49 protein-coding genes and 1 pseudogene (1 of these 50 running past the window's edge) are annotated in these 57671 nt (G+C 70.6%); 22 read left to right on the top strand and 28 right to left on the bottom strand.

What is annotated here, in order from left to right; genetic code table 11:
* The 3 genes in view from E3T54_RS16480 to E3T54_RS16470 are tightly spaced (each overlapping or abutting the next) and all read right to left on the bottom strand, a layout consistent with a single transcriptional unit that may run on beyond the window.
* Positions 1–229 carry the 5' end (the start) of a tripartite tricarboxylate transporter permease gene (locus E3T54_RS16480; protein ID WP_134476609.1) on the bottom strand. 1340 nt of this gene lie to the left of the window's left edge, so the window shows 229 of its 1569 coding nt (coding positions 1–229); the start codon lies at positions 227–229; the stop codon falls past the left edge of the window.
* Complete coding sequence (locus tag E3T54_RS16475; protein WP_241977284.1) at positions 229–747, bottom strand: tripartite tricarboxylate transporter TctB family protein; 519 nt, start codon at positions 745–747, stop codon at positions 229–231. Before E3T54_RS16475 ends, E3T54_RS16480 begins: the two co-directional genes overlap by 1 nt.
* Positions 744–1775, bottom strand: a complete 1032-nt coding sequence (locus E3T54_RS16470) for a tripartite tricarboxylate transporter substrate binding protein (RefSeq protein ID WP_134476608.1) — start codon at positions 1773–1775, stop codon at positions 744–746. Before E3T54_RS16470 ends, E3T54_RS16475 begins: the two co-directional genes overlap by 4 nt.
* Positions 1776–1992: 217 nt before the next feature.
* Here E3T54_RS16470 and E3T54_RS16465 point away from each other — a divergent pair, with 217 nt between their 5' ends.
* Both E3T54_RS16465 and E3T54_RS16460 read left to right on the top strand, forming a co-directional pair.
* Positions 1993–3732 carry an ATP-binding protein gene (locus E3T54_RS16465; RefSeq protein ID WP_166804955.1) on the top strand — a complete coding sequence of 580 codons (1740 nt, stop codon included), beginning with the start codon at positions 1993–1995 and terminating at the stop codon, positions 3730–3732.
* Entirely contained in the window at positions 3725–4411 is a 687-nt protein-coding gene (locus tag E3T54_RS16460; RefSeq protein ID WP_134476606.1) for a response regulator, read from the top strand. Before E3T54_RS16465 ends, E3T54_RS16460 begins: the two co-directional genes overlap by 8 nt.
* 137 nt (positions 4412–4548) lie before the next feature.
* Here the strand turns inward: E3T54_RS16460 and E3T54_RS16455 are convergent, their stop codons facing one another.
* From E3T54_RS16455 to E3T54_RS16445, 3 genes are read right to left on the bottom strand one after another with little or no spacing between them, the layout of a single operon-like run.
* Positions 4549–5709, bottom strand: coding sequence for an acyl-CoA dehydrogenase family protein (locus E3T54_RS16455; RefSeq protein WP_174844443.1), 1161 nt, complete (start codon positions 5707–5709; stop codon positions 4549–4551).
* Between the two features lie 29 nt (positions 5710–5738).
* Positions 5739–7355 (bottom strand): aldehyde dehydrogenase family protein, encoded by a 1617-nt coding sequence (locus E3T54_RS16450; protein ID WP_241977283.1) that lies wholly within the window; start codon positions 7353–7355, stop codon positions 5739–5741.
* On the bottom strand, positions 7352–8737 hold the full coding sequence (locus E3T54_RS16445; protein WP_134476635.1) for an aminotransferase class III-fold pyridoxal phosphate-dependent enzyme: 1386 nt from the start codon (positions 8735–8737) through the stop codon (positions 7352–7354). Before E3T54_RS16445 ends, E3T54_RS16450 begins: the two co-directional genes overlap by 4 nt.
* Before the next feature lie 118 nt (positions 8738–8855).
* Between E3T54_RS16445 and E3T54_RS17635 the strand changes: the two genes are divergently transcribed.
* The gene (locus E3T54_RS17635) at positions 8856–10565 is read left to right on the top strand and encodes a PucR family transcriptional regulator (protein ID WP_166804954.1); all 1710 of its coding nucleotides are present in this window, start codon (positions 8856–8858) and stop codon (positions 10563–10565) included.
* Between the two features lie 45 nt (positions 10566–10610).
* Here the strand turns inward: E3T54_RS17635 and E3T54_RS16435 are convergent, their stop codons facing one another.
* Positions 10611–11807 carry a CaiB/BaiF CoA-transferase family protein gene (locus E3T54_RS16435; RefSeq protein WP_134476634.1) on the bottom strand — a complete coding sequence of 399 codons (1197 nt, stop codon included), beginning with the start codon at positions 11805–11807 and terminating at the stop codon, positions 10611–10613.
* A gap of 439 nt (positions 11808–12246) precedes the next feature.
* On the opposite strand from E3T54_RS16435, the gene adhP reads away from it, so the two are divergent.
* Positions 12247–13257 carry an alcohol dehydrogenase AdhP gene (gene adhP / locus E3T54_RS16430; protein ID WP_134476633.1) on the top strand — a complete coding sequence of 337 codons (1011 nt, stop codon included), beginning with the start codon at positions 12247–12249 and terminating at the stop codon, positions 13255–13257.
* Positions 13258–13656: 399 nt separating this feature from the next.
* Here the strand turns inward: adhP and rraA are convergent, their stop codons facing one another.
* Positions 13657–14124 (bottom strand): ribonuclease E activity regulator RraA, encoded by a 468-nt coding sequence (gene rraA, locus E3T54_RS16425; protein WP_092321068.1) that lies wholly within the window; start codon positions 14122–14124, stop codon positions 13657–13659.
* 189 nt (positions 14125–14313) lie between these two features.
* Positions 14314–14667 carry an iron chaperone gene (locus E3T54_RS16420; RefSeq protein ID WP_134476603.1) on the bottom strand — a complete coding sequence of 118 codons (354 nt, stop codon included), beginning with the start codon at positions 14665–14667 and terminating at the stop codon, positions 14314–14316.
* A 194-nt stretch (positions 14668–14861) separates the two neighbouring features.
* Between E3T54_RS16420 and E3T54_RS16415 the strand changes: the two genes are divergently transcribed.
* Positions 14862–15131 (top strand): acylphosphatase, encoded by a 270-nt coding sequence (locus E3T54_RS16415; protein WP_134476602.1) that lies wholly within the window; start codon positions 14862–14864, stop codon positions 15129–15131.
* A 17-nt stretch (positions 15132–15148) separates the two neighbouring features.
* Positions 15149–15394 carry a hypothetical protein gene (locus tag E3T54_RS16410; protein WP_092321065.1) on the top strand — a complete coding sequence of 82 codons (246 nt, stop codon included), beginning with the start codon at positions 15149–15151 and terminating at the stop codon, positions 15392–15394.
* Between the two features lie 29 nt (positions 15395–15423).
* On the opposite strand, the gene E3T54_RS16405 is transcribed toward E3T54_RS16410, so the two are convergent.
* Positions 15424–16293 carry an SDR family NAD(P)-dependent oxidoreductase gene (locus E3T54_RS16405; RefSeq protein ID WP_134476601.1) on the bottom strand — a complete coding sequence of 290 codons (870 nt, stop codon included), beginning with the start codon at positions 16291–16293 and terminating at the stop codon, positions 15424–15426.
* Positions 16294–16391: 98 nt separating this feature from the next.
* Complete coding sequence (locus E3T54_RS16400; protein WP_134476600.1) at positions 16392–17312, bottom strand: DeoR/GlpR family DNA-binding transcription regulator; 921 nt, start codon at positions 17310–17312, stop codon at positions 16392–16394.
* A 151-nt stretch (positions 17313–17463) separates the two neighbouring features.
* Here E3T54_RS16400 and galT point away from each other — a divergent pair.
* Together galT and galK are read left to right on the top strand one after the other, a co-directional pair.
* A pseudogene (gene galT / locus E3T54_RS16395) lies at positions 17464–18585 on the top strand (galactose-1-phosphate uridylyltransferase); the annotation flags it as partial.
* Positions 18586–18735: 150 nt separating this feature from the next.
* A complete protein-coding gene (gene galK / locus E3T54_RS16390; protein WP_134476632.1) occupies positions 18736–19890 on the top strand; it encodes a galactokinase in 1155 nt (384 codons plus the stop codon).
* Positions 19891–20130: 240 nt separating this feature from the next.
* Here galK and E3T54_RS16385 read toward each other — a convergent pair whose 3' ends face one another.
* The 4 genes from E3T54_RS16385 to E3T54_RS16365 form a co-directional block, all read right to left on the bottom strand.
* Positions 20131–21372, bottom strand: coding sequence for an NAD(P)/FAD-dependent oxidoreductase (locus E3T54_RS16385; RefSeq protein WP_134476599.1), 1242 nt, complete (start codon positions 21370–21372; stop codon positions 20131–20133).
* Positions 21365–22243 carry a class I SAM-dependent methyltransferase gene (locus E3T54_RS16380; RefSeq protein WP_134476598.1) on the bottom strand — a complete coding sequence of 293 codons (879 nt, stop codon included), beginning with the start codon at positions 22241–22243 and terminating at the stop codon, positions 21365–21367. Before E3T54_RS16380 ends, E3T54_RS16385 begins: the two co-directional genes overlap by 8 nt.
* A gap of 3 nt (positions 22244–22246) precedes the next feature.
* A complete protein-coding gene (locus tag E3T54_RS17495; RefSeq protein ID WP_241977282.1) occupies positions 22247–23566 on the bottom strand; it encodes a type III polyketide synthase in 1320 nt (439 codons plus the stop codon).
* A gap of 115 nt (positions 23567–23681) precedes the next feature.
* On the bottom strand, positions 23682–24503 hold the full coding sequence (locus E3T54_RS16365; RefSeq protein WP_166804953.1) for a phosphatase PAP2 family protein: 822 nt from the start codon (positions 24501–24503) through the stop codon (positions 23682–23684).
* Positions 24504–24866: 363 nt separating this feature from the next.
* Here E3T54_RS16365 and E3T54_RS16360 point away from each other — a divergent pair, with 363 nt between their 5' ends.
* The 3 genes from E3T54_RS16360 to E3T54_RS16350 all read left to right on the top strand — a co-directional run bounded on the left by E3T54_RS16360 (position 24867) and on the right by E3T54_RS16350 (position 27144).
* Positions 24867–25409, top strand: a complete 543-nt coding sequence (locus E3T54_RS16360) for an OsmC family protein (RefSeq protein WP_092321060.1) — start codon at positions 24867–24869, stop codon at positions 25407–25409.
* 84 nt (positions 25410–25493) lie between these two features.
* On the top strand, positions 25494–25814 hold the full coding sequence (locus tag E3T54_RS16355; protein WP_134476596.1) for a hypothetical protein: 321 nt from the start codon (positions 25494–25496) through the stop codon (positions 25812–25814).
* Positions 25815–26205: 391 nt separating this feature from the next.
* Entirely contained in the window at positions 26206–27144 is a 939-nt protein-coding gene (locus tag E3T54_RS16350) for a phosphodiesterase (RefSeq protein WP_241977281.1), read from the top strand.
* Here E3T54_RS16350 and E3T54_RS16345 read toward each other — a convergent pair.
* The 4 genes from E3T54_RS16345 to E3T54_RS16330 all read right to left on the bottom strand — a co-directional run bounded on the left by E3T54_RS16345 (position 27074) and on the right by E3T54_RS16330 (position 32035).
* Positions 27074–28774: a stealth family protein gene (locus tag E3T54_RS16345; protein ID WP_134476595.1), complete on the bottom strand. Its 1701-nt coding sequence runs from the start codon at positions 28772–28774 to the stop codon at positions 27074–27076. The genes E3T54_RS16350 and E3T54_RS16345 overlap by 71 nt on opposite strands.
* Before the next feature lie 314 nt (positions 28775–29088).
* Entirely contained in the window at positions 29089–29514 is a 426-nt protein-coding gene (locus E3T54_RS16340; protein WP_092321056.1) for a DUF1761 domain-containing protein, read from the bottom strand.
* 95 nt (positions 29515–29609) lie between these two features.
* Entirely contained in the window at positions 29610–30020 is a 411-nt protein-coding gene (locus E3T54_RS16335; RefSeq protein WP_134476594.1) for a DUF488 domain-containing protein, read from the bottom strand.
* Positions 30017–32035, bottom strand: coding sequence for a thioredoxin domain-containing protein (locus tag E3T54_RS16330; RefSeq protein ID WP_134476593.1), 2019 nt, complete (start codon positions 32033–32035; stop codon positions 30017–30019). The genes E3T54_RS16335 and E3T54_RS16330 overlap by 4 nt, the downstream gene beginning before the upstream one ends.
* A 103-nt stretch (positions 32036–32138) precedes the next feature.
* Here E3T54_RS16330 and E3T54_RS16325 point away from each other — a divergent pair, with 103 nt between their 5' ends.
* Complete coding sequence (locus E3T54_RS16325) at positions 32139–33305, top strand: hypothetical protein (RefSeq protein ID WP_134476592.1); 1167 nt, start codon at positions 32139–32141, stop codon at positions 33303–33305.
* Between the two features lie 46 nt (positions 33306–33351).
* On the opposite strand, the gene E3T54_RS16320 is transcribed toward E3T54_RS16325, so the two are convergent.
* Positions 33352–34185: an aldo/keto reductase gene (locus E3T54_RS16320; RefSeq protein WP_134476591.1), complete on the bottom strand. Its 834-nt coding sequence runs from the start codon at positions 34183–34185 to the stop codon at positions 33352–33354.
* 255 nt (positions 34186–34440) lie between these two features.
* Between E3T54_RS16320 and hrpA the strand changes: the two genes are divergently transcribed.
* A complete protein-coding gene (hrpA, locus tag E3T54_RS16315; protein WP_134476590.1) occupies positions 34441–38400 on the top strand; it encodes an ATP-dependent RNA helicase HrpA in 3960 nt (1319 codons plus the stop codon).
* A 251-nt stretch (positions 38401–38651) separates the two neighbouring features.
* Positions 38652–40382, top strand: a complete 1731-nt coding sequence (locus E3T54_RS16310) for a glycoside hydrolase domain-containing protein (RefSeq protein ID WP_134476589.1) — start codon at positions 38652–38654, stop codon at positions 40380–40382.
* A gap of 117 nt (positions 40383–40499) precedes the next feature.
* Here the strand turns inward: E3T54_RS16310 and E3T54_RS16305 are convergent, their stop codons facing one another.
* From E3T54_RS16305 to E3T54_RS16290, 4 genes are all read right to left on the bottom strand, one after another.
* A complete protein-coding gene (locus E3T54_RS16305) occupies positions 40500–41252 on the bottom strand; it encodes an amino acid ABC transporter ATP-binding protein (protein WP_134476629.1) in 753 nt (250 codons plus the stop codon).
* Between the two features lie 38 nt (positions 41253–41290).
* The gene (locus tag E3T54_RS16300; RefSeq protein ID WP_134476588.1) at positions 41291–42316 is read right to left on the bottom strand and encodes an amino acid ABC transporter permease; all 1026 of its coding nucleotides are present in this window, start codon (positions 42314–42316) and stop codon (positions 41291–41293) included.
* Positions 42317–42319: 3 nt separating this feature from the next.
* Positions 42320–43216, bottom strand: a complete 897-nt coding sequence (locus E3T54_RS16295) for an ABC transporter substrate-binding protein (protein ID WP_134476587.1) — start codon at positions 43214–43216, stop codon at positions 42320–42322.
* Between the two features lie 162 nt (positions 43217–43378).
* Complete coding sequence (locus E3T54_RS16290; RefSeq protein ID WP_134476586.1) at positions 43379–44233, bottom strand: sulfurtransferase; 855 nt, start codon at positions 44231–44233, stop codon at positions 43379–43381.
* A 131-nt stretch (positions 44234–44364) separates the two neighbouring features.
* On the opposite strand from E3T54_RS16290, the gene E3T54_RS16285 reads away from it, so the two are divergent.
* From E3T54_RS16285 to E3T54_RS16275, 3 genes are all read left to right on the top strand, one after another.
* Entirely contained in the window at positions 44365–45576 is a 1212-nt protein-coding gene (locus E3T54_RS16285) for an MFS transporter (RefSeq protein WP_092321045.1), read from the top strand.
* Between the two features lie 143 nt (positions 45577–45719).
* Positions 45720–46634, top strand: a complete 915-nt coding sequence (locus tag E3T54_RS16280; protein ID WP_134476585.1) for an endonuclease domain-containing protein — start codon at positions 45720–45722, stop codon at positions 46632–46634.
* 104 nt (positions 46635–46738) lie between these two features.
* Positions 46739–47557: an aldo/keto reductase gene (locus tag E3T54_RS16275; RefSeq protein WP_198414512.1), complete on the top strand. Its 819-nt coding sequence runs from the start codon at positions 46739–46741 to the stop codon at positions 47555–47557.
* Between the two features lie 66 nt (positions 47558–47623).
* On the opposite strand, the gene E3T54_RS16270 is transcribed toward E3T54_RS16275, so the two are convergent.
* The 3 genes from E3T54_RS16270 to E3T54_RS16260 all read right to left on the bottom strand — a co-directional run bounded on the left by E3T54_RS16270 (position 47624) and on the right by E3T54_RS16260 (position 50848).
* A complete protein-coding gene (locus E3T54_RS16270) occupies positions 47624–48940 on the bottom strand; it encodes an MFS transporter (protein ID WP_166804951.1) in 1317 nt (438 codons plus the stop codon).
* The gene (locus E3T54_RS16265) at positions 48937–49923 is read right to left on the bottom strand and encodes an aldo/keto reductase (RefSeq protein WP_092322143.1); all 987 of its coding nucleotides are present in this window, start codon (positions 49921–49923) and stop codon (positions 48937–48939) included. The genes E3T54_RS16270 and E3T54_RS16265 overlap by 4 nt, the downstream gene beginning before the upstream one ends.
* Before the next feature lie 67 nt (positions 49924–49990).
* Positions 49991–50848, bottom strand: a complete 858-nt coding sequence (locus tag E3T54_RS16260; protein ID WP_134476582.1) for an alpha/beta fold hydrolase — start codon at positions 50846–50848, stop codon at positions 49991–49993.
* Positions 50849–51014: 166 nt separating this feature from the next.
* Here E3T54_RS16260 and E3T54_RS16255 point away from each other — a divergent pair, with 166 nt between their 5' ends.
* From E3T54_RS16255 to E3T54_RS16240, 4 genes are all read left to right on the top strand, one after another.
* A complete protein-coding gene (locus tag E3T54_RS16255) occupies positions 51015–51857 on the top strand; it encodes a DUF4349 domain-containing protein (protein ID WP_134476581.1) in 843 nt (280 codons plus the stop codon).
* 10 nt (positions 51858–51867) lie between these two features.
* A complete protein-coding gene (locus E3T54_RS16250; protein WP_134476580.1) occupies positions 51868–53055 on the top strand; it encodes an acyl-CoA dehydrogenase family protein in 1188 nt (395 codons plus the stop codon).
* Positions 53052–54395, top strand: a complete 1344-nt coding sequence (locus E3T54_RS16245; RefSeq protein WP_134476579.1) for a threonine/serine exporter ThrE family protein — start codon at positions 53052–53054, stop codon at positions 54393–54395. Before E3T54_RS16250 ends, E3T54_RS16245 begins: the two co-directional genes overlap by 4 nt.
* 295 nt (positions 54396–54690) lie before the next feature.
* A complete protein-coding gene (locus E3T54_RS16240) occupies positions 54691–55560 on the top strand; it encodes a metal-dependent hydrolase (RefSeq protein ID WP_134476578.1) in 870 nt (289 codons plus the stop codon).
* A gap of 6 nt (positions 55561–55566) precedes the next feature.
* On the opposite strand, the gene E3T54_RS16235 is transcribed toward E3T54_RS16240, so the two are convergent.
* Entirely contained in the window at positions 55567–56349 is a 783-nt protein-coding gene (locus E3T54_RS16235; RefSeq protein ID WP_092322152.1) for a hypothetical protein, read from the bottom strand.
* Positions 56350–56500: 151 nt separating this feature from the next.
* Between E3T54_RS16235 and E3T54_RS16230 the strand changes: the two genes are divergently transcribed.
* On the top strand, positions 56501–57526 hold the full coding sequence (locus E3T54_RS16230; protein WP_241977280.1) for an acyl-CoA thioesterase: 1026 nt from the start codon (positions 56501–56503) through the stop codon (positions 57524–57526).
* Positions 57527–57671: the final 145 nt, after the last annotated feature.

Genomic DNA, 57671 nt, shown 5'->3' with positions numbered 1-57671 from the left:
TCGACCCGCCGTACATCCCGCCGTAGTAGATCCCGGCGAACATGATCAGCGATCCGGTCACGTCGAGCGCGTAGGTGAGCGGCAGCAGCAGGGCCACCGTCATCGCCGGGCCGATCCCGGGCAGCACGCCCACCGCGGTGCCGAGCAGCACACCGACCAGCGCGAAAAGCAGGTTCTGGAGGGTCAGCGCGTTCGTGAACCCCTCCATCAGCAGTGCGAGGTTGTCCATTAGAGAATTCCCGTCAGCAGTCCGGCCGGCAGGGGGATGCCGAGGCCAAGTACGAAACCGTAGAACGTCGCCACGGACAGCGCGACGCCGATGAGCAGGGCCCAGACGAAGCGCCGGGAGCCGAGCAGCAACGCCGAACCGTAGAAGAGGATGCTGCTGGCGACCACATAGCCGAGCGGGTCGAGCACCAGCGCGTAGCCGAGGATCAGGCCGGCCAGGCCGAAGACCGTCGGCCAGTGCGCCGGGATGGAGAGGTCGATGTCTTCGCCCTCTTCGGGGTCGGCGTGCCCTCCGCGCAGAACGCTGATCGCGAGCGCGATCGCGCACAGGGCCAGGCCGGTCGCGATGATGGCGGGAACGACCTGCGGGCCCATCACGCCGGAGTTGACGGCGGTCTGGCGGATGTTGGCGGTGTCGACGGCGACGATCACCGCAAGCGCCCCGAGCAGGGCGGCGACGCCCAGCTCGGAGCGACCGTGCAGCAGTCCTGGTCCACCCCGTGAGCTGGGGGTGGTCACACCAGTCCCAGGTCGGTGAGCACGGTGGCGACGCGCTCGTCCTGCTCGGTCAGGAAGGAGGCGAAGTCGTCTCCGGTGATGAAGGCATCCGTCCAGCCGTTGTCCTCGAGCACCTGTGCCCACTCGTCACTGTCGTGCATGGCCGTGACGGCCGTGACGAGCCTGGCCGTCTCGGCCTTGCTGAGGCCCGGTGCCGCGAGCAGTCCGCGCCAGTTGGTGAAGACCAGGTCGACGTCCTGCTCCTTGAGGGTGGGGGCATCCGGCAGAACGGGGACTCGCTCTTCGCTGGTCACGGCGAGAACGCGCAGTTCGCCGGCCTTGACCTGCTCGAGGAATTCGCCGTAGCCGGAGGCCGCGAACTGCAGCTTGCCGCCGAGGATCGCCGGCAGCAGCTCGCCGCCGCCGTCGTAGCTGACGAAGTTCACGTCGCCGGCCTCGATGCCGACGGCGTCGGCGAGCTGCATCGGCAGCAGGTGGTCGGGCCCGCCGGGCGAGGATCCGCCGCCGACCGGGAACGCGCCGGGGTTCTTCTTCCAGGCGACGATGAGGTCGTCGAGGGTCTTGTACGGGGAGTCGGTCGGCACGAAGATGGCGCCGGCCTCCTCGATCAGGCGGGCGATGGGAGTCGCATCCGCGACCTTGGCATCCGTCTCGTTCGTGTAGGCGGCGCCGACGACGCCGAGACCCATCATGAGCAGGAAGTCTTTGTTGCCCTTCTCGGTGAGGGTGCGGGCCAGGCCGACCGTGCCGCCGGCGCCGGCCAGGTTGGTGACCTCGGTGCCGGTGGTGACGCCGATTTCATCCATCACCTTGACCGCGGCGCGGCCGGTGACGTCGTAGCCGCTGCCCGGGGCGTTGGGGATCATCACCTGGATGTTCTTGAGCGGGCCGTCGGCCGTTGCCTCCGCGGTGCTCGCGGTGGTGCCGGTGACGCCGCAGGCGCTGAGCGCCAGGATGAGTGTGGCGGCGACGGCCGTGCTGCCGATCAGACGCGTGGGTGCTGGCTTGAGCCGGGCTGGTGTGCGCATTGCAATCCTCTTCGATTGAAGGCCGGCATCGTCGCCGACCGTGACCATGATGCGCAGGAGCGCCGCAGCCCCTGCAACTTGTGGTGTTAGAGGACGTTGTGTAGCTTGTGGCCGAGTTTCCTTCCTTCCCCATTCTGAGGGACTATTTGTTAGGGCCGCCGCGCGCGGCCCGTGCGCCGGGGCCGACGATGGCCCGGGCCGGCCGACGGGAGGGCAGATGCAGTCACAGTCGCCGTCCTCGGCGCCGTCGCAGGCGCGCCCCCGCCTCAGCCTCACCCGCCAGTTGCTCGTCTTCCAGCTCACGCTGCTCGCCATCGTGCTCGTCGCCGTGACCGCCATCTCGCTCGAACAGACCCGCAACATTTTCGACAGCGGCCAGCAGCGACGGATGCTCACCGTCGCCGAATACACGGCCGCCAATCCCCTGCTCCGCAGCCTGCTCGCCGGCGACTCGGCGCCGCGGAAACTCGCCTCGCCGGTGGAGTCGCTGCGCACCACGACCGGGGTCGACGAACTCATCGTGACGGATGCCGCCGGCCTGGTGCTCGCCTCCCCCGCCGACCCGCGCATGCTCGGCACCATCGTGCAGCTCAATGTCGACCGGAAGGGCTACGACGGCGCCTGGGCCGGAGTGGCGCAGCTCGGGACCGTCGACCATGTCGTCGGCCGGGTGCCCGTGCTCTCGAACTCGGGCGAACTCATCGGCACGGTCGTCGCCGGGCGCCGGTTCCCCACCCTGGCCGGCCTGTTTTCGGTTGCGGCCCCGAACCTGCTGACCTACCTCGGCGTCGCCGGCATCCTCGGCGCCGCCGGCTCGTGGTGGCTCGCCGCCCGGGTCAAACGCCAGACCCTGGGCCTGGAGCCGGAGCAGATCGGCCGCCTGGTCGAGCACCGGGAGGCCATGCTGCACGGCATCCGTGAGGGCGTCATCGCGGTCGACGCGGACGGCATCATCACCCTCGCCAACGACAGCGCCCGGTCGCTGCTCGGGCTGCCCGACGACGCGGTCGGCCGTCCCGTCGACGGTGTCGGGCTGGGCGGAGAGGCCGAGCGGGCGCTGCGTTCGCACGGTGCCAACGACCGCGACACGCCCCTGGTCAACCGGGGGGTGCTGCTCGTGCTCAACCAGACCACGATTCATCCGCCCCGCTCCAAACCCGAGGTGGTGACGACGCTCCGCGACCGCACCGAGCTGGTCACGCTGCAGCACGACCTGGGCAGCAGCAGGCAGGCAACCGAAACCCTGCGCGCGCAGACCCACGAGTTCGCGAACCGGCTGCACACGATCTCGATGCTGATGCAGCTCGGCGACACGGATGCGGCCGTCGACTACATCGATGCGGTCTCCCGCGACCGCTCCGAGCTGGACAGCACGGTGCTCACCCGGATCAACGAACCCGCGGTCGCCGCGCTGCTGATCGCGAAGACGTCGCTCGCCCGCGAGCGCGGAGCCGACCTCACGCTCACGGCCGATTCCGCGCTGCCCAGGGTGGACGAGGCGATGTCGGTCGACCTCGTGACGGTGATCGGCAACCTCGTCGACAACGCCCTGGACGCGGTGACCGGGGCGGCGACCCGGCACGTCTCGGTCGACGTGCGGGTGGTGGGGCCGGGTGCGGCGGGGCCGGATGCTGCGGGGGCGGATGCTGCCGGTGCTCTGGTTCGCGTCGTCGTGCGCGACACCGGGCCCGGGGTCGACTCCGCCCTGATCGACCGCGTGTTCGAGGCCGGGGTCACATCGAAATCGACGTCGTCGGGCGCCGCCGACCACGGCTTCGGCCTGGCGATCGTGCACCTCGTCGCCACCCGCCGCGGCGGCCGGGTCGGCTACCGAAACGACGGCGGAGCGGTGTTCGAGGCGGTCCTGCCGACCGTCGCGCGCGCATCCGGAGCCCCCGGCGAACCCGTCGAGCCCACAGGTCCCGAGCCCACAGGTCGGGAGACCCTCCATGTATGACGTGCTGATCGTTGACGACGACTTCATGGTCGCTCGCGCCCACGAGCGCATCGTCGAACAGCTGCCCGGTTTTCGCGTCGTGGGGGTGGCGCATTCCGGCGCTGAGGCACTGGACCTGATCGGCACGCTGCGGCCGCAGCTCGTGCTGCTGGACATCTACCTTCCTGACACGACCGGGCTCGACGTCATCCGTCGCGCCCGCGAGCACGGGTACGACCTGGACTTCCTCGTGCTCAGCGCCGCCCGCGAGTCGGAGACGGTCAGCGCTGCGCTGCAGGGGGGCATCGTGAGCTACCTGCTCAAACCGTTCAAGATCACCGAGCTGCAGGCACGGCTCGCCGGGTACGCCGAACGCCGGCGCGTGCTCGGGCGCCCCGGCGACCTCAGCCAGAGCGACCTGGACCAGGCCCTCGGCTCGGCGTCGGGCGTGGCCCCGCTGCCGCCCCTGCCCAAGGGGCTGAGCAAGGAGACCGCCGTGCTGATCGAACGAGCGCTGAAGGACTCCGACCTGGACCTGGCCGCGTCCGAGTGCGCCGAGGAGCTGGGCCTGTCGCGGGTCGTGGCCCGCAAATACCTGGAGCACTTCGTGCTGCTCGGGCAGGCCGCCGTTTCCCTGCGCTACGGCCAGACCGGACGCCCCCAGCGCCGCTACTCCTGGCTCGGCCCGGCGCCCCGGTAGCGACCGCACCCGGCTCGCCCGCCCCGCGCTGCGCGGGTAGTGCGCCACTTCGCGCGTGGCGCAACTCACGCGCACCGGCGCAGTGCCCGCGTAACTCCCCCGCAGCGATACGCGCGCGACTGCTACCCGACGGGTGCCTAGCGGAAGGCGGGAATGCCCGTGATGTGGTTGCCGATGATCAGCGTGTGCACCTCGTCGGTCCCCTCGTAGGTGCGCACGCTCTCGAGGTTGTTCGCGTGGCGCAGCGGGGAGTAGTCAAGGGTGATGCCGTTGCCGCCGAGCACGGTGCGCGCCTCACGGCAGATGGCGATCGCCTCGCGGGTGTTGTTCAGCTTGCCGATCGAGATCTGGTGCGGCTGCAGGGTGCCGGCGTCCTTGAGCCGGCCGAGGTGCAGGGCGAGCAGGGTGCCCTTGTTGATCTCCAGGGCCATGTCGACGAGCTTCGACTGCGTCAGCTGGTAGCCCGACAGGGGCTTGCCGAACTGCATGCGCTCGCCGGCATAGTCGAGGGCGGTGAGGTAGCTGTCGCGCGCGGCGCCCATGACGCCCCAGATGATGCCGTAGCGCGCCTCGTTCAGGCAGGAGAACGGGCCGCTCAGCCCTTTGGCCTTCGGCAGCATGGCCGAGGCGGGCAGGCGCACGTTGTCGAGGTCGATCTCGCACTGGATGGAGGCCCGCATGGAGAGCTTGGATCCGATCACCGTGGCGGTGAATCCGGCCGTCTCGGTGGGCACGACGAAACCGCGCACCCCGTCGTCGGTCATCGCCCAGATCACGGCGACCTGGGCGACGGAGGCCAGCCCGATCCACCGCTTGGTTCCGGTGATCACCCAGTCGTCGCCGTCGCGGCGGGCGTACGTGGTCATGCTGCCGGGGTCGGAGCCCGAGCCGGGCTCGGTCAGGCCGAAGCATCCGATGGCCTCGCCGGCCGCCATTTTCGGCAGCCACTCGTTCTTCTGTTCCTCCGAGCCGTGCTTGTGGATGGCGCTCATGGCCAGGGATCCCTGCACGCTCACGAAGGTGCGCAGGCCCGAGTCGCCGGCCTCGAGCTCCAGCGCGGCCAGGCCGTAGTCGACGGAGCTGCGGCCCGGGCATCCGTAGCCCGTGAGGTGCATTCCGAGCAGTCCCAGCTTCGCCATCTCCGGCACGATCTCGAGCGGGAAGACGCCGTTCTCGTACCAGCGCGCGATGTTCGGCCGGATGCTCGAGTCGACGAACGAACGCACGGAGGCGCGGAGCGCCACCTCGTCGGCGCTGAGGAGGGACTCGATGTCGATCAGGTCTGAGGTGTCGATCATGGGGTTCACTTTCGTCAGGGTGGAGGACGTCATTCGCTCGGCGCCGTCGCGGTCGGCGCTGTCGCGCTCGGCACTGTCAGTTTGCCGTTGATTCGCCGCGGGATGCGCCAGGGGTTGCCGGGCTGGAGGGCCGGCGGCAGGTGGGCGGGTTCGGCGTTCTGCACCGCGACCGGCCGCACGAAGCGGCCGAGTGCCCCGGCGCCGACGCTGGTCGCATCGGAGCGCGAGGTGGCCGGCCACGGTCCGCCGTGCTGCATGGACCAGGACGTGGCCACTCCGGTGGGCCAGGCGTTGAGGGCGACTCGCCCCACCCGGCCGAGCAGCCGGCGCACGATCTCGGCCGACTGCGGGTCGCCCGGGCCACCGGTGAAGACGGATGCGACGAGGCTCGGCTGCAGCCGGACGAGGGCGCCCAGCGCCTGCTCGGCATCCTCGTATTCACAGACGAGCGCGACGGGGCCGAAGCATTCCTCGAGCAGGCGGGAGCCCGGGTGCAGGTCGTCCAGCCGCACCCGGATGGCCCGCGGGGCGACCGCGTAGCCGCCGGATTCGGCTGCCTCGGCGGGCGTTTCGGCGGACTCGGCGGCCTGGGTTACGGCGGACGCGGTGGCCCGGGTTGCGGCGGGCTGGGCGGCCTGCGTCACGGCGGGCGCGGCGGCCGCCGCCTCGGCGAGCCGCGCCACCCCGGCGCGGTAGCCGGCGGCGATCCCGGCCGTGAGCAGGGGGGCGGATTCGACCTGCGCCAGCTCGGCCAGCACGGCGTCGAAGATGCCGGCTCCGGCGGGGGCGAAGAGCAGCCCGGGCTTGGTGCAGAACTGTCCGGCCCCGAGGGTGAACGACCCTACGAAGCCGGCGGCGATCTCCTGGCCGCGCGCCGCGGCATCCGTTGTCACGAAGACCGGGTTGACGGTGCCCATTTCGGCGAAGACCGGCACGCCGCGGGCTGCGGCCCGGTCGACCAGGGCCATGCCGCCGCCCTGGCTGCCGGTGAAGGCGACCGCGGTGACCTCGGCGGCGTCGACGAGCTGCAGCCCGGCGTCGAAGCCGACGACGAGGGCGTAGCTGCCCGCCGGGGCGCCGGCCTCGGCGAGCGCGCCGGTGACGATTTCGGCCAGGCGCACGCTCAGGCGAGGGTGAGCCGGGTGGGCCTTGACGATCACCGGGCAGCCGGCGGCGAGGGCCGAGGCCACGTCGTGGCCGATCACGCCGAAGCCGAAGGGGAAGTTGCTCGCCCCGAACACAGCGACCGGGCCGACCGGGATGTTCCAGCGGGACAGGGTGGAGTCGCCCCCGATCCCCTCGGTGCCGGCCTGGAGGTAGCTGCCCTCGGCCGCGACCGTGCCGTAGAAGAGCGTGCTGGCCGCGCACTTGGCGAGTTCGCCGCGCAGGCGGTCCAGGCCGAGGCCGGTTTCCTCGCGGGCGATCCCGACGAGTTCCTCGTCGTGCGCCGCGAGGGCCTCGGCGACGGCGGTGAGCCAGCCGAGGCGCGTCGCCGGGCTGGTCGAGGCGACGCGATCCGCCGCGCTCTGCGCCCGCCGCAGGATGTCGGAGACCCGTTCCGGGGACGTGTGCGGCACGCTTCCGCGCTGCTCGCCCGTGCGCGGGTCGTGGCTCGGGTCGGCGTTCATCGTGGTCGGGGCGCTCACGCGCGGGCCGCCGCCGCGCCGACGGCCGCGCCGGCAGTCGAGTCGGCGTACACCGATTCGACGGCCTCGCGGAGCACCGCGAGCCCGTCTTCGAGCAACTCCTGGCCGATCACGAGCGGGGGAAGCAGGCGGATGACGTTGCCGTACGTTCCGCAGACGAGGATCAGCACGCCCCGGGCGTGGCAGCGCGCGGCGACCGCCGCGGCGAGCAACGGCCGCGGCTCGAGCGTCGCGGCGTCGGCGAATTCGATCGCGAGCATGGCGCCGCGGCCGCGGAATTCGACGATCGGCAAGTCCTCGGTCACGAGCGGTTCGAGCACCCGGCGCACCGTGTCCTCGATGCGGAGCGCCCCGGCGAGCAGGTCGCCGGTTTCGAACGCCTCGAAGACGCCGAGTGCGGCGGCGCAGGCGAGCGGGTTGCCGGCGTAGGTGCCGCCGAGGCCGCCCGCGTGCACGGCGTTCATCAGCTCCACCCGGCCGGTCACGGCGGTGAGCGGAAGGCCTCCGCCGAGGGCCTTGCCGGTGACGACGAGGTCGCCGGCCACTCCCTCGTACTCGCTGGCGAACATCCGGCCGGTTCGGCCCATTCCGGCCTGGATCTCGTCGAGCACGAAGACGATTCCGTGGCGGGCGGCGATGTCGCGGAGCCCGGCCAGGAAGCCGGGGGCGGGCACGATGAAGCCGCCTTCGCCCTGGATCGGCTCGATCACCATGGCGGCGAAGGTGTCCGCTCCCTGCGCGGTCAGGACCGCCTCGACCCCGGCGAGCGCTTCGACGGTGGCGTTCTCCGCTCCGCCCGGCCAGCGCAGCGGCGCCGCCATCGGCGCCCGGTGTACCTCGCCGGGGAAGGGCCCGAAGCTGGTCTTGTAGGGGTTTTCCTTGGCGGTCATCGCCATGGTCAGCAGCGAACGCCCGTGGTAGGCGTCGTCGAAGACGAGGATCTTCTCCCGCCCGGTGGCGGCCCGGGCGATCTTGATGGCGTTCTCCACGGCCTCGGCGCCGGTGGAGAACAGCGCGGTGCGCTTCTCGAAGTCGCCGGGGGTGTGCGTGTTCAGCCACTCGCAGACCGCGGTGAACGAGTCGTACTCCGTCACCATGAAGCAGGTGTGGGTGAACCGGGCCAGCTGGTCACGCACCCGGGCCTGCACGAGCGGGTTACTCGCCCCGACGCTGGTCACCGCGATGCCCGACGCGAAGTCGATGATGCGGTTGCCGTCGACATCCTGCAGGATGCCGCCCTCCGCCCGGTCGATGAACACCGGCAGGGCGACTCCGAATCCGCTCGAGACGTGCTGCACGCGCTCGGCGTGCAGGGTCGTGGACCTGGGGCCCGGGATCGCGGTGCGGAGCAGGCGAGTCTGGGCAAGCGGCATTGATTCCATGGCTTCAATGTAGGCGAGGCCACCCTCCGCGACATCGTACGGACTATCCACAACCGCACCCCCGCGGAGATAGACTGTCCAGTCATTGCCCCGGCCGCTCGATCTGAACAGGATGACTATGGTGCGGATCAGCCTCGCCCGGCTGTGCGAACAGCTCGGATCGGATCTCCTGCCGCACGACGGCGGCCATGTGACCCGGCAGGGACTGACCGGCGTGCACATCTCCGAGCTCGACGATCCGACCCCGTACCTCGGTGGCGGGGAACTGCTGCTGACCACCGGCATCCCGTTTTCGGGCGGCGCCGACGGGGCCGGCCGGTACGTGCAGCGCCTCGTCGACCGGGGCGTTGCCGCGCTCGGCCTGGGGCTCGGCGCGGGGACCGACGAGGTCCCGGCCGAACTGGATGCCGCCTGCCGCGAGGCCGGGCTGCCCCTGCTCATCGTTCCGGAACGAACCCCGTTCATGCACGTGTCGCGGGCCTATTGGGACCTCGTCGGCAAGGCGGAGCAGGCCGATCTCACCGCGAGTCTGAGCCGGCAGACCTCGCTCGCCCGCGCGGCCACGCGCCCGGGGGCGGTCGCCTCGGTCGTCAAGGCCCTGGCCGAAGCCCTGGGCGGCTGGGCCGCCTATGTGCCCGCCGACGGGACCGCCGAGACGATCTGGCCCCTGGCCGAGGCCCGCCTGCTGCCGCAGCTGCGCGAGGAGACCGCGCGGCTCGGCCTGGCCGGCACGCACTCCTCGGCGACGTTCCCCCTGCACGGGACTGACGTCGTCGAATACTCGATCATCGCCGACGAGAAAACGGCGGGATTCCTCGCGGTCGGAGCCGGGCGGGCGCTGCGCGCGGCGGATCGGCAACTCATGCTGACCGGCTGCATGCTCCTCTCGGTCACCGCGCAGCAGCACTGGGACCGGCGCCGGGCCGACGCGGTCCTGGGCGGCACCGCGGCATCCCTGATCCTGCACGGATACGCGGATGCCGCTCGCCTCGCGGCCGACGAACTGGGCATCCCCGCGCTCGCGGAACGGGTGCGGCTCCTGGCCGTGCGCGACGGGCAGGTCGAGCTCCTGGGCAACGCCGAGCTGGCCGACCGGATTGCCGCGATGGCGCCGGCCGGGGCGGCGGCACGGCTGCGGCGGAGCATCCGCCGTTCGGGCCTGCGCTGCACGCTGGACGGCTTGACCTACGTGATCCTGGCGGAGACCGGCGCCGGGGCGAACGAGGAACCGAGCGGCGAAGCGAGCGGCGACAGGCGGGTGGGATCGGAGCCCGCGGGGGCGCCGGCCGGCGGAGCAGGTGCCGGGCCCTCTGTCGGCTCGCCTGGCTGGCTGGCTGCCGAGCCTGCTGGCGGACCGGCGGCGGGGCAAGCGGGCGGACCGGCGGCGGGGCAAGCGGCCGGACCGGCGGCGGCACAAGCGGGCGGGCAAGCGGGCGGACGGGCGGGCGGACTGGCGGCCGGACCTGCCGGCGGGCTGGCGGCCGCGCTGAGCGGCCCGTTGCTCCTGGGCCAGGTCTCCGGCAGCGTCACGGAGGTGGGCCGCGCCTGTCGGCGCGTGGCCGCGGGGCAGCTCGCCGTGGTGGACGGCCTCCTCGACCCGCAGGCGGACGACTGGGTCGACGCCTTGCGAAGCTACTCCCGGGCCGACCTCGTGCAGACGGTGCGCTGCTACCTGCGGCACCGGGGCCAGTGGGAGCCGACGGCGCGCGAACTCGGGGTGCACCGCAACTCGCTCCGGCACCGGATCGGGATCGCGTCCAAACTCATCGAGGCCGACCTGGACGATCCCGATGTCGCGGCGAACCTCTGGCTCGCCCTGCGCGGCTGACCTCCCCTCCCGCGAAACCGCAGTTGTGCGCGCTAAACAGGCGTTTTAACGCGCACAACTGCGGTTTCGCGAGGGATTGGAAGTCAGCCAGGCGCGGATCGCGTCGCCGTGCTCACCCAGGGCGGGCGGGGCGGCCGTCCGTGGCGCGAGCGGCGGGGTCCAGCTGACCGGGTGCCGGATCTGGCGTCCCACGGTCGTGCCGGAGGCATCCTGCACGTCGATGGTCGGCGCCAGGCCGAGGCTCTCGGCGAGCGCGATCCCCTCGCCGATGGTGGCCACGCGCCCGGCCGGCACGTCGGCTTCGGTGAGCCGGAGCTCCCAGGAGTGCGCCGATGCCCCGGCCAGACGCCCGTGCAGGATGTCGATGAGTTCGGTCCGGTTGCGCACCCGGGCGCTGTTGGTCGCGAAGCGTTCATCCGAAGCCAGCGTCTCCACGCCCAGGACCCGGGCGAGCCGCGCGAACTGGCCGTCATTGCCGCAGGCCACGGCCAGCGGACCGTCCGCGCAATCCAGCAGCTGGTAGGGCACGATCGACGGATGCGCGTTGCCCATGCGTGTCGGGATGACGCCGGCCCCGAGGTAGGCCTGCGCCTGGTTCGCGAGAGCGCCCTGCAGGCTCGAGAGCAGGTTCAGTTCCAGCCGCGCGCCCCGGCCCGTCGCCGCTCGGGCGGTCAGTGCGGCGAGGATGCCGATCGCGGTGTCCTTCGCGGTCAGCACGTCGACGAGGGCGACGCCCACCTTCATCGGATCGCCGTCGGTCTCGCCGGTGATGCTCATCAGGCCGCCGAGGGCCTGCACCAGGAAGTCGTAGCCGAGCAGGTCCGCTCCCCCGGCGCTGCCGAATCCGGTGATCGAGGCGTAGACCAGCCCCGGGTTCTCCTGCCGGAGCGCGTCGTAGCCCAGCCCGAGCTTCTCCATCCCGCCGGGCTTGAAGTTCTCGACGAGCACGTCGGCCTTGAGCGCGAGCGCCCGGGCCAGCTTGAGGTCGGCGGCATCCGTGAGGTCGAGGCAGATCGACTCCTTGTTGCGGTTGATCCCCTCGAAGTAGGTGGCCCCGGTGGCGGAGTACGGAGGACCCCAGCCGCGCGTGTCGTCGCCGGTGCCCGGACGCTCGACCTTGATCACCCGCGCGCCCAGGTCGGCCAGCGTGACGGTGGCGAGCGGGCCGGCGAGGATCCGCGAGAAGTCGGCGACCAGGATTCCCTCGAGCGGCCGGGAGAGGTCGCCGGCGCTGTTGTCCATCTGCTTCTGCACTGAAGTTCCGTTCACTGGTGGCGCGGCGGGCCGGACCCGCGCGGTTGCCCTGCCGCGGGTGACCCTGGCTAACTGCTTGCTGTCGAATCTAGCGGCCCGGCCGCACCGGCTCATTGGATGGATCATCCACAGACTGGGCAGCGTGCCCGCCGATGCGCGGATGCACGGATGCACGGATGCACGGACGCACGGATGCGTCGAGATTGCCTGTTCCAGTCGAGTTGGCCGCGCGCACCGGGCAATCTCGACCGCAGGTGCCAAAGTCGGCGGGCTTGCCCGGCCCGCAACCTCCCGCAACGCGGCCGCAACGTTGCGCCGCCTAGCGTCGGGACCACGGACGAAGACGTTCGATCTAGGGAGTTTTACCATGACATTGATTGAAACGACCATGCACGACGAAGCCGGCGCCGATGTAACGGCTGCCACGATGCACGCCGCCGTCGTCTCGACCTTCGGCCAGCACCTCACCGTCGAAGAAGTCCCGGTGCCCACGCCGGGCCCGGGCCAGGCGCTCGTCAAGCTCATCTCGAGCGGCGTCTGCCACACCGACCTGCACGCCGCCGAAGGCGACTGGCCGGTCAAGCCGAGCCTGCCGCTCATCCCCGGCCATGAAGGCGTCGGCACCGTCGTCGCCCTCGGTGCGGGCGTCACCAGCCTCACCGTCGGCGAACTCGTCGGCAATGCCTGGCTCTGGTCGGCCTGCGGCAGCTGCCAATACTGCCGCACCGGCTGGGAGACGCTGTGCGAGCAGCAGAAGAACGGCGGCTACAGCGTCGACGGATCCTTCGGCCAGTACATGCTCGTCGACTCGCGGTTCGCCGTGAAGATCCCCGCAGGCTCCGACCTGGTCGAGATCGCGCCGGTGCTCTGCGCCGGCGTCACCGTCTACAAGGGCCTGAAGATGACCGAGGCCAGGCCCGGCCAGTGGGTCGTCATCTCCGGCATCGGCGGCCTCGGCCACATCGCCGTGCAATACGCCAAGGCCATGGGCCTGCGCGTCGTCGCAGTGGATGTCGCCGACGACAAGCTCGCCCTCGCCCGCAAGCACGGCTCCGAACTGACCGTCAACGCGATGGACGAGAACCCGGTCGAGGTCATCCAGCGGGTGACCGGCGGCGCCCACGGCGTGCTCGTGACCGCGGTGCACCCGAAGGCTTTCGGCCAGGCGATCGGGATGGCTCGCCGCGGGGGGACCATCGTCTTCAACGGATTGCCGCCGGGAGACTTCCCCGCACCGATCTTCGAGATCGTGCTCAAGGGACTCACCGTGCGCGGCTCGATCGTGGGCACCCGGCAGGACATGGAGGAGGCGCTCGAGTTCTACGCCCGCGGCGAGATCCACCCCACGGTGTCCACTCGCAGCCTCGACGAGATCAACACGGTCTTCGACGAGATGAAGCTCGGCAAGATCGACGGCCGGGTCGTCATCACGTACTGACCCGCTCGGTGACAGGCGCGAGCGGCGCTGCCCGGTGGCGAGTCACCCCGGACGGCGCCGCCCCCGGACGCGCGGCCACGGCCATCTGCGGCCGCCCCCGTGTGTGTGTGGCTAACTCACGTGTGTGTGGCTAACTCACGTGTGTGTGTGGCTAACTCAGGAGAATCCAGCGGCAACTGCCCCCGTGCCCCGATTTTCCGCGGAGGGGCGAGTCGGTGATCAGGATTCTCCTGAGTTAGCCACATACCCGCGGGTCGGCTGAGGCCCGGACTCCGGGGCGCTGCAGTGGTTGGCCGCTGCCGCTTCGGCGCCGAGAATCGCCGTTCGCGCCCACAATCGCCGTTCGCGCCCACAATCGCCGTTCCAGCGGCGATTCTCGGCGGGCTGGGCGAGACTTGCCTAGCGTTCGACGAGGATGCCGTCCTCGTCGCAGTAGACCATGCGTCCGGGGCGGAACAGTACCCCGGCGAACTCGACGACGACATCCGCGCTGCCTTTGCCGGTCTTGTTGCTCTTGCGCGGGTTGCTCCCCAGGGCCTTGACCCCGAGCGCGAGCGCGCCGATCGCGACCCGGTCCCGGATGGCGCCGTTGATGATCACGCCCGCCCAGCCGTTGGCGACCGCGGACTCCGCGATCATGTCGCCCATCAGCGCCGTCTGCAGCGATCCGCCGCCGTCCACGACGAGCACGGCGCCGGCGCCCGGCCGCGCCAGGACTGCCTTGACCAGCGCGTTGTCCTCGAAGCAGCTGACTGTGCGGATCGGCCCGCTGAAGCGGGCGTTGCCACCGACCGACTGGAACTGCACCGCCACGGATTGCAGGTCTTCGCCACGCTCGTCGTACAGGTCGGCTGTCAGCAGTGTCATGGTGTCCCCCGGGAGCTTGTGCGGTGTCCCCCCAGAGTAGCGACCCGGAGGAGCGACCCTGCGCGGGCCCGGAGAAGCCCCTGCGCCCGCCCGGAGAAGCCCCGAGGCGCGGCGGCGCGTGCGGCGCGTCAAGAGGGGCGGCGCGTGCGGCGCGTCACCCGGCGGCGCGTCTCGCCGGGCAGGGCCGCGTCAGGCGCTGCGGTTGTCGGCGAGCCGGTTGGCCACGATGGTGCGCACGAGCGACTTTGGCAGCGGATGCGACGGCGTGAACCGGATCGTCCCGCCGGATGCGTCGAAACCGGCGAGCTCCTCGCCCAGGGAGGAGACGAGCCCGGGGCGCAGCGTGTAGAAGCTGCAGCCCGTCGATTGCGCGCCGAAGCCGACCAGCATCCCATGGTCGAAGAACGTCGGGACCCGGTAGCTGATCCGTTCGGTGGCCTCAGGATCCAGCCGCTGGATGATCTCGCGGAGCCCCTGAAGCGCCCCGCGGAACTCCAGCGGCACGCCGGCCAGGTACTCGTCAACGTCGTCCGACCCGCTCATGCGGCCCAAAATACACCCGCGCCGCCGGCCTCCCCCGACTGCGCCTTGCGCCCAGCCTGCGCCGAGGTTGACCGTTGCGGTCGAGTTTGCCCCGCGCACCGGGCAAACTCGACCGGAACGATCAAGGTCGGCGGAGCATCCGGGCGATCGAAGCCGATGGTGCGCCGGCGCGGCCGGCGGAGCAGAATATCCCTGTGATCCGCAAACATGCCGTCGTGCGAGGCCAGGTGCAGGGCGTCGGGTTCCGGTACTACGCGCTCACCGAGGCGTCCCACCTGAACCTGGCCGGTTACGTGCGCAACCGACCGGATGGCTCCGTCGAACTCGAGTTCGAGGGGCCGGAGGCCGCCGTTGCGCGGATGATCACCTGGCTCGCCCATGGGCCGCGGTCGGCGATCGTCGACTCGCTCGACGTGTCCGACATCCCGCCGCTCGGCGAGGCCGCCTTCGCGATCGCCTACTGACTGCGAGAATCCTCGGCATGGACCCGCTCGCGATCAGCTCCCTCTACCTGCTCCTGACCTGGATCATCTCGGGAAGCGCGGCCCTGCTCCTCATCTACGGAGTCGTGCGCGTGGCGGTCAGCCGGGGCCTGCGCGACCACCACAACTGGCTCGTGAAGAGCCGCCGCGCGGCCTCCGCAGCCGCCGACAAGGGCTTCACGGGAGAGCCGCAGTTTCCGCCGATCACGCCCCAGCCCTCGACCGCGGACCGGACCGTCGACTAATCCAGGCCTTCTGACTCTGAGCCCCCCGATCAGCGCCGCTCCTCCGCCACGCTGTTGCCGCCGTCGACGACGACCGTCTGCCCGGTCACGTACGACGCGCCCGGCGAGGCGAGCCAGGCGATGACGGATGCCACCTCCGCCGCGGTCCCGCTGCGCCCGGCCGGCACCAGACCGCCCTCGATCTCCTCGCTGGGAAGCTGCGACCCGGTGGCGATCCAGCCCGGCGCCACCGCATTCGCCGTGATGCCCCGCGGCGACTCGTCCACGGCGAGCGCCCGGGTCAGCCCGGCCAGCCCCGCCTTCGCCGCCGCGTAGGCGACATCCCCGCGAGAGGCCATGACCGGCCCGCTCACGCTGGACACCGTGACGACCCGTCCCCAGCCGGCGGCGCGCATGAAGCCGATCACCGCCCGGGTGGCGTGGAAGGCGGTCGACAGGTTGATCGCGAGGCCGCGCTCCCAGTCGGCGGTACTGCTCAGGATGTCGCCGTGCGCCATCTCGGCGTCCCCGACGGCGACCATGCCCGCGTTGTTGACGAGGATTATCGGCGTGAGGCCCGCCTCGGCGAGCCCGTCGGCGAGCATCCGGGCGCCGGCCTCGGAGTCGAGGGTGCAGACGATTCCGGATGCGTCCACGCCGAGTTCCCGGAGCTCGGCCGCGCGCTCGTGCACCCGGCCGGTGGTGGCGGTGACGACGACGCGTGCGCCGAGTTCGCCGAGCATCCGGGCCGCAGCAAAGCCGATGCCGGAGGCGCTCCCCGCGCCGGTGACGAGTGCGGTGCGCCCGGCCAGGCTCCAGGCGGCGGGCAGGGGCAGGGGCAGGGGCAGGGGCAGGGGCGCAGACAGGGACGCCGGCTGGGAATCGGGCGCAGACAGGGAATCGGGCGCAGGCAGGCTCATGGCATCATGCTAGGCGACCCGCGGGCCCGGCCCCTCAGCTACTGCTACTGCTACTGCTACTGCTACTGCTACTGCTACTGCTACTGCTACTGCTCCAGCTACCGCTCCGGCTCCGGCTCCCGCTCCGGCTCCGGCTGCAGCACGCCGAGCCCGGTTTCGCGGAGGAGTTCCAGCGTGGACGGGTCGGCCGCGGCATCCGTGATCAGCAGGTCGAAGGCGGAGAGAGGTGCGACCCGGCCCAGGTGCACCTGGCCGAGCTTGGCGCCCTCGGCGACGACGATCGCGCGGGCGGTGGCGGCCAGCATCCGCGTTTTGACGGCCGCCTCGGGGAGGTTGATGTTCGTCACGCCGTGCTCGGGATCGACGCCGTTGCAGCCGATGAAGGCCAGGTCGGCGTGCACCTGGTCGAGCACGGTGGCCGCCAGCGGCTCGACGAGGGAGTGCTGCAGGGGGCGGAGGGATCCGCCGGTGACGATGACCGAGAACCTGGGGATGGCGGGCTCCAGTTCGAGCGCGATGCTCAGCCCGTTCGTGATGATGACGACGTCGGTGAGGTCGGCTCGGGCGCGCAGGGCTCGGGCGATCGACAGCGTCGTCGTGCCCACATCGAGGATCACGCTCTGGCCGCTCCGCACCAGCGACGCGGCGAGTTCGCCGATCTGGCGCTTGGGCAGCACGGCCGACGCGAGCGCCTCCTCGAACGACGACTCGCGCTCCGGGCGGCCCGCGCGACCGGCGCCTCCGGCGGCATGGGCGGGCACAGCGCCGCCGTGCACGCGCTGCACGGCACCCTCGCCGACCAGCACGTCGAGGTCGGCCCGGGCCGTCACGCCGGACACGCCGAACGCCTCCCGGAGCTCGGCCACGCGCACGAAGCCGCGCTCGTCGACGAGGCGACGGATCTGCTCCCGCCGCAGGTGAGCAGGCAGCGCGTCGCGGTCGCCCGGGGGCGTCGGGGGTGTCGGGGGTGTCGGCTGCGTCGGGGGTGTCGGCTGCGGCGGGAGTGTCGGCTGCGGCATCGGCGGCACGGGCGGCACAGGGCGCGTCGAAGGCACAGGGCGCGTGGGGAGCACAGGGGAAGCCATGCCCCCATCTTCACTTAGTTGGTGTTTCTTTTCAATACGAAAGCACTGGTTTCAGATGTGAAGATCGGATATCGTGGTTCCTGCCATGAACACCACTTCCCCGGCCTTCGTCGCCGACACGCGCATCGCCCGGCAGCAGCACACCCTCGCGGACGGGCGGGAGCTCATCTACTTCGACGACCCGGACACGGCACTCCCGCCGGAGCGCGCGCCGGACCTCCGCGAGCTCGAACCGCGCCCGGCAACAGCGCGCATGCGGCAGGACCCGCTCACCGGCGAGTGGGTGTCGATCGCGGCCGCGCGGCAGAACCGGGTGTTCCTTCCCCCCGCCCACCTCGACCCGCTCGCCCCGTCCACCCCGGAGAACCCGTCCGAGGTGCCGAGCAACTACGACGTCGTCGTTTTCGAGAACAAGTCGCCGTCGTTCGGCCCCCTGCTGACCGATGCGGATGCCCCGGACGGCCTGGCCGACCTCGCCTCCATCGGGCTCGGGCGCTCCCGCACCTCGGTCGGGCGCTGCGAGGTGGTCTGCTTCAGCCCCGAGCACGAGGGGTCCTTCGCGAGCCTGTCGGTCACCCGCGCCCGCACGGTGATCGAGGCCTGGGCGGAGCGCACGCACGCCCTGTCCCAGCTGCCCGGCGTCGAGCAGGTCTTCCCGTTCGAGAATCGCGGCGAGGAGATCGGCGTGACGCTGCGGCATCCGCATGGACAGATCTACTCGTACCCGTACGTCACGCCGCGCACCCAGCGGCTCGTCGAGTCGCTGGACTCGTACGGCCCGACCCTGTTCGCGGATATCCTCGCCAGCGAGCAGGCCGGCGACCGGGTCATCCTCAGCGGCGAGCACTGGACCGCCTTCGTGCCGTTCGCCGCCCGCTGGCCGATCGAGGTGCACATGCTGCCGCACCGGCAGCTGCCCGACTTCGCCGCGACGACCCTCGCCGAGCGCGACGAGCTGGCGGTGCTCTACCGGCGTCTGCTGCGCGGGATCGACGCCCTGTACCCGACGCCCACGCCGTATATCGCGGCCTGGCATCAGGCGCCGGTGAATGTGCGGCGTGACGACATCCGGCTGATGCTGCAGGTCACCAGCCCCCGCCGGGCCGAAGGCAAGCTAAAATACCTGGCCGGCTCGGAGGCCGCCATGGGCGCCTGGATCGGCGATGTGCTGCCGGAACAGCAGGCGGCCACGATCCGGGATGCCGTGCTGCGCGCGGCCGCCGCCGACGATGCGGCCGACTCCACCAACGCGGGCCTTACGGCCGACACCGGCGTTGCGTCCGACACGGGCGTTGCGACCAATACCGGCGTTGCGTCCGACGCGGGCGTTGCGTCTGACTCCCGGCCGGCCACCACCGTGCTGAACGCCACCGTGCTGGCCGATTTCGAGAGCCGGTTCAACCACCGTCCGGCCGGCATCTGGTCCGCCCCCGGGCGCGTCAACCTGATCGGCGAGCACACCGACTACAACGAGGGGTTCGTCTTCCCGTTCGCGATTGACCGCCGCACGGTGGTTGCGCTCGGCCTCCGCGAGGACCGGATCATCCGCGTGGCCAGCTCGTTCGCGGCCGAGGCCATCGAGATCTCCCTCGACGAACTGATCCCGGAGAATCTGGCCGGCTGGTCCGCGTATCCGCTCGGCGTGGCCTGGGCGCTCGGACGGTTCGGGGCCGACCTCGGCACGGTGCCCGGCTTCGAGGCCTTCATTGACTCCGACGTGCCGATCGGCGCCGGGCTGTCCTCTTCCGCGGCGATCGAGAGCGCGGTGGCGGTCGCGCTCAACGACGTCTGGGGCCTCGGGCTCGATCGGAGCACCCTCGCCCAGGTCGGCCGGCTCGCCGAGAACCGTGCCGTCGGCGCGCCCACGGGCATCATGGACCAGTCCGCGTCCCTGCTGGGCAAGGCCGACGGCGGCGTCTTCCTCGACTGCCGCAGCCTCGAGAGTGACGTGATTCCGCTCGGGTTCGACGCGGCCCGGCTGGACGTCCTGATCATCGACACGCGGGTGAGTCACGCGCACGCGACCGGCGGGTATGCCTCGCGCCGGGCATCCTGCGAGGCGGGCGCAGCCGCCCTGGGAGTGTCAGCGCTCCGCGAGCTCGGCGTCGACGACCTCCCGCGCGCCGTCGAGCTGCTCGATGACGAGACCTTCCGACGGGTTCGGCACATCGTCACCGAAAACCAGCGCGTGCTGGATACCGTGCAGACTCTGCGGGAACACGGGCCGACCCGGATTGCCGGGCTGCTGGATGCCTCGCACGTCTCGATGCGGGACGACTTCGAGATCTCGATCCCCGAGCTGGACCTCGCGGTCGAAACCGCCCGCGGCGCCGGCGCCCTCGGGGCGCGCATGACCGGCGGCGGCTTCGGCGGGGCGGCCATCGCGCTGACTCCGCGCGACCTCGTCCCCGACGTGGAGGCGGCCGTCGCAGCCGCCTTCGCCGAACGCGGTTTCCGCGCCCCGGTCATGTTCGTCGTGCACGCCGCCGACGGGGCCCGCCGCGAGCAGTAGCCGCCGCCGGTCCCCGCGCGCCCCGCACACACCCCGCGCGCCCGCGCGCGCCCGCGCGCCCGCCCTGATCGCCGCCACGTGTGGCGAACTCAGGAGAATCCGTGACGGCTCGGCGCCGGCCGGCGTGTTTCCGCGGGAGAACCGGGCGGGGATACGGATTCTCCTGAGTTAGCCACAGCTCAAGCACGGCACCGGGCCGGGAGGGCGCGGGACAGCAGGGTGCGGGGGGGGCGGAGAGGGTCAGAGCCAGCGCATGGTGAACGCGCGGGCGAGGATGCCGCGAGCCGGCGGAACCGCGAGGACTCGCACGAGCGCGTTCCTGGCCCGCAGGCGCACGCCGCTGGCCGGGCGGCCCATCGCCATGTTGAACCCCGCCTGGCGCGCGGCCATCCGTGCCGAGCGCCGCCTGCGCCGATCGAACTCGGCCAGCGCCGCCTCCGCCGAGGCCGGATCCGCCAGGGCCAGGGCCACCGCCGGTGCCAGGGCCACCGCGTCGAGCCAGCCCAGGTTCATGCCCTGTCCGCCGATCGGACTGATTTCGTGGGCAGCGTCGCCGACCAGTACGACGCGGCCGGCCAGCATCCGGTCGGCGAGGCGTTGCCGCACCGAAAATGCGCTCGGCGGGTCGGCTGACGGGGGTAGGAGCACCCCGGTGCGGTCCCGGATGATCCCGGCCAGGTCCGCGGAACAGGCATCCGTCACCAGGCCGTCGGTCAGGGCCACCCAGCGGCGCCGACCGTTCGGCAGCGGGAAGGACTCGACCACCCCGCCCCGCTCGAAGTACAGCACCGCCTCACCGCTGCCCGAGGCCGCACCGGCGGCGCCCGAGCCGGCCTCGCCCGAAGAACCCGCGCCGCCCGAGGCTGCACCGGCGGCGCCCTCGCCGCGCACACCCGCGTTGCCCGCGCCCGCGCCGCCCTCGCCGGGTTCGGCGAAGTCACCCATCAGGTAGGTTTCGCCGCCGCCGTGCGAGGTCCAGCCGATGTGGAGTGCGTCCCGCACGACGCTCCGTGCGCCGTCGGCGCCGACCACGTATCGAGCGCGGACCGAGCCCCGACCCCGTGCCGTGACCTCAACGTGGTCTCCGACGTCGCGCACCCCCAGCACTGTGACGCCGGGGCGCAGCCCGCCGGGCCGAAGCTGCTCGAACCTGGCGCGGAGCAGGGCCTCGGTCTCATACTGGGGAAGGGCGACGACGAACGGATACCGCGCCGCGGCCTCCGCGAAGGAGAGCCGTCCGAGCGTGCGCCCGTCGCAGCTCACGACGCCGCCGCGGATCCGCACGGCCCGCGCGATCAGGTCGTCGGCGACGCCGATCTGCTCCAGCGCCCCGAGCGACGGCGGGTGGATGCCGATCGCCCGCGAGCGCATCGACGGCTGCCGGCGCTGCTCCAGCACCTCGACGTCGACCCCGCGCACCGCGAGCAGACAGCCGAGCAGGATGCCGACGGGCCCCCCGCCGACGATGACGACGTCACGCATGCGCGGGCCCCGACCCTGTCGCCGAGCTTGAGCGTTCCGGTCGAGTTTGCCCGGCGCGCCCGTCAATCTCGACCGGAACCGTCGAACTCGATGACTGCGACCCCGATCCCGCACGCGAACCCGACGCGCCGGACGAGCGCGACACCGGCGCCTCCCAGCGCAGCACAAGCCGCGACGGGAGTTCCCGCGTCACCCGCCACCCGGCGGGGAGCACGCTCCGCAGCTCCGCGGCCGTGAAGCTGCGACGGATCGAGGTGAGCCCGTCGGCGCGAATGAACGAGCCGCGGAAGAACGGCCAGGTCGCCAGCCCGAAGCCGAGGTAGGCCGATCGGCTCCGCTCGATGTCGCTGTGCAGCACCCGCCCGGCGCACAGCCGCTCGGAGTCGACCAGCAGCCCGCCGAGCTCCGCCGCGCCCAGGTGGTGCAGCACATGGTTGGACACCACGAAGTCGAAACGGGCCCCCTCTGCGACCAGCTCGGAGCTCAGCGCCCGCCGGAACGACAGCCCGGGCAGCGGCGGGCGGGCGGTCGCGTACGCGTGGGCGCGGGCATCCGGGTCGATCGCGGTGACCCGCAACTGCAGCCCGTCGCGCGCGGCCCACCGGGCGAGCGCCCGCGCCACGTCCCCGCCGCCGGAGCCGATGTCGAGCAGAGTTCGCGGACGGGTGCGGGACAACGCCGGGCGGATGTCGCGCCGGTACATTCCCCGCCAGCCCGACACGAACGCGTTCACGATCCGGAAGTCGGCGTAGGTGCGGGCGAGCCGTTCGGGGTCGCACCCGGGGTCGTCCATGATTTCGACGGCGTCGCTCGCGCGCGCACGCAGCGAGCGCGCACGCCGCGCGGGCACGTGCGGCGCGGACAGGCCCATGCCCTAGCCGACGGCGACGGTCATCAGGCCGGACTCGACGGTCAGCCCCGGCCCGAAGGCCATGGCACAGACACGCTGTCCGTCCTCGGTCGTCGGGGCGTCCATGATGGCCTTCATCACGAAGAGGATCGTGGTGCTGCTCATGTTTCCGTACTGGCGCAGGGTCTCCCGCGACGGCACGAGCTGGGCTTCGGTGAGCCCCAGCTTGGCCTCTGTCTTGTCCAGGATGCTGCGCCCGCCCGGGTGGATCGCCCAATGCGCGATGGCCGTGCTGAGGGTGTCCGCCGGCGCACCCGCGCCCGGCCCCGCGCCCGGGCCTGACCCCGCGCCCACCGCCGCAGCCCCCGGACCGGCACCGGCACCGGCACCGGCACCCGACGAGACCAGCGACTCGGCGAGCACCTGGGAGAGCACGTCGGCCAGGACCTCGATCTCCGCGGCCTCTTCCGCCTCCTCGACCGGCAGCAGTCCGGCCAGGGTCTCGTCACCGTCGAACAGCGGCGCGAGCGCGCCCTCGATGTGCTCGTCGATGATGTGCGGCACATAGGAGCTGAGCACCATCTCAAAGCCCTCGTCGCCGATCTTCCAGGCCATGTCCCCTTCGCCGACCGGGGTGATCACGGTTTCGAAGCGGTCGAGGTTCAGCGCGACCTCGCCCTGCGCCAGGGCGCGGCTGCTCACGATGCCGGCGGCGGCGCCATCCGCGAACAGGGAGGAGGCCACGATCGTGTCCGGGTCGTTGGAGCTGCGCAGGTGCAGCGAGCACAGCTCGGCGCTGACCACGAGCACGACGGCGTCGGGGTCGGCCAGGACGAACTGTTTGGCGGTGCGGAGCGCCGGCATCGAGGCGTAGCAGCCCATGAAGCCGAGGTGGTAGCGCTGCGTGGCGGGGCTGAGGCCGAGCTCCCGCACGAGCATGTAGTCAGGACCCGGCGCGTAGAAACCCGTGCAGGACACGGTGACGACGTGCGTGACATCCGCGGCCTCGATACCCGGGCAGGCGTCGACGGCGCGTCGGCCGGCCTCGACGAAGAGCTTCGTGGCCTCGGTGATGTACAGCTCGTTGCGCACCTTCGTGCTCGGCACCAGCAGCCGCTGGGTCACCGAGTCGAAGAACCGAGGATCGGCCGCGTCCGCGTCGAGGGTCAGCTCCTCGATCACGGTGTGCCGTTTCTCGATTCCCGACAGATTGAAGGATGTCGACACCAGCCGCTGGGCGAGACGGCTGAGGTCGGGCTGGGCTGCGAAGACATCCCGCACCTCGTCCTGGATCAGGATGGTCGGCGGGACAACGGTCTGGATCGCTCTGAGCGTGACGGCCATGCCCCAGTGTGACACGCACCCGCCCCACGGGCCAGTTTCGGGTTGAGTTGCGGAAAAAGTACCGTCAATCTCACATCGAAGGTGCTTTGTCCGCATCTCAACGGGAGGTGGCCGGTCACGGCAGCGGGTCGAAGAGGCGGGTGGCCGTGAGCGCGATAAGGAAGCCGGAGGCGGCGATCGCCGTGAGGCCGCCGATGTAGGCGATCAGGGCACCGGATGTCCCGCCGGACGTATCGAGGAGGGTGACGACCAGCGCCGCCCCCGAGATCACCGCGAAGGGAATCGCGATCCACCACTGCCGGCTCGGGGAGTCGTGCGGCGGCAGGTCTGCAACCGCGCGGCTGAACGAGAGAACGGCCCCGCCCACGCACCCCCAGAAAGCGACCACGAGCAGCGCGGCGATCACGTCGCTGGGGCGGTGCCACTGGTCGGCCAGGGTAGACAGGCCCGCGAGCACGGCGAAGACGGTGCCCCAGACGCCCACCCGCGAGCGTGTCCGGGGGCTGGCCACCAGGAAGAGGGCCAGGGCGGATGCCGCGGCGACGGTCGTATGCCCGGAGGGGAATGAATTGCCGGCGTACCCCTCGACGCCGAGGTCGGGACGCGACAGGATGCCGTACTTGAGCAACTGCGTCGTCGCGATCGCGGCGGCGGCAACCCCGACCGCCACGACGAACGTCTTCAGGTGGCGACGGATCAACGCGACGATGATCGTCAGCAACAGTCCGACCACGGCCGAGGCGATCGGCAGCCAGTCGAGGATTCCCTGCGTGAACGGGGTCACGCTCCGACGCCCGAATTCCGCGCCATCGTAGGCGAGCTGGTCGACCGCCTGCCCGGTGTGCGTCTGCACGAAGAACAGGTAGAGCAGCACGAACACGGCGGTCGACAGAAGCGCTCCGCCGAAGAAACGGACGGGGTTGGATCGGGTGCGCACGGTCCACCTTTGCACAGCCAGGCCGGTTCCTCCTGAATCCGCCGCGGCTCGGGCACGTAGCGAGGGACCCCGGCAACTGAAACAGCCTCCGGGGTCCCTCTGATCTGACTTGCGTCCGATGTCCAACACAAGCTACGCCGATCCTCAGCCGGCGCAAGGGTGCCGGCGCACGGGCGCCGGCGCACGGGCGCCGGAGGGGGCGCGCAGGGAGCCGGGGGCGGGGGGGCCGGTTACGCCGTGTGACCCGCAGGGTTACGCCGTGTGACCCGCAGGGTTACGGCGTGTGAACGCGGGGTCGGGCGGAGGCCGCAATGGTTCGTACTCTGAAGTTCCCGCCCCACACTCTCCAGGAAGAAGCTCCCCGTGATTATCGAATCCTCCCGTTCCATTTCCGCCGACGAGCGCGCCGCTCGCCTTGTCTCCGCCGGCACCGCCTGGGCGGACCGGATCGGCGCCGACGCCCGGAGCGCCCAGCTCTCCTACACGGTCAAGGGAGAAGGCGAAGGTTCCGTTGCCAGCCGGATCACCGCCGGCCGGCAGGTCTTCTTCGTCGACGAGCCGGCCGCCCTGGCCGGCGACGATATCGCTGCCAGCCCCGTGGAGTACGCGCTGGGCGCACTCATCTCGTGCCAGATCGTGGTGTACCGCCTGTACGCGCAGAACCTCGGCATCCGCGTGGACTCCATCTCGGCCACGGCCGAGGGTGACCTCGACGCGCATGGCCTGTTCGGCCTCGACGACGCCGTGCGTCCCGGATTCTCCGCCGTGCGCCTCGATGTGCGGGTGACCGGCCCGGAGTCGGACGAGCGCTACGCGGAGCTGCACTCCGCAGTGGACGCGCACTGCCCCGTGCTCGACATCTTCACGAACCCGACGCCGGTGACGGTCTCGCTCACCGCAAACTAGCCGGGGCGAGGAGTCCTCTCGTTTCACCGTTCGCGGTCAGCGATCACCGCTTGATTTCACCGCAGGGCGGCGTACCGTGAAAGCATGTTCCCGTGGCGACGCGACCGGAGGACCGGCAGCGAAGACTCAACCAGCGCTGACACCAGCGCTGACAAGCGCAGCGCTGTTGTCAGCGCCGATTCAACCGGCGCAGGCGCAGCCCGCGCAGAGCCCGGCAAGAACTCGTTCCGGAAGAAGTCGCCGAAGCCCGGCGCGGAGAGTTACGGGTTCACCGGGCTCGAGGGCGACTTCGAGGCGGAACGTCGGCGCGCCGCCGAGGCGACGCACGAGCCAGCCGAGCCCTACGAGGGTGAAGACGGCAGGCATCCGCTGCCGGGCACGGCCGGCGGGCTGACCCACCCGTAGCAAACCGTGGCGAGCAACCGTCACGTCCTGAAACGATGAGCGGGGCCGGTGAGCGCTTCGGCCATGCCGCGCAAGATCCAGGTGCAGAGCTCGAACGAAGTCCGGCTGACCGTGAAAGAGGGAGGCGAGCGCCAGACCAGCGGCTCGTAGTACGAACGCCGGTCCAGCAGGCCACACGGGGTCCGGGGAGCACTCCGGGCCCCGTGTTTTCGCGCCGGAATCACGGGGATCTCCGCGCCGGAATCACGCGCCGGATCCGTCGCCGCATCTTTTCTGTCCTCTCTTCTGGGGGCGCGCCGGTTACCTCCTGTTCATGTTCTTCTGCTCCAATAGAGGCAGTACCGTTAGTGCGCCGTCGCAGAGTGCGTACTTCCGAACGAATGGAAGCTCAGTGAACATTCGAACGGCCGAGCACCCCAGGCCGGAACATTTCCTGCTCCACCTCAGCGACACGCACCTGCTCGCCGGAGGCAATCGCCTCTACGGCAGCGTGGACAGTGCGGCGCACCTCGCCCGGCTCTTCGACGACGTTGAGGCATCCGGCGGTCGACCTGAGGCGATCGTCGTCACCGGCGACCTCGCCGACAAGGGCGAGCCGGATGCCTACGATCGGCTGCGTCGAATCGTCGAGCCCGCGGCGGAACGTCTGGCCTCACAGGTCATCTGGGTGATGGGCAACCACGACGACCGTGCGTCGTTCCGAGCCAACCTGCTCGACGAGCTGCCCACGACGAATCCGATCAATCGCGTACACAACGTGAACGGACTGCGCGTGATCACCCTGGACACCTCGGTGCCCGGTCATCACCACGGGGAGATCTCCCCGGAGAGCCTCAGCTGGCTGGCCACAAAACTCCGCATGCCCGCGCCCGACGGCACGATCCTCGCCATGCACCACCCGCCGGTGCCGAGCATGCTCGACCTTGCGGCGACGGTGGAGTTGCGCGATCAAAGCGCCCTGGCCAGGGTTGTGCGCGGCTCGGATGTTCGCAGCATCATCGCCGGACACCTGCACTATTCGTCAACCGCGACCTTCGCCGGCATCCCGGTGTCGGTCGCGTCGGCCACCTGCTACACGCAGGACCTCAACGTGCCCGTCGGCGGCACCCGGGGCCGCGACGGCGCCCGAGCGTTCAACCTCGTGCATGTGTATCAGGACACGGTGCTGCACTCGGTCGTGCCGCTCGGCAGCTACCCCACGCTGGACTACATCGATGCCACCGAGAGTGCCCGGCGGCTCGCCGCCGCCAACGTGACGTTCACTCCGGCGGGTACTCTGCCAGTGTTCCGTGAACCGCCGCTGACCACACCGATCCCGGTCCTGCGATAACGGATTCGCCGCTCACCCGGCTTTCGTTCTCCCAGGGGGCCGCGATCGGGAAGTACAGTTCGAGGAACCCGGTCACCGCTGCAACGCGCACCTCGTCCGAGATTTCCGGGAAGCTTCCGTCGTTCAGGCAGAACATGTCGTGGTCGCGGCGTTTGCGCAGGCGGTTCATCTGGCGGAGCGCCACCCGCAGGGTCGTCTCCACGTAGAGGGACTTCGCCTGCGTCTGTGCGACCGCGCGACCGGTCATCAGCGCGTAGTAGTGGTACAGCGAGTTGGTGACCGAGATGTCCGTCGCCGAGCGGAACCGGCTCGCGGCCGTGCGGGCGAAGTCCTCTGGGAACTCGGCCTCGAGCTGGCGCATGACGCTCTTCCGCATGGGGGCCGCTGTGTGCTCGAGGTGGCGGGTGGTGACCTTACCGAAACGCTCGTGCAACAGGGCGCGGTTGACGCGCGCCGCATTCTCGAATCCGCTGCGGGTCGGGTCGTTCTCGCCCAGCCCGATCCGAGTCGACGCCTCGATGAACTTGGTCACGCCGCCCGGGGAGAAGAAGAGCTCCGGCCCGACCGGACGACCGAAGAACATGTCGTCGTTGGAGTAGAGGAAGTGCTCGGCCAGGCCCGGGATGCGGTGCAGCTGGCTCTCGACCGCGTGCGAGTTGTGTGTGGGCAGCACGCTCGGGTCGGGGAAGAAGTCCTCGCTGCGCATGAGCGTGACCTTCGGGTGGTCGGCCAGCCACTCGGGTGCGGGCGAATCAGTGGCGATGAAGATGCGTCGCACCCAGGGGGCGAACAGGTAGACGCTGCGCAGCGCGTACTTGAGCTCGTCGATCTGGCGGAAGCGGGCGTCGGACTCGTCGCCCTCGCCCACGACGTAGGCCTTCATCCGCTTGGCGCGTTCGCGCTGGAAGTCCGTCGACGAGCCGTCGACCCAGGAGAAGACCATGTCGATGTCGAAACTGATGTCGCTGGCGAGGTCGTCGAACATGTTCTGCAGCGTGCGCCAGCTTCGGCCGTAGAGCTCGATCGTGGTTTCGCGGGCCTCTGAGCGCGGCATCCGGGTGCGCATGAGCTGGTTCTCGACCGGGGCGACGATCTCGTCGTCGCCGAAGCGCCACATTTCCAGCTGGAACGCGGTCTGCGAGCCGTAGCGGAGGCGGCCGATCGGTTCGATCCGCGGGCGGTACACGCGGAAGACGGAGGACTTGCGCAGCGACGAGAGGGCGCCGTCGGCCAGCAGCAGCGGCTCGGTCCGGGCGCCGTCCAGCGGCTTGGCGTAGAAAGGCTCGTTGGCGAACGCCGAGGCGAGCACCCGGGTGAGCGCCTTGCGGCTCTTGCGGTCGACCGCGATGACCGGGCGGCCGCCATCGCCGCGCACGAGCAGGAAGTCGATGCCGGCGGCCTCGAGCGCGTCGCGCACCGCGAGCAGGTCCTTGACCATGGACTCCTGGGGCGTGAAGTTGCCGTTGATGAGCGCGATTTCGCCCTTGCGCACGACCAGGTCGTCGCGATCGAAACGGCGGGTCCTGGCGTCCGGCGTGATCAGCACCAGTTCGGGTTCGGTGCTCAGGGAGAAGGTCGGCGGCGTCGGGGCATCCGCACTCTGTGTGTCTGATCGATCGAATGTCGCCATGGTCCTCCTCAGGGGGTGGGAACACTCGTTCACGAGGCAACCACACGCTATGCCAAGGGGAGTGCGTCCGGTATCACCGAAGCGCTGCGCAGAGGTCCGAAACCGAGAGCGAAGCAGCCGGCGGAACGCGGTGGCGCTTCTTCCAGTGTACGCTGCCGCGGCCTGAGTCGAGATTGCGTGCGTGCCTGGTGTGCTGGTTGAGTTGCGGAGAAAGCCCCTTCGTTCGGAAATTGAAGGTACCTTTTCCGCAACTCAACGTGGCTGCTGGGCTGCAGTGCGCTCAGCTGCAGGGCGCTCGACTGGAGGGCGCTGGCCTAGAGTGCGCTGATCCCGAACAGGCCGATGATCAGGGCCATAACCACCAGGGTGACCAGCTCGTGGGCGATGTTGAGCACGGTCAGGCCCCACGGTCGGCGATCGAATGCGTCGTGGGTGACCATGCGCGCCGCGGTGAAGCCGGCCCAGAGGATGATCGCGGTCAGGACCGTGTTGGCGAGGAAGCTGCCCCCGTAGAAATTCTGCACGATCGCGGCGCTTCCGGCCAGCACCCACGCGGTGATGAAGCTGACAATGACCGTGACGATGATCGGCGCGGCCGCTCCCCCCATGGTTTCCGAGGTGTGGCCGACGGCCTTCATCCAGTACGTGCCGAACACCCGTCGCGCATACCAGATCGTGCCGACGACCATGCTGGAGGCGGTGGCGAGCAGCACAGCCCAGATGTTGACTTCGGGAATCATGGTGGAGTCCTCTCAGCAGCGGCGCCGCCCCGGAATCGCAGCGGATGCCCCGATGCTAGCGCCCGGCGGCGGCGGCGGGCCTGATTTTCGGGGCGTCAGACCTGTGACGGAGTCTCAGCGGGTTCGGCCAGGTCCGCGCCGAGGTACTCGGCCAGCACGCGGGCGTGGTTGTCGCGCCGCTCCCGGGCGCCGTAGAGCAGGGTGACGCGCACGGGCGCACGCTCCGCGGCGAGCGCCCGCAACTCGGCCACGGCCTGCACGCTCGCCGGGTTCCCGTCGAGTTCGGCCCGGTACCGGAGCGCGAACTCGTCGAAGCCTCCCCCGTTGTGGAACCAGCGGCGCAGCTCCGTCGACGGGGCAATCTCCTTGAGCCAGGCGTCGAGCCGGGCGCGCTCGGTAGAGACCCCGCGCGGCCAGAGGCGGTCGACCAGCACGCGGCATCCGTCGTCGTCGGCCGGGTCGTCGTAGATCCGTTTGAGGGCGATGTTCCCGGGTTCGACGCTCATGGCCGGCCTCCCGCCGGGTCCAGGCCTGCCGGATCGGTGACCGGCAGTCGGCAGACGAAGTCGCGGCAGAGGTAGGCGGTCGGCGCTCCGGCGCGGGCGGTGCGCTCCGCGAAGAGTTCGAATCCCGAGGCGGCGAAGGCGGAGGCCTGGGCCTCTGTGACGGATGCGACGAGTCCACTCCCCCGCCGGCGAACGGCGGCGAGGAGGCCGGCCGGGTCCTCCGGCTCGCGGCCGGGCGCCGCGGCGGGCGTGATGACGACGAGCTGCTCGACCGGCGCAGCCAACTGCGCGATGAGCCGAAGCGCTGCCCCGAACGCGAGCGGGCGGGCCGGGGCCAGGGCGGCGAATGTTCCCATCGCGCGCTCCGCGGTCGCGCGGTACCGACGCTCCGCCGTGAGCAGGTAGAGCAGCTCCGCGGCGTCCGCGGTGGCGCTCAGCCCGGAGGGGTAGGCGCCCTCGGACGGATCGGCATCCAGGGCCAGGCCCTGCGCGGCCAGCACCGGGTCGGGACCGTTCGGGGCGGTGAACGGTTGCGCCAGGGGGTGGACGTCGGCCGGGGCGGGAGTGTCGGCCTGGGCGGGACTGTCGGTGGCAGTGTCGGTGGCAGTGTCGGCCCGGGCGGAAGTGTCGGCCCGGGCGGGACTGTCGGTGGCCGGGGTTAGCGTGCTGTCAATGAGCCGGCGCGCCGCAGTGGCGTAGCCGCTCTCCCCCGTCAGCAGGGCCAGGTGAAGGAGTCCGCGTGCGAACATCCCGTAGTCCTCCAGGGTGGCCGGGGCCGTCGAAACCCGGTCGTCAATCGACGCCCGCACGAGGGTGCCGCGATCGTGCGGTCCGCGCTTCGGGAGGTGGTGCTCGAGCAGGAAGTCGGCGGCCCGTCGCGCGGCGCCGGTGAACGTGTCGTTGTCGAAGGCGAATCCGGCCAGGGACAGCGCTGCGATGGCGAGCCCGTTCCAGCCCGTGAGAACCTTCGCATCGAGTGCCGGCGGGGTTTCGCCCGCGCGGCCCTCGGCGTCCAGCGCGTAATAGCCGCCCTCGACGCGGTGGCCGTCCACCGTGCTCTCGGAGTCCTGGGCGCTGGCGAAGCCGCCGCCGGGCAGTTGCATGACGGTGATGAGGAAGTCCGCGACACCCTCCGCGACCGAGCGCGCCCACTGCTCCCCGGTGACTTGCCACGCGCGGGTATACAGCTCGAGGAGCTGGGCGTTGTCGTAGAGCATCCGTTCGTAGTGCGGTTCGCTCCAGTCGCGGTTCACGGCGTAACGGAAGAAGCCCCCTTCGACCGGGTCCCGGAGCGGGGACGCCCCCATCCGCTTGAGGGCGCGCAGGGCCAGGGCCTGCCCGGCAGCAGGCCCGTCGGCAGGCGGGGCCAGCAGGAAGGCGAGCGCCGGCGCCGCCGGGAATTTCGGGGCTCCGCCGAATCCGCCGTGGGTCGTGTCCTCGGAGGCGGCGAGTTCGGCGACCGTGCGTCCGAGCGTGGCCGCGTCGGGCAGCGAACCGCCGCCGCGATGCCGCCGGATGCCCTCGGTGATTGCCGCCGACAGGAGTGCGGCGCTGGCGGTGACCTCGTCACGCCTGGTGGTCCAGGCCTCCGTCACGGCTTCCAGCACCTGCCGGAACGCGGGCTGGCCGCGCATCGGCCGCGGCGGGAAGTAGGTCCCGGCGTGAAACGCCCGGCCGTCGGGGGTGACGAACACGTTCAAGGGCCAGCCCAGCCCCTCGATGAAGGCGCCGGCCGCCGCGAGGTAGCTCGCGTCGACATCCGGATGCTCCTCGCGGTCGACCTTGATGCTGACGAAGTGCTCGTTGAGGTAGGCGGCGAGGTCCGGGTCGCTGAAGCTCTCCCGCGCCATCACGTGGCACCAGTGGCAGGTCGAATAACCGATCGAGACGAGCACCGGCAGATCTCGTGCGCGTGCCTCCGCGAACGCCTCCGCTCCCCAGCCGTGCCAGTCGACCGGGTTGTCCGCGTGCGAACGCAGGTAGGGGCTGATCGCTGTTGCAAGGCGGTTCGGCATGGCTCCATTCTGCTCCGCACCGGTTCGCGGTACCCCTATTGACCGGCGGCCGAGGGGGATATTCTGGCGCCATCGGGCTCCGTTCGAACAAAGAAGCTATGGCGTGACACAGGAAATCCTGGCGCAACGGCTGTGGACCGCTGCGCAGAACGATTCAGACCTTCTCACCAGGCTACGGAGCGCATACCGCGGCCGGTTCGACGTACGAGATGCCCTCTGGTGGAGGGCCAATCCCCTCGCGCCGACTCCCTCCGGCCGACCCGATCCGGCGGCAGAACTCTTCGAACTCAAGGCCGCGGTGTACTGCATGCATTCGGTCCCCGAGCCGCTCGTGGAGTTCGTCGACCCGATCACCCTGCGCACCGTGCACGCCACGGAAACCGAGCACCGCCTTCGTCAGCGGATGCGCGAGCAGGCACAGGAGGACGCCGCGCTCGACGCCGCGCTCGCGACAGCGGACCGTTGGGCGGACGCAGCCGACCCGCTCGACGGGCCCGCCCATGCACATCCGCCGGCCGCGCTGGGCTGGGCGGACCCGACCGATGCGGCCCTCGGGACCGAAGACGCCGACGACTCGGGGGCCGGCGGATGGAGGCCGCAGGGATCTGCCTCGCAGGGATCTGTTCCGGGGGGATCTGCCACGGCTCGATCGCTCAGGACTGAATTCGGGCTCTACCCGGGCGCCCCCCGGCCCCGGCGCCGCTTCGCCCTGCTCCTGGTCGCCGCCGGCGCGCTCGTCGGCACGCTCGTCGCCGCGCTGGTGGTTCCGGCTTTCTTTGGCCCGGCCGACCTCCCCGAAGCGGCCGCCCCGGCGGCCGGCATCGGCACCGGGCCCGGGGCTCTCGGCGCGGCAGACCCCAAGGCACCCGAGCAGGACTACCTGCGCATCTTCGACGAGCCGGCGGACTTCGCCGACGGGAAGGCGCCGTACCTCGGCGCCGAATTCAGCCACGACTCGATTCGGAGCGTCGGTGCGGCGCCTCCGGGGGCCGGGTTCGGCGTCTACGTCGCCCGGCGCGGAACGGGTCAGTATTGCATCATTGTGCAAAACGCCGACCGCACCGGCACGAGCGCCTGCGCCGGCCCGGGAACCCTGGCCAGGACCGGGCTGCGGGTCAACGCCACCGTGCGTGGGACCGTGTCGGTGGGCGGCAATCCGAGCATGGCGGTGCTGCTCGAACTGTCCGTCGTCTGGGCGCGGGACGGATCGATCACGACGTCGTCGCACCCTCAGGGCGACTCGTGCGTGGCCTCACCAGCCATCTGCTGATCGACGAGCTCGCCCTGCGGCGCATCGCCCCAGCCGCGGCCGAGGGTCAGTTGACCTCGTCCGGATGCGCGCTGACCCGGCCGGCACGTTCGAGGGAGGTGATCGCGGCGAGCTCCGCGGCGCTCAACTCGAAGTCGAACACGTCGAAGTTTTCCGCCATCCGCGAGCGCCGGTCCGACTTGGGGAAGACGATGTTACCCATCTGCAGGTGCCAGCGAATGACGACCTGGGCCGAGGTCTTGCCGTGCGCTGCCGCGGCACCGGACACGGCGGGCTCGTCGAACAGGGGGTACTTGCCCTGGCCGAGCGGGCCCCAGGCCTCGATCTGGATGCCGTTGGCGCGCGCGAACGCGGTGACCTCCGGCTGCTGGTGGGCAGGGTGCAGTTCGATCTGGTTGACCGCGGGCACGACATCCGTCTCGGCCAGCAGACGCTCGAGGTGCGGCACGAGGAAGTTGGAGACGCCGATCGAGCGGGCGCGGCCAGACTCGCGAATCTGCTCGAGCGCCTTCCAGGCCTCGACGTACTTGTTGTTGGCGGGAGCCGGCCAGTGGATCAGGTAGAGGTCGACGTACTCGAGGCCGAGCTTCTCTAGGCTCTCGTCGAACGCGTCAAATGCCGACTGGGTACCCTGGCGGTCGTTCCACAGCTTCGTGGTCACGAACAGTTCCGAGCGGTCGATCCCGGAGTTCGCGAGTGCGTCGCCGACGCCGGCCTCGTTGCCGTAGATCGCCGCGGTGTCGATGTGGCGGTAGCCCACCTCGAGGGCATCCGAGACAATCCGGAGCGTCTCGTTCGGGTCGACCTTGAACACGCCGAACCCGAGCTGCGGGATGGTGTGGCCGTCGTTGAGGGTCAGGGTGGGTACCGGATTCGTCATGGGTCCAGCCTAGGGCTGGCGCCGGGGTGAGCGTCGCGCCGGCCACGGCCTCTTCGCGGGTGGCGCCGCGCGCAGCGAGGCCGGAGAAGGGAATGCCGCTCCGCACGAGGTCGACGAGCGGCCGGTCGGAGTCCCGCGCATAGAACGCGGTCGTGCCGTCTGCCTCCGGGTCATGGCGCACCAGCAGAGGGTCAGGGGTCCGCCGTGGGCCCGCGCCGGGGAACCATCGCGCCCGGGAAGTACGATTGGGGTGCCATGCTCCCCGTTGCCATCACCTTCCCCGCCGAACTGCCGGTCAGCCAGCGACGGGATGACATCGCCGCCGCCATCCGCGACCACCAGGTCGTCATCCTCGCCGGCGCGACGGGCTCGGGCAAGACCACCCAGCTGCCCAAGATCTGCCTGGAGCTCGGCCGGGAGAGCATCGGGCACACCCAGCCGCGCCGCCTCGCCGCCCGCACGATCGCCGAGCGCATCGCCGAGGAACTCGGCCAGGAGGTCGGCCAGACGGTCGGCTACCAGGTGCGCTTCACAGACCGCGTCGGCGCCGACACCCGGATCAAGCTGATGACCGACGGCATCCTGCTGAACGAAATCCACCGCGACCGGATGCTGCGGAAGTACGACACGATCATCATCGACGAGGCGCACGAGCGCAGCCTCAACATCGACTTCCTGCTCGGTTACCTCCGCCAGCTGCTGCCCCGGCGCCCCGATCTCAAGCTCATCATCACCTCGGCGACCATCGACCCGCAGAGCTTCGCGAAGCATTTCGCCTCAGCCGACGGCACCCCGGCGCCGGTGATCGAGGTCTCCGGCCGCACCTACCCGGTCGAGATCCGCTACCGCGCGCTCGTCGCCGAGGCCATGGACGAGGACGAGACGACGGATGCCGCGCCGGCCGTCGACCGCGACTACATCGAGGGCATCTCCGCCGCGCTCGACGAGCTCGAACGGGAGTCGACCGGCGACGTGCTTGTCTTCCTCAGCGGCGAGACCGAGATCCGGGATGCCGCCGACGCGCTGCAGGGCAAGTTCGCCTCGAGCGGCCGAACCAGCCCGACCGAGATCCTCCCGCTCTACGGCCGCCTCTCCTCCGCCGACCAGCACCGCGTGTTCCAGCCCTCTGCCGTGGCCGGCGTGCGCCGCCGGATCGTGCTCGCCACGAACGTGGCCGAGACCAGCCTCACCGTGCCGGGCATCAAGTACGTGATCGACGCCGGCACCGCCCGGATCAGCCGCTACAGCGTGCGCTCCAAGGTGCAGCGGCTGCCGATCGAGGCGATCTCGCAGGCATCCGCGAACCAGCGATCCGGCCGAAGCGGCCGCACCAGCGACGGCATCGCGATCCGGCTGTACTCCGAGGAGGACTTCACCCGCCGCCCCGAGTACATGGAGCCGGAGATCCTGCGCACGAACCTGGCCGCGGTCATCCTGCAGATGATCTCCCTCGGCCTGGGCGACATCGCCGCGTTCCCCTTCCTTACTCCGCCGGACTCGCGCGGCATCAAGGACGGCCTCGACCTCCTCGCCGAGCTCGGCGCCGTCGCCCCCGGCGCCACCGGGGCCGGCGCAGCGAAACTCACTCGGGTCGGCCAGCAGCTGGCGAAGCTGCCCATCGACCCGCGCTTCGGCCGGATGGTGATCGAGTCGAAGACCCAGGGCACCAGCCGCGAGGTGATGGCAATCGTCGCCGGGCTCACCATCCAGGACCCGCGCGAGCGGCCGCTGGAGCGCCGGGCCCAGGCCGACCAGCAGCACGCCCGCTTCGCCGACCCGACGAGCGACTTCCTCAGCCTGCTCAACCTCTGGAACTACCTCGAGACCCAGCAGAAGGAACTCGGCTCGAGCGCCTTCCGGCGCCTGTGCAAGACCGAGTACCTCAACTACCTGCGCGTGCGGGAGTGGCAGGACGTCTTCCGGCAGCTTCGGCAGCTGGCCAAGCCGCTCGGCCTGCAGATCGGCGAGCCGAGCGCGAACCCCGACGGCATCCACCGGTCGCTCCTGGCCGGCCTGCTCTCGCACATCGGGCTGAAGGACACCGCGAAGAAGGACTACATCGGCGCCAGGCAGCAGCGCTTCGTGCTCTTCCCCGGCTCGGCGCTGGCGAAGAAGCAGCCGAACGCCGTGATGAGCGCCGAGCTGGTCGAGACCAGCCGCCTGTTCGCCCGGATGAACGCCGTCGTCGACCCGGCCTGGGCCGAGGCGCTCGCCGGGGACCTCTGCAAGCGCAGCTACTCCGAACCGCACTGGGAGAAGAAGCAGGGAGCGGCCGTCGTCTACGAGCGGGTCACCCTCTACGGGGTGCCGATCGTGGCCAGGCGGCGTGTGTTGTTCGCCCGCGTCGACCCCGCCTACGCCCGCGAGCTGTTCATCCGGCACGCGCTGGTCGAGGGCGAATGGGATCGGGGCCGGGCCGACCACCGCGCAGACAACCCCGTGGAGACCCGCGGCGGTCGCAGCGACAAGGGGCCCAACCGCGGCGGAAACAGGGGCGACGACCGGTCCGGCCGGCCCGCCGCGTCGCGTCCGGCTGCCGGCCCCGGCATGTGGGCGTTCGACCTGGCGAACAAGAAGCTGCGCGCCGAACTGGCCGAACTCGAGGAGCGCACCAGGCGCCGCGACATCCTCTTCGACGACGAGGCCATCTTCGAGTTCTACCAGCGGCGCATCCCGGCCGACGTGAATTCCACCCGGTCGTTCGAGAGCTGGTGGCGCACGGCCCGGCTCGAGACGCCGGACCTGCTCACCATGACCGCCGACGCGCTGGTCGCCGAGGACACCCCGGAGGTCGACGAGTCGCTCTTCCCACCCACCTGGCAGCAGGGCGACCAGCGCTATGCGCTCAGCTACCGCTTCGAACCCGGCGCGGAGGACGACGGAGTGACCGTGCGAGTGCCGCTCGCCCTGCTGGCGCGGATGTCTCCGGCCGGCTTCGACTGGCAGGTGCCCGGGCTCCGGGCCGAGCTGGTCACCGCACTGATCAAGTCGCTGCCGAAGGCGATTCGCCGCAACGTCGTGCCGGCGGCCGACTGGGCGACCCGACTGCTCACCGAACTGCCGCCTGCGCCCGGAGCGGTGTCGACCGTCTCCACCGGCTCCGCCGTCAGCGAGACCGCGTTCACCGAGACGCTCGCCTCGCTCATCCAGAAGCTCACCTACGTGCCGGTCGCCCCGGCGGACTTCGACCTGGGGCGCCTGCCCGCGCACCTGCGGATGACGTTCTTCGTCGTCGACGAGCGCGGCCGCACGGTCGCCGGCGGCAAGGACCTCGGCGAACTCCAACGACGCCTTGGCAGCCGCGTCCGCGAGAGCGTCGCGGCGGCATCCGCGGCCACCCCGAACGCCATCGAGCGCGGCGGCCTGACCACCTGGGACTTCGTCGAACTCCCCCGTTTCCTCGACACGAAACAGGGCGACAACACGATCCGCGGCTACCCGACCCTGGTCGACGAGGGCACGTCGGTGGCGATCCGGATGATGAGCACCGAGGCCGAGCAGGCCCGGCACCTGCCGACCGGCGTGCGCCGCCTTCTGCTGCTCGCCACCGCGTCGCCGGCCGCGTACGTGCAGCAGCACCTCACCGGCGCCGAGAAGCTCAGCCTGGCCACCAGCCCGTACCGCAGCACCGCGGCGCTGTTCGAGGACTGCCTCGCGGCATCCGTCGACGATGTGCTGTTCCGGGTTCGGCCGGGCGGCCAGGTCTTCATGCGGGCCGAGTTCGACAGCATCCGCGACCGCGTCTCCGGGGTCGTGATGGACTCGATGTTCGAGACCGTCGGCCTGGTGGCCCGCGTCCTCGCGGCGAGCCGGGCCGCCGACAAGCTACTCAAGGCCTCCACCAGCATGGCGCTCCTCCCCGCGCTCAGCGACGCCCGCCAGCAGCTCGAGGGCCTCGTCTACCCGGGCTTCGTCAGCGCGACCGGGCTCGCCCAGCTCCGGCACCTGCCGCGCTACCTGGCCGGCATCACCGCCCGGATCACCAAGCTCATCGACAACCCCAGCCGCGACCGGGTCTGGATGAACGAGGTGCAGGCCGCGACGGCCAGGTTCACGGATGCCGGCGGCGCGATCCCCCTGCCGCCCGGCGCCCCGGCCCACCTGGTTCGGGTGCGCTGGATGATTGAGGAGCTGCGGATCAGCCTCTTCGCCCAGGAACTGAAGGCCGCGGAATCGGTCTCGCTGCAGCGCATCCAAAAGGTACTCGCGGGCTGAGCCGGCCTCCCGCGCTCGCGCCCGCTCACCGCGTCCCGCCCGCGCCCCCGCGCTCCCGCGCTCCCGCGCTCCCGCGCGCGATTGAGTCGCGGACAAAGTACCTTCATTTCGAAATTGAAGGGTGTTTCTCCGCAACTCAGTTGGGTGTCCGCGACTCAGCGCGGGCAGGTCCTCCTTGCCTCCCGCGCGGTGTGGTGCTGCAATGGCCTCATCGCCCCACGCGGGAGTGGGACGCTGGATCGGGGATAGCCATGGACAGATCATGGCGGGCGCTCGCGGCCGTCGTCGCGACCACGCTCGCGGCTGCGACGCTCATCGCGCCGGCCGCGCAGGCAAGTCAAGCCACACAGTCCACGCAGTCCACGCAGTCCACGCAGTCCACGCAGTCCACGCAGTCCACGCAGTCCACGGCGGAGTCTGCGGCAACCGCTGCAGCCACCGCGCAGGCGCAGGCGTCGGCTGCGCCCATGGCCTCCGCCGCGGCACTCCCGGCCGCGGTCAACGTCCCCGCTCCGGGGACCTATGCCGGACCCGGCTTCGACGCGTGCTCCGCGCCGGCTCCGGATCTCATGGCCGCGTGGCTGACCGCATCCCCCTACCGGGCGGTCGGCATCTACATCGGCGGGGTCAACCGGTTCTGCACCCAGCCGCAGCTCACTCCCGCCTGGGTGAGCGCCCAGCAGGCGGCAGGCTGGCACCTGGTGCCGATCTACCTGGGGCTGCAGCCGTACTGCACGACGTCGAACAAGGAGTTCCGGTTCACGTCCGCGAACGCCGCGGCATCCGGCCGGGCTGCCGCCGACGACGCGGTTGCCCGGGCGAGCGCTCTCAGCCTGGAGCGCGGCAGCGCGATCTTCAACGACATCGAGGCGTACAGCACCACCGATCCGGTCTGCCGCCAGGCGGTGCTCACCTTCCAGAGCGCCTGGACCGCCAGGCTGCACGACCTCGGCTTCCTGTCCGGCTTCTACAGCAGCCTCTCCTCCGGGGTCGTCGACCAGGTCGCCGTCTACGGATCGACCGCGTACGTGCGCCCCGATTACCTGTGGTTCGCCCGCTACGACGGCGTCGCCACGACCCTGAACCCGGCCATCCCGAGCACTTATTGGCCGCACCGCAGGATCAAGCAGTACCAGAACCCGGCGCTGACCGGCGGCCCGGAAACCTGGGGCGGCAAGACTCTCGAGGTCGACCGCAACCAGCTCGACGTCACCCCGATGCCCGCGACTGCCTTCGGCGACTTCAGCGGCAACGGCTGGTCGGATCTGATCTCCCGCCAGACCGCCACCGGCTACCTGTTCCTCTACCCGGGCAACGGCACCGGGCTCGGCAGCCCGACGCGGATCGGGTCGGGCTGGAACGGCCTGGACTCGATCAGCCGGCTCGGTGACTTCAACCGGGACGGCAAGGAGGATGTCCTGGCGCGCGATCCCGCCACCGGCGCCCTGCTGCTCTACCGCGGTACCGGCTCGGGGTTCGCCTCCCGGCTGACAATCGGCTCCGGCTGGAACGGCATGCGCGAAATCACCCCGAGCGGCGACATCAACCTCGACGGCTACCCGGACCTGTTTGCCGTGGCGAAGTCGACGGGATGCCTGTACTACTACCGCGGGCGGGGCACGTCGCTCCTGCCCGGCGTGCGTCTCGGCTGCGGCTGGAACGCCATGAGCGAGCTCGTCGGCCTCGGCGACTTCACCCGCGACGGCCGGATCGACCTGGCCGCGCGGACGACCGCGACCGGCGAGCTCTGGCTCTACCCGGGCACGGCCACGGTCCTGGGCGCGCGCAGCCGCATCGGCACGAGCTGGAACACCATGCGCGACCTGGTCGGCGTGGGCGACTTCGACCGCGACGGCTTCACCGACCTCGTCGCGATCAAGTCCGCCACCGGCGAGTTGTTGCGCTATCCCGGCCGGGGAACCTCGCTCGGCACGGCCCTGCGCATCGGCACAAGCTGGACCGGCAAGCGCCCCATCCTCTAGCCCCGCCCCGGCTCATCCCTTCCGCGAAACCGCAGTTGTGCGCGCTAAAACACCCGAATGACGCGCACAACTGCAGTTTCGCGGGAGTGGGTGGTGGGGATGGATGAGGGAAGGGGGTTAGAGGACCTTCGAGAGGAAGGCCTGGGTGCGCCGGTGCTGCGGGTTGGAGAGCACCTCGTCGGGATCGCCGGACTCCACGACCACGCCGCCGTCCATGAACACGAGCGAGTCGGCGACCTCGCGGGCGAAGCCCATCTCGTGCGTGACGACGATCATCGTCATGCCTTCCTTGGCGAGCCCCTTCATCACGTCGAGCACCTCACCGACGAGCTCGGGGTCGAGCGCGCTGGTCGGCTCGTCGAAGAGCATCAGCTTGGGCTCCATCGCGAGCGCCCGGGCGATCGCGACCCGCTGCTGCTGGCCGCCGGACAGGTGCGCGGGGTAGTAGTCCGCGCGGTCGGCCAGGCCGACCCTGGCCAGGAGGGCGCGGGCATCCTGCTCGACCTTGGACTTCGCCACCTTCTTGACCCGCAGCGGCGCCTCCATCACGTTCTCCAGCGCCGTCATGTGCGGGAACAGGTTGAAGCGCTGGAACACCATGCCGATGTCGCGGCGCTGCCTGGCCGCATCCTTGGGCGCCAGCTCGTAGAGCTTGCCGCCGGACTCGCGGTAACCGATGAGGTCGCCGTCGACCATCAGGCGGCCCGCGTTGACCACCTCGAGGTGGTTGATGCAGCGCAGGAACGTGGACTTGCCCGATCCGCTGGGTCCGACGAGGCACATGACCTCGCCGTGCTTCACCTCGAGCGAAATGCTCTTGAGCACCTCGTTCGACCCGAAGCTCTTCGATACACGGTCGGCCAGCACCATGGGCGCCCGCGCTGCCGCGATCGGCGTGGTCGCGTCACTCATCGCGGTCCTCCAGGCTCGGTCGGTGGTGGCCCGTCGCCGGGCGGCCGCACGACGGTGGGCTGGCCGGAGCCCAGCGGAACGGCACCGGTGAGGGTGCCCGACATCGTGTCGATCTTGCGGTCCTCACGTGCGCCCACGCCGCGCGCGAAGCGCTTCTCCAGGAAGTGCTGGCCCACCATCAGGATCGAGGTGAAGAACAGGTACCAGATCGAGGCGACGATCAGCAGCGGAATCGGAGTGAACGTCTCCGCCGAGATGTCGCGGGAGCGGGTGTAGAGGTCGAAGCTGTAGGGCACGGCCGTCACGAGCGAGGTCGTCTTCAGCATCGAGATGACCTCGTTGCCGGTCGGCGGGATGATCACCCGCATCGACTGCGGCAGGATGACGCGCCACATCGTCTGGAACCAGGTCATGCCGAGCGCGGTCGCGGCCTCGTCCTGGCCCTTGTCCACCGAGAGCAGGCCGGCCCGCACGATTTCGGCCATGTAGGCCGCCTCGTTGAGGGCGAGCCCGATGATCGCCAGGGTGAACGTGCTCAGCGCGGCATTGGTCTCGAAGGAGAACCACGGCTCCATGAACGGGATACCGATGTCGATGCTCGAGTAGATGATCGAGAGCAGACCCCAGAACACCAGCTGCACGTACACCGGAGTTCCGCGGAACACCCACAGGTAGAACCAGGCGAGGCTGTTGACCACGGGGTTCGGGGTCAGCCGCATGACGGCCAGGATCACGCCGAGAATGATGGCGATCACCATCGAGTAGACGGTCAGCTGCAGCGTGTTGAGGGCGGCCTCGCTGATCCGGCGGTCGAAGACATACTTCGCGACGAAGTCCCACTTGTAGGCTTCCCGCCCGGCAGCGTCGACGATGAACAACACGAAGCCGATAACGAGCACGACGGCGAAGACGATGCGCCACGGATGCCGGAGCCGGATCGCCTTGATCGGCTCCGACTCCACCGCGCCGCCCGCCGACGGGGTGGCCCCCGCCGCCGGACGGCTGTTGTTCTCGGTGCTCACGCGTTAACCGTTCGCGGCTGCGTTGATCGTGATCTCGTCGATGCCGCCATCGGAAACGCCCCACGCGTCGAGGATCTCGGCGTAGGAGCCGTCGTCGACCATCGACTGCAGCGCGGCCTGGATCGCCTCGGCCAGACCGGAGTCCTTGCCGACCGCGATGCCGTACGGCGCGACGTCGAAGGTTTCGCCGGCGAGCTGGAGCTTGCCCTCGGTCTGCGCGATGGCGTAGAGGGTGACCGGGGAGTCGGCGCTCATGGCGTCGGTCTGGCCGAGCTCGACGGCCTGGGTGGCCGCATCCTGGGTGTCGAACGGCTTGATGTCGATCGGTTCTTTGCCGGCGGCGAGGCAGGCCTCGCTCTTGGCCGGCACCTCGTCGGTGTGCTCGTAGGTGGTGGCCTGCACGGCGACCTTCAGGCCGCAGGCGTCGTCGGGGTCGACATCGTTCCCCTTGGCCGAGGCCCACTGGATGCCCGCGGTGTAGTAATTGACGAAGTCGACCACCTTTTCCCGCTCGACGTTGTCGGTGAACGAGGAGACCCCGATGTTCACCTTCCCGCCGGTGACGCTGGGAATGATGTTGTCGAACTTCGACACCTGGTACTCGGGCTCGAGGCCGAGCTTGGCGGCGACGGCGGCGGCGATCTCGATGCCCCAGCCGATCGGCGTGCCGGCCTCGTCCTTGAACTCGTTCGGCGCGTAGGTCGGGTCGGTGCCGATGATGAGCGTGCCGGAATCGGCAATCTTCGCGGGGAGCAGCGCGGCGGCGGCATCATCCTTGGTGACGCTGGTCGTGGGCTCACCCGCGGATCCACCGGGGCTGGGCGTCGAGTTGTCGACGCAGCCGCTGAGCAGGAGGACGGCCACGGCCGCAATGGCCGGGAGTGCATATTTTGCGCGCATGGCAAGACCTTCTTCGTAGTTGGCGGTGCTGCGGGTTCATCATTGATCCGCGTTCGGGATTGCGACAGGGACGAGCCTAATACAACCCTTCACGTGCGGATTCCGGCGCAGATAACGTTTTGGAGTAGCCATACCGGTCGCCGGCTGCCGCTGTGCGTCCGGCTATGCTCGTCGGACCGAGTTCCCGGTATCGCCCGTCTCCACGGGCCGTCCCGGCAGGTTCGACCACTGCGACCAGGAGCCGGGGTAGAGCGCCGCCCGGAAACCGGCGATGGTGAGCGCCGCGGCCTGGTGGGCGGCCGTGACACCGGAGCCGCAGTAGACGCCGACGTCGGCGGCATCCGTCGCCCCCAGCGCTTCGAACCGGGCGCGGAGCTCTCCGGCGGGCAGGAAGCGGCCGTCCGGGCCCAGGTTCTCGGCCGTCGGCGCGCTGATCGCGCCGGGGATGTGGCCCGCCCGCGGGTCGATCGGCTCCGTGTCGCCCCGGTAGCGTTCGGCGGCCCGGGCATCGAGCAGCAGGCCGGTGCCCGGGAAACGGGCTGCGGCATCCGCGTCGAGCGTGGGCAGGCGGCCGTAGGCGAGCGTGACGGTGCCGGGGGCGACGGGCTCTTCGCCGCGGGCGAGCGGCAGGCCGGCGGCGCGCCAGGCCGCCAGCGCCCCATCGAGCAGTAGCACCTCGCGCACGCCGGCGTGGCGCAACAGCCACCAGGCGCGGGCGGAGGAGAGGTTGCCCAGGCCGTCGTAGACGACGACCGTGTCGCCGTCGTTCAGGCCCCACCGGCGGGCGGCCGCCTGCAGCGCGTCGATGGACGGCAGCGGATGCCGCCCGTCGGTCGGCGCGCCGTGGCCGGCCAGCTCCTCGTCCAGGTCGACGTACGCGGCGCCGGGGACGTGGCCGGCGAGGTACTCGGGCCGTCCGGGCGGGCCGCCCAACCGCCAGCGCACATCCAGCACCCGGATGTCGCCGCTCCCGGTCAGTGCCGCGGCAAGCTCCTCGGCCGAAATCAGGGTTCGCATCAGGCCAAGGCTACCCGTTCGGCCCTTCCCTGCGGCGACACAGGGAAACCGCGCGCGGCGGCGGTTCTGCGCCTCTTCCCGCTCCCGCACGGCGGTTTCCTGCGGGCCTTCCGCCAATAGACTTAGGGCTTGTGAGCAGTTACTGGAGCCTTCTGAAGACGCCGGGCGTTGCCCGAGTCATCGGCGCCCAGCTGACGGCACGATTCCCGTTCGGGATGCTCTCGCTCGCCTTCCTCATCCACCTCGAGCAGGTCTACGACTCGTACGGCGCGGCCGGCCTCGTGCTCGGCGCGATGAGCATCGGCCAGGCCATCGCCGGCCCGCTGACCAGCCGGCTGATGGGCCGCTGGGGCATCCGCCCGGTCATCCTGGTCACGATGACGGTCTGCACGATCTCGATCGTGCTGATGGCCCTCCTGCCGCTGGCGGTCTACGGGGTCATGCTGATCGGGTTCCTCGCCGGGCTGTCGATGCCGCCGATCCAGCCGGCCGTGCGCACCATCTACCCCAAGATCGTCAACTCGCGCCAGCTCACCCCGCTGTTCTCGCTGGATGCCTCGGCGCAGGAGATCATCTGGGTGCTCGGCCCCGTGATCGCCACGTTCGTCGCCATCCAGGTCAGCGCCGTGGCCGGCATCCTGCTGGCCGCGGTCTTCCTCGTCGGCGGCGGCCTCTGGTTCGTCTCGCTGCCGGAGGTCGGCCGGGTGCGCATCCCGCGCAGCAAGCGCACCATCGGCGCCGTGCTCAAGAAGCCGCAGGTGCTGCTCAGCACGATCGTCGGCTTCATGCTCGTCGCGGCATGCGCCGCGGTTGAGGCCGGCGTGGTCGCCGCCTTCGGCCACGGCAGCGCGGACTCGGGCTGGGTCCTGGGCATCTTCGCGATCGGGTCACTGATCGGCGGCCTCGCCCTCGGTCACGCCCCGATCGGGCCGTGGGCGCTGGCCGGGCGCATGCTCATCGTCACGGTCGGCCTGGTGCTTGCCTCCTTCGGCCTGGGCTTCTGGTGGCTCTCGGTGACCCTCCTGCTCGCCGGCGTGGGCATCGCCCCCGCCTTTGCCGTGCTGTTCGGCATCGTCTCGGCGAGCGTCAAGTTCAGCGACACCGCCGAGGCGTACGGCTGGGTGGGCACCGGCCAGCTGATCGGGGCCGCCCTCGGCTCCGCGGTCGCCGGCTTCCTGATCGACCACTCCGGGCCCACGTCCGCGATCATCGCCGCCGCCGCCTTCGCCGCCCTGGGCACGCTGATCCCGGCCGTCGGCAGGCGCTGGCATCCCGACCTGCGCGGACGTGACGTGGGCCCGATCCCCGACACCGAGCCCATCCGCACCATCCAGGTCTCCTAGCCCTCCCTTCACCTTCTCGCCCCCTACGCCGAACTGTGAGTTCGGCACCTTCGTGGGCGTCGGGAAGGTGCCAAACTCACAGTTCGGCGAGGGGGTGTGGACAACTTCGGACGAGGGCGCGCGCATCCGTCATCATCATGGGCATGGCCGCCCGAATCGTGCTCCCGCCCGAACTCGCCGACGAACCGTTTTCGGTTCGCCGGGCCCGGGAACTGGGGCTCGGTAAGAGCCGCCTGGGCGGCCCCGATCTCGACAAACCGTACCGCGGGCTGCGCATAGTCGCACCCGCGCCGACGTCGGTGCTTGAGCTCAGCCGCGCCTATGCGACCCGGATGCCGCCCACACACGTGTTCAGCCACGGCACGGCCGCCGTGCTCCACGGCATGCCGCTGCCCGGCCGGCTGCTGCACGCCCGCGTGCTCCACGTGACCGTGCCGGCGAAGAACCGGCCGCCGCAGGTAGCGGGGATCGTCGGGCACGAACTGCAGGCCGGCCTGATGGATGTCGAGCTTCTGGACCTGCTGCCGGTCACCTCCCCCCTGCAGACCTGGATCGACCTCGGCCCCCTGCTGACGCGGGGCGAACTCGTCGCGGTCGCCGATTTCCTCTGCGCCGGCCCCACGCCGCGCTACGAGCCGCAGGACCTCCGCGCGGCCGCCGCCCACCTGAAGGGGCGCCGCGGCTGCCGAGCCCTGCGGGAGGCCGCCGCGCTCGCCCGGGCCCGGGTCGACTCCCCCAAGGAGACCGAGGTTCGGATGCTGCTTGTCGACACGGGGCTCCCCGAGCCGGTCGCCAACTTCGAAGTGACTGATGCCGCGGGTCGCGTCATCGCGCGGGTCGACCTCGCCTGGCCGCAATTCCGGCTGTGCATCGAGTACGAGGGCGACATCCACCGCACGGACCGCCTGCGCTTCCGCAGCGACATCACGCGCAGGGAGCGGCTCGAGGACGCCGGCTGGCGCGTCATCCGAATCACCGACGACGACCTGCGGGACGGCGGCCGAGAGCTGCTGCGGCGGGTGCGGTCCGCCCTCGCCGCCCGAGGCTGCCGCGCCTGACCCGCCCACTTCCCCTCGCCGAACTGTGAGTTCGGCACCTTCGTGGGCGTCGGGAAGGTGCCAAACTCACAGTTCGGCGGAAGAGGGTTGGTTTAATGGATGGCATGGATACGTGGCTCAGGCTTAATGACGGGCGGAGCATTCCGCAGCTCGGCCTCGGCGTGTACAAGGTGACGGATGCCCTCGCCGCGGACACCGTGCAGGTCGCGCTCGACGCCGGGTACCGCCACATCGATACCGCGGCGATGTACGAGAACGAGCGCGGCGTCGGCCGGGGCATCGCCCGGTCCGGTCTTCCCCGAGGCGACGTCTTCGTCACCACAAAGGTCTGGAACGACCAGCACGGCTACGAGGAGACCCTGCGCGCCTTCGACGACAGCCTCGCCAGGCTCGGGCTCGACTACGTCGACCTGTACCTCATCCACTGGCCCGCGCCGCGGCAGGACCGCTACATCGACACCTACCGCGCGCTCGAGACCCTCCGGGCCGACGGGCGCGCCCGCTCGATCGGCGTGTCCAACTTCCACACGCACCACCTCGACCGGCTGCTGCGCGAGACGGATGTCGTCCCCGCCGTCAATCAGGTCGAACTGCACCCCTGGCTGCAGCAGGCCGAGGTGCGCCGGTACGACGCGGCCCACGGCATCCTGACCGAGGCCTGGTCTCCGCTGGCCCGAGGGCGCGCGATCGGCAACCCCGTGCTCGACGCGATCGGCGCCCGGCACGGCAAGACCGCAGCCCAGGTCGTGATCCGCTGGCACCTCGAGCTCGGGAACGTCGTGATTCCGAAATCCGTGACACCGGACCGCATCCGCGAGAACATCGACGTCTTCGACTTCGGCCTGACCGCCGACGACCTGGCGGCCATCACCGCGCTGGACTCCGGCGAGCGCACCGGCAAGGACCCCGACGACCACGGATAGGGGCGGCACGAGAGGCCGGCGCCAGGCCGGCGCGCGGCCCACCGCGAGGCCGGCGCTGCCGAGCGCCTAGCCCAGCGGCACGAGCGCGGCCGGGCCCATCGGGTCAGGCACGTCCTCCGCGTTGGGCAGGCTCGTGATGAACCGGAAGAAGGCGACCGCCAGCAGCGTGGCGACCCCTCCCCCGATGATGAACGGCAGTGCGAGGTCGACCCGGCCGACGAGCCCGCCGAGCAGGCTGCCCAGCGGCATCGCCCCCCAGAGCAGGGTGCGCCAGGTTCCGTGCACCCGGCCGAGCAGGTGCCCGGGGATGATGCTCTGCCGCAGCGACATCACGAGGATGTTCCAGACCGTGATCGACCCGCTGGAGAGCGCGAAGGCCACTCCGACGACCCAGACGTTCGGCCAGACGCCGACCAGGATCAGCGTGCTGCCGCTGAGCAGCAGCATGAGCGCCATCGTCGGGCCCGCGTTCAGCCTGTTCTTCAGCGGAGCCGTCAGGACCGAGCCGACGATCCCCCCGACCGCCCCGGAGAGCATGAACACGCCGAAAGCGGCCTCCGGCACCCGGAGGGGCCCGAGCAGGAACAGCACGAAACTCGCCGTCGCGAACGAGAAGGCCAGCCCGCCCGCGGTACTGACCAGCCAGAGCGTCACCAGCATCCGGCTCTTCACGATGAACCGGTAGCCGTCGACGAACTGGAGGTACCAGGCCAGCTGCGGCGTGTCGAGCAGGGCGGCGTGCTGGCGGCCCGAGGCGACCTTGGGCAGCAGGAGCGCGAGCACGGCGGCGCCCAAGAAGGCCAGCGCGTTCACGCCCAGCGGGATCAGCACGGACACCGCGAACAGCAGGGAGGTCAGAGGCCCGGACAGGAAGCTCTGCACGACGAGCTCGCCGGCCTCGATCCGCGAATTCGCCCGGGGCAGATCCACCCGGGCGACGATGCTCGGCACCACCGCGCGGGTCGCCCCGTCGTACACGGTCTCGAAGGCGCCGTAGACGAAGATGACCAGGTACAGCCACCAGATCGTGAGGCCGTTCGTCGCGCTCAGCACGCAGAGCGCGACCGCGAGCAGCATCCGCACGGTGTCGGCGAGCGCGAGGGCCTTGCGCCGGTCGATGCGGTCGATCAGGATGCCGGCGGGAATGGCGCAGAGCAGCCACGGCAGCATCGCCATGGCGGCGATCCCGCTGATCAGCAGAGGGTCGTCGGTGAGCCGAGCCGCCAGCAGCGGCATCGCGGTGCGGGCGATCCCGTCGCCGAGGTTGCTCGCAATACTGGCGGTGAAGAGATTGGCGAAGGCGGGCCCGAGCCCGCGCTTCGCGGGCGCGGGCGAGCGATCGCCCCGCGCATCCGTCGCAGCGGCCTCCCCCGGGCCGGTCACCACCGAGAGTGGATGTTCTCGCGAAGGAGTCGGTCGTAGATGTCCTGAACACCCTCGTTGAATGCGAGGCTGAGCGGTTCCGCGCGTCCGGCCGCGGCGTTGGCCTGCGCCTGCGAGATCGAACGCGCGCCGGGGATGACGCTGCTGACGCCGTCGATCTGGGCGACCCAGGCGAGCGCCGCCTGGGCCGGCGTCAGGCCCTCGGGCACGAGCGCGGCGAACTCCGCCGCCGCGGCCAGCCCGGTCTCGAAGCCGACCCCGGAGAAGGTCTCCCCCACATCGAAGGCGCTGCCGTCGAGGTTGTAGTTGCGGTGATCGGTCTCGGCGAACTTCGTGTCGCGGGTGTACTTCCCGGTCAGCAACCCGCTCGCCAGGGGAACCCGCGCAATGATGCCCACCCCGGCCGCGCGCGCCGCCGGCAGCACCTCGTCCAGGGGCTTGAGCCTGAAGGCGTTCAGGATGATCTGCACGGTCGCGACCCCGGGCCGGGCGATGGCCGCGAGTGCCTGGTCACAGGTCTCGACGCTGACGCCGTAGGCGGCGATCGCGCCTTCGCTGACGAGGGTGTCGAGCGCGTCGTAGACCTCGTCGGACTCGATCACCGAGCTCGGCGGGCAGTGCAGCTGCACGAGGTCGAGCCTGTCGGTGCGCAGGTTCGCGCGCGACCGGTCGGTCCACTCGCGGAAGTGGGCCAGCACGTAGTTCTCCGGCAGCTGCTCGGACCGGCGTCCCATCTTCGTCGCGACCGTGATGTCCTGGCCCGGCGCATCCACCTCGAGGAAGTGGCCGATCAGGCGTTCGCTGCGCCCGTCGCCGTAGACGTCTGCCGTGTCGAAGAAGGTGACGCCCGCGTCCACGGATGCCGCGAGCACGGCCAGCGCGTCGGCCTCGGAGACGTCGCCCCAGTCCGCTCCCAGCTGCCATGTTCCAAGTCCGATGACCGATACGGTTCGCCCGGTCCTGCCGAGGGTTCGCTTCTCCATGACGCCAGCCTAACCACCCGCGCGCGCCCTCGCGAGGTGCCGCGGCCGCCGCGCCGCTCCGCACCGCTCAGTCGACGGGAGGGCGGCGCAAGTCTCCGGCGGCCGACGCGGAGATCGCCCTCGATCCGGCTTCCTCGATCGCCCGGACGACGGTCCGCGCCAGGCGCGGCCGGATGAGGTGGTCGTTCGCCTCGACCCGGTACGTGGTGACGTGCCGCATCCGCTCAATCACCGTCATGCTCCCCGGCGCGATGAATGCGTCGAGTGACCCGTAGACGACCGCGACCGGGATGTTCAGGCTCGCCACGTCGCTCACCACGGTCTGCGACTCGATGCAATGCTCGAGCGACTTCACGAACGGGGTCCAGCTTTTCGTGGTGATCTCGAAGATCCCCTTGGGCAGCAGCCGCGAGATGATGGCCGCGTTGGCGAGCGTGAAGTCCTTGTTCGCCCGCAGGAATTCGTAGGCTCGCAGGTAGGCGGTCACCCGGCCGCGCACGCGGGGGTCGCCGATATCGGCCGGCGAGAGGTAGACCGGCGGGCCGACCAGCACCAGTCCGGAGACGTTTCGGCGGTTCTTCGCGGCGTAGCGGGATCCGATCAGGCTGCCCAGCGAATGCCCGACGAGGGTGAACGGCTCGTCGAGCTTGAGGGAGCGGATGGTGGCCTCGAGCGAGGCCACGTGGTCTTCGAGGGTGTACTCGGAGTTCTCCGGCGCGGGCGATTCGCCGAAGCCGAGGATGTCCACTGCGATCACGCGGTGTCGCGGCACCAGCAGGGGGACCATGTTCCGGAACGTCACCGACGACGAGGCGATCCCGTGCACGAGGACAACCACGGGACCTGACCCCTCATCGGTGGCGACGTGCAGGAGCGGTGGACGGCGCCGGCCGAACACTGCCGCGAGATCCGCCCACCAGGTCATGCGTCTAGTATGGCCGCGCCGGTCGACATTCTCGCTCCGCGCGTCCCACCCGGCGCGGGACACCGCAGCCGCCCGCCCCTCGAACCTCGAACCTCGACGCCGAATTGTGATTGGACTCCCAGACAACATCCAGACAGCGGCCGTCCGCGTGGCCATACTGTGAGGCATGAAGCGAACCCTGGCCGCCACCGCGATCGTACTCGCGGCGCTCCTCCTCTCCGGATGCACGTCATCCGGGTCGAGCGACAGTTCCGGACCGCCGGTCAGCGACGGCGGCGTCACCGGCGAGCCGGCCCCGGACAAGGGAGTCACCGGCGGCGGCGAGGTCGTGACGGACAACCGCGACGTGATCACCACCGGAACGGTCTCGCTCACGGTGAAGGATCCGATCACGGCCGCCCAGACCGCCGCGGACATTACCGAGAAGGCGGGCGGTCGCGTCGACAGCCGCACCGAGAACCCGAGCGTCGACGACCAGCCGGCGAGCGCGAACCTGGTGCTGCGCATCCCCGCCGACGAGCTCGACAACGCCGTCGTCGAGCTGAAGAAGCTGGGCACCGTGAACAGGGTGTCGCTGAACTCCACGGACATCACCCAGCAGACGCAGGACATCGAGGCCCGCATCACATCGCTGCAGACCTCCGTCGACCGGCTGCTCAGCCTGATGGCCAAGGCGACCGACGCCACCGACCTGATCGCCATCGAGAGCGCCCTGTCGCAACGGCAGAGTGAACTCGAAGGGCTTCAGGCGCAGCGCGACTACCTCGCCGACCAGGTCGATTTCTCGACGATCAGCCTCGAGCTGTACTCCGAGGGCACGGTCGATCCGCCCAATCCGGACAACTTCTGGGACGGCCTTCTGGCCGGCTGGAACGCGCTCATGTCGGCCCTCGGCGGCGCCCTCGTGGCCATCGGATTCCTGCTGCCCTGGCTGGCGGTGCTCGGCGCGATCGGCGCGGTCGTGCTGCTGATCGTCTGGCTGTCAACAAGGAAGCGCAAGGCTGCATAGGCTGGCAGGTGTGAACGATTCCACGCCTGCCACTCCGCCGCTTCTGAGCGACGAGTTGTTGGCGCGGATTCACGGGCGAGCGGCCGGTTACGACCGGGACAACGTCTTCTTCACCGAGGACCTCGCCGAGCTCGCCGAGGCCGGCTACCTCCGCGCCCTCGTCCCGGCCGGCTTCGGCGGACTCGGCCTGACCCTGCAGCAGGTCGCGCGCGAGCAGATCCGGCTCGCTGCGCACGCGCCGGCGACCGCCCTCGCCGTCAACATGCACCTCGTCTGGACCGGCGTGGCCAGGGCGCTGCTCGAGCGCGGCGACGACAGCCTCGCCTTCCTGCTCGAGGGCGCGGCGGCCGGCGAGGTCCTCGGCTTCGGCGTGAGCGAACCCGGCAACGACCTCGTGCTGTTCGGGTCGACGACGGATGCCCGCCCGCAGCAAGGCGGCGGCTACCGGTTCTTCGGCACCAAGGTCTTCACCTCCCTCTCCCCCGCCTGGACCAGTCTCGGCGTGATGGGGCTGGACTCCTCGGCGCCGGGCGCCCCGAAGATCGTCTGGGCGTTCATCGACCGCAGCGACCCCGGCGTCAGCGTCAAGGACGACTGGGACACGCTGGGCATGCGGGCCAGCCAGAGCCGGAGCACCGTGCTCGACGGCGCGTACGCCCGGCCCGACCGGGTGTTCCGCCGCCTCGACCCTGGGCCCAACTCCGATCCGCTGATCTTCGCCATCTTCGCGACCTTCGAGATCCTGCTGGCGTCCGTGTACACCGGTATCGGCCGGCGCGCGCTCGAGCTCGCCGTGGAAGCGGCCGGGCGGCGCACCTCGCTGAAGAACGACGGGCACAGCCTGGACCAGGACCCGGACATCCGCTGGCGGGTCGCCGACGCCGCGATCGCCATGGACGGCATCTACCCGCAGATCGACGCGCTCGCCCGCGACGTCGACGCGCTCGCCGACCACGGCGCCCAGTGGCACCCGAGGCTCGCCGGGCTCAAGCACCGGGCAACCGAGAACGCGAAGCACGTGGTCGACCAGGCGCTCCGCGTCAGCGGCGGCTCCTCGTATTTCGCCGGGAACGAGCTCGGACGGCTGTACCGCGACGTGCTCGCCGGCCTGTTCCACCCCTCCGACGCCGAATCCGCACACTCCACCGTGGCCTCGGCCTGGCTCGGACCGCTCACTGACTCTGGACCCGCAAAATGACCAAAACCTCGAGCATCGGCATCATCGACACCGCCGCCCACACCCGGGCCGTCCTCGACCTCACCATGCGCCTGGCCGAAGTCATTTTCGCCGCCGGCGCCGGCGCGGAAGATGCCACGGCGGCCATGGAGGCGATCACGCGCGCCTACGGCCTCAAGGGCACCGAGGCGAACATCACGCACACGATCATCAACCTGACCCACGAGGATCCGGCCACGCACGAATCCATCTCGCGCAGCCGAAACGTGAAATACCGGTCGCTGAACTACGCGAAGCTCACGGCGACATCCGAGCTGATCGCCGAGATCCTCGAGAACCCGATGGATGTCGCGGACGCCCGGAAACAACTGGCCACGATCGTCAGCGCGAAGCCGCAGGTTCCGATGCTGTTCCGCCGCGTCGGCTGGAGCCTGGTCGGTGCCGGCGCGGCCGTGCTGATCGGCGGCGGACCGGTCGTGATCCTGGCGGCGTTCGTCGCCGCGTTCATCATCGACCTGATCACGACCATGCTGGACAACCGCCGCGTCCCGGTGTTCTACCAGACGGTGGTCGGCGGCGCGATCGGACCGATCCTGGCGGCCCTCGTGCAGGTCATCGACCCCAGCGCCAACCCGTCGCTCGTCGTCGTCGCCGCGATCATCATGCTCCTGGCCGGGGTGACCACCTTCGGCGCCGTGCACGACACCCTGTCCGGGTTCTACCTGACCGGAACCGCCCGCGCCCTGGAAGCCATGGTCATCACCGGGGGTCTGGTCACCGGTGTCGCCGGGGCGTCGCTGATGCTCAGCCGGCTCGGCTTCGGGCTGCGGGTCGACTCGGATGTGGCCCTGACGCTGGCCAACCTGCCGCTGCTGCTGGTGGCATCCGTTGTCGTCGTCATCGGCTTCGGGCTCGCCGTTCAGGTTCCCTGGCGCGCGTTCTGGGTGGTCTGCCTGCTCGGCGCCGTCGCCGAATTCCTCTACCTGGCCGGAGCGAACGCGGGCTTCGGCCTGGTCTGGTCGTCGGGCGCGGCCGCGGTCGGCGTCGGCCTGCTCGCCGCGGTGGCCGCGCGCATCGTGCGCACGCCGCCGCTGGTCATCATGGTGTCGGCGCTCGTTCCGCTCGTGCCGGGACTGAGCCTGTTCCGCGGCCTGCTGCAGGTGTCGGAGGGCGAGATCGAGGGGCTGCTCAGCCTGCTGACGGCCGGCGCGGTCGCCGCCGCGCTGGCGGCGGGCGCCATCCTCGCCCAGTCGCTCGTGCAGTTCGTCTGGGGTCCGGCCCGCCGCCTGCAGCGCCGCTCCATCGGCCCGCTGATGGCGCTGCCGATCGCGCTCGGACGCGGCTCCGGCAAGCGCATCTAGACGCCCGACGCGCCGATTCGGGCGATCCCGCGTAGGGTCGAGGAAACGGATGCCGCCGGGGCTCGGTTCGAAGGGGTACACATGGCTGACAAATCACCGAAGAAGGATGCGTCCAAGAAGGTCGCTGGAAAATCGCTGAAGGAGAAAAGGGCCGACAAGCAGGCCAAGTCGAGCGAAACCGAGAAGGCCAGGAAGCGCTAAGGCCTGTCTCCTCCACCATCACCGGGTGCTGCCTCGCAAGACGGGGCAGCACCTTTGTTTTCCCGAAAGCCCTGTTGCTGAAAGAAAGGTCCCCATGACGCTCCCCACCCAGGACACCGTTGTGCTCTACCCGTCCGGGTCGGTGCGTAACGCAGCGACGGTCCTCCATGCCGAGGTGCTGCCCGGCGGGCGGGTGGCCGTGCTCCTCGACGCCACGAGCGTGCACCCCGTCGACGCCGGCTGGCCCGACCAGGGCGCCGACGCGGCCGTGCTGCGGATCGGGGAGATCGACCACACCGTCGTGGACGCCATCGTGGGGGCAACCGACGGGGCCGAACTGCACCTGGGCCGGGACATCCCGGTCGGCAAGGGCACCGAGGGCTGGGCGTTTGTCGTGGTGCACGTGCTGGAGAGCGGCGCCCTGGCGGCCGAGGGCGACCCGGTGCGCGTGTCCGTGGATGCCGGCGCCCGGCTGCGCACGTCGGCCGGCCACACCGGCTGCCACGTGGCCTCGCTCGCGCTCAACCGCGCCGTCGCCGACCGCTGGAAGAAGGAGACCCGCGCCGACGGCCTCGGCAACCCCGACTTCGACGGGGTGGCCATCAACGTCTCCCTCATCCGCGAGAACGGATCGACCGATACCTACCGTCTCGGCAAGTCCCTGCGTAAGAAGGGCTTCGTCACGGAGGGCCTGGCCGACGACCTGGCCCAGGTGCAGGACGCGATCAACGCGGCCCTGGCCGGCTGGGTCGCCTCGGGCGCCGCCGTGCGGATTGAGCGCGACGGCGATCTGCTCACCGACCGCCGGTACTGGGTCTGCGAACTGCCGGAGCAGACCGTGCGGATCCCCTGCGGCGGCACGCACGTGGACTCGCTGGCCGAGCTCGGCGCGCCGCAGGTGCTGCTGTCCCTGTCGGAGGTGGACGGCACCAGCGTCCTGACGATGGAGACCAGCGTCGGCTGAACTCCCTCAGTCGGCTGAGCTGCCTCGGTCGACGAGGATCGCGTCCACCGGTTCGTCGCCGCGGATCTCGCGCAGCAGCTCCACGATCCGGTCGACGACGGCCATCGAGATGCCGGCACAGACAATGCTGTGCGGTCCGAGTTCACCGAGCCCGCCGGCGCGCACCCGGATGACCTCCCAGCCGACTTCGCCGAGCGCGGCGTCCTTCTCCCTGTCGGACGCCTCCTTCAGCCCGCGGTGTGCCGTGCCGTCCCGGCCGGGGTCGTCATACTCAATCGCGACCTTGAGCGCGGGAATGATGATGTCCGGCCAGACCTCGGGCTTGCCGTAGAAGGTGCGGCTGATCCGCACGGCGTTGACCCGGTGCGGCAGACGGATGCGCTCGGCCAGCAGCATCCGCAGCCGCTGCTCGGTCATGGACGTTCGTGTCTTCAGCCCCGGTTTCATGAACGGGATGCCGCCCTCGAACCGTGCGGACGGCGCCTGCGCGTTCGCCCGGCACTTCGGGCAACCGGGCCCGGTGAGCGCCTCACGGACGCTCGCCTCGAACCGGGAATGCCCGCGTTCGCAGATCCACTCGTAGGAGGCCCCGATGCGGGTTTCGGCCGCGAGGGCCGCGCGACCGCCGGGGGCCACTTTCCGCAGCAGCTGAGCGCGGCGGCGTTTCGTCTCGGCCAGGAGCATGCAGAGCGGGCAGTCACGCTGGAGGGTGATCCTCGCCTCGCCCGGCGGGGCACCGTGCCCGCAGCGAAAACGGACGCTGCTGCCCTGGTTCGCACCATCGCCCATGCCTGCCCTCCTCCTGTCTGCATCCACGCTAATCACGTCCACCGACATCCGCGGGGACGGCGCGTCACACCCGCCCGCGGGGCTGCCGGATGTGCGATTCTGGGACCGGGACCGGACAGAGAGCACCCGGCCGCCCAGAGTTGGAGTTCCCGTGACGATCCCCGAGCCCGCCGCCGCCACCGTCCCCGAGCCCGCCGCCCAGCCCGAGCCCGAGCCCGAGCAGAGCGACCGCATCACCCTGCGGTTCATGGCCAATCCCCAGGATGTCGCCGCATCCGGCACCACGGTGGCCGCCGGCAGCGTACTCGAGTGGATCGACAAGGCCGGCTACGCCTGCGCCGTCGGCTGGAGCGCCTCCTACTGCGTCACCGCGTACGTCGGCAACGTCCATTTCACGCGGCCGATCGAGCCGGGCAGGCTCGTCGAGGTGCACGCCAGGATCATCCACACCGGCCGCACGAGCATGCACGTGCTGGTCACGGTGGAGACGACGGATGTCCGCGAGCGGCGGTACACGCCGGCGACACACTGCATTCTCGTCTTCGTGGCCATGGACGACGCCCGCCGCCCGCGCGAGGTCCCCGAGTGGCGCCCGCGCTCGGCGGCCGACGAGGCGCTGCAGCGGAACGCGAGGGAACGGCTCGAACCGCGCCGGCGCATCCAGGCCGCCATGCGCGACCAGCTCTATTCGGACGAGGGCACGACCCCCAGCACAGTCTTCCGCTTCCTGGCTGCGCCCGGCGACGTGAACTGGGGCGGCAAGGCTCACGGCGGAACGGTCATGCGCTGGATCGACGAGGCGGCCTACGCCTGCGCGGCGAGCTGGAGCTCTGAGGCAGCGGTGGCGGTGTACTCGGGCGGCATCCATTTCTACCGCCCGATCCGGATCGGCGACATCGTCGAGGTGGATGCCCGGCTCATCCATACCGGACCGCGCAGCATGCACATCAGCATCCGGGTACGCTCCGGGAGCCCCCGCACCCCGCACGACCTGCAGCTCACCACCCAGTGCATGAGCATCTTTGTCTCCCGCGGGGCGGACGGCGGCGCGGAGCCGGTGCGCCCGCTCCCCCTCGCCAGCGCGGAGGACGAGCGCCTCGACGCCCACGCCCGGGCGCTGATCGCGATGCGCGCCGACCTTCCGACCCTGCCCGTGGGCCTCGCGCACACCCCCTAAAGCGAACGCCACCCGCCTCCACGCTGAGTTGCGGACAAAGTACCTTCAATTTCCCAACGCGCGCGATGTCAAGCTGAGTGGAGCCACTCGGGTTAGTTTGTGACGGCTGTGTCGGGGATGTTGATTCCGACGGTGCCGGCTGGTG

The sequence above is a fragment of the Cryobacterium sp. Sr8 genome (assembly GCF_004403225.1).
GTDB lineage: Bacteria > Actinomycetota > Actinomycetes > Actinomycetales > Microbacteriaceae > Cryobacterium > Cryobacterium psychrotolerans.
Note: the sequence above shows the minus strand (reverse complement) of the source record. Positions and strands in the feature narration are given on the sequence as shown.

Coding starts and splice junctions, on each gene's coding strand:
- E3T54_RS16255 (WP_134476581.1), top strand. CDS start 51,015: ATGAAGCGAACCCTGGCCGCCACCGCGATCGTACTCGCGGCGCTCCTC.
- E3T54_RS16410 (WP_092321065.1), top strand. CDS start 15,149: ATGGACCCGCTCGCGATCAGCTCCCTCTACCTGCTCCTGACCTGGATC.
- E3T54_RS16445 (WP_134476635.1), bottom strand. CDS start 8,737: ATGGAATCAATGCCGCTTGCCCAGACTCGCCTGCTCCGCACCGCGATC.
- E3T54_RS16340 (WP_092321056.1), bottom strand. CDS start 29,514: ATGATTCCCGAAGTCAACATCTGGGCTGTGCTGCTCGCCACCGCCTCC.
- E3T54_RS17495 (WP_241977282.1), bottom strand. CDS start 23,566: ATGGCCGTCACGCTCAGAGCGATCCAGACCGTTGTCCCGCCGACCATC.
- E3T54_RS16310 (WP_134476589.1), top strand. CDS start 38,652: ATGGACAGATCATGGCGGGCGCTCGCGGCCGTCGTCGCGACCACGCTC.
- E3T54_RS16455 (WP_174844443.1), bottom strand. CDS start 5,709: ATGATCGACACCTCAGACCTGATCGACATCGAGTCCCTCCTCAGCGCC.
- E3T54_RS16240 (WP_134476578.1), top strand. CDS start 54,691: ATGACGCTCCCCACCCAGGACACCGTTGTGCTCTACCCGTCCGGGTCG.
- E3T54_RS16245 (WP_134476579.1), top strand. CDS start 53,052: ATGACCAAAACCTCGAGCATCGGCATCATCGACACCGCCGCCCACACC.
- E3T54_RS16290 (WP_134476586.1), bottom strand. CDS start 44,233: ATGCGAACCCTGATTTCGGCCGAGGAGCTTGCCGCGGCACTGACCGGG.
- E3T54_RS16235 (WP_092322152.1), bottom strand. CDS start 56,349: ATGGGCGATGGTGCGAACCAGGGCAGCAGCGTCCGTTTTCGCTGCGGG.
- E3T54_RS16420 (WP_134476603.1), bottom strand. CDS start 14,667: ATGAGCGGGTCGGACGACGTTGACGAGTACCTGGCCGGCGTGCCGCTG.
- E3T54_RS16320 (WP_134476591.1), bottom strand. CDS start 34,185: ATGACGAATCCGGTACCCACCCTGACCCTCAACGACGGCCACACCATC.
- E3T54_RS16330 (WP_134476593.1), bottom strand. CDS start 32,035: ATGCCGAACCGCCTTGCAACAGCGATCAGCCCCTACCTGCGTTCGCAC.
- E3T54_RS16355 (WP_134476596.1), top strand. CDS start 25,494: ATGTTCCCGTGGCGACGCGACCGGAGGACCGGCAGCGAAGACTCAACC.
- E3T54_RS16260 (WP_134476582.1), bottom strand. CDS start 50,848: ATGACCTGGTGGGCGGATCTCGCGGCAGTGTTCGGCCGGCGCCGTCCA.
- hrpA (WP_134476590.1), top strand. CDS start 34,441: ATGCTCCCCGTTGCCATCACCTTCCCCGCCGAACTGCCGGTCAGCCAG.
- E3T54_RS16280 (WP_134476585.1), top strand. CDS start 45,720: ATGGCCGCCCGAATCGTGCTCCCGCCCGAACTCGCCGACGAACCGTTT.
- E3T54_RS16345 (WP_134476595.1), bottom strand. CDS start 28,774: ATGGCGACATTCGATCGATCAGACACACAGAGTGCGGATGCCCCGACG.
- E3T54_RS16460 (WP_134476606.1), top strand. CDS start 3,725: ATGTATGACGTGCTGATCGTTGACGACGACTTCATGGTCGCTCGCGCC.
- adhP (WP_134476633.1), top strand. CDS start 12,247: ATGCACGCCGCCGTCGTCTCGACCTTCGGCCAGCACCTCACCGTCGAA.
- E3T54_RS16305 (WP_134476629.1), bottom strand. CDS start 41,252: ATGGTGCTGGCCGACCGTGTATCGAAGAGCTTCGGGTCGAACGAGGTG.
- E3T54_RS16295 (WP_134476587.1), bottom strand. CDS start 43,216: ATGCGCGCAAAATATGCACTCCCGGCCATTGCGGCCGTGGCCGTCCTC.
- E3T54_RS16400 (WP_134476600.1), bottom strand. CDS start 17,312: ATGCCGCAGCCGACACTCCCGCCGCAGCCGACACCCCCGACGCAGCCG.
- E3T54_RS16385 (WP_134476599.1), bottom strand. CDS start 21,372: ATGCGTGACGTCGTCATCGTCGGCGGGGGGCCCGTCGGCATCCTGCTC.
- E3T54_RS16335 (WP_134476594.1), bottom strand. CDS start 30,020: ATGAGCGTCGAACCCGGGAACATCGCCCTCAAACGGATCTACGACGAC.
- E3T54_RS16470 (WP_134476608.1), bottom strand. CDS start 1,775: ATGCGCACACCAGCCCGGCTCAAGCCAGCACCCACGCGTCTGATCGGC.
- E3T54_RS16465 (WP_166804955.1), top strand. CDS start 1,993: ATGCAGTCACAGTCGCCGTCCTCGGCGCCGTCGCAGGCGCGCCCCCGC.
- E3T54_RS17635 (WP_166804954.1), top strand. CDS start 8,856: ATGGTGCGGATCAGCCTCGCCCGGCTGTGCGAACAGCTCGGATCGGAT.
- E3T54_RS16265 (WP_092322143.1), bottom strand. CDS start 49,923: ATGGAGAAGCGAACCCTCGGCAGGACCGGGCGAACCGTATCGGTCATC.
- E3T54_RS16275 (WP_198414512.1), top strand. CDS start 46,739: ATGGATACGTGGCTCAGGCTTAATGACGGGCGGAGCATTCCGCAGCTC.
- E3T54_RS16380 (WP_134476598.1), bottom strand. CDS start 22,243: ATGGGCCTGTCCGCGCCGCACGTGCCCGCGCGGCGTGCGCGCTCGCTG.
- E3T54_RS16405 (WP_134476601.1), bottom strand. CDS start 16,293: ATGAGCCTGCCTGCGCCCGATTCCCTGTCTGCGCCCGATTCCCAGCCG.
- rraA (WP_092321068.1), bottom strand. CDS start 14,124: ATGACACTGCTGACAGCCGACCTGTACGACGAGCGTGGCGAAGACCTG.
- E3T54_RS16435 (WP_134476634.1), bottom strand. CDS start 11,807: ATGGACAACAGCGCCGGCGACCTCTCCCGGCCGCTCGAGGGAATCCTG.